Source organism: Wolbachia pipientis, from assembly GCF_030373985.1.
Taxonomy (GTDB): domain Bacteria; phylum Pseudomonadota; class Alphaproteobacteria; order Rickettsiales; family Anaplasmataceae; genus Wolbachia; species Wolbachia pipientis_D.
Genome location: NZ_JAUCRB010000004.1, coordinates 57,672 through 100,381, shown reverse-complemented (window position 1 = coordinate 100,381; position 42,710 = coordinate 57,672). Strand labels below are relative to the sequence as shown.

Below are 42,710 nucleotides of genomic sequence, written 5' to 3'. Positions count from 1 at the left end.
AGGAAAAAAGAAGGAATGTTAAACAAAGTGACTCGGGCTCTTCATCTCAAATTCATGCTAATAGTGTACAATCTCAAGTAGATTCGAAACACCTAACCAGGAAGCTTGAGGAAGAGAAGTTAAATCACCAAAAAGAAGATGAAACATTAGAAGAACATAGAAAAAATAGTAAGGATCGTAATAGTGAAACTCATACAGTGTCAAGTGAGCCAATTGGTAAGGAGTCAAAAAGTACTCAATCTACTCACTCAGATGATCAAGCGACAAGCGAGCTAAAAGAAGTATTGAAAAGGTTAGATAAAGGATTGAAAAAGCCAGCACAACAAGTCATTGAAAAACATATTCCTAAAGATTCATTCTTAGAGAACGTTTTAGAAAAAATAAAAGAAGAGAAACCAATATACAAATGGCTAAAGAATAAAATTGAAGGTAAAGAAAGTAATCAAAATCTTGATGCTCTAGAGGAAAATTTATCTAAGAAAAGTAGCCAAGGTAATATCGGAAAGAAAAGGGAGAATAATAGTAACAGACTTATATCTCCAGTTAGTATTGAGGGAAATATAGATGTTGAACAAAATAGTGGCACTCAATTACAAAAAAGTTCTCGTAGAAGTGGCGAGGAACCTGAGGAGGAGTTGAATTATCAAAAAATAAGTGAAGCATTAGAAAATTGGAAGGAAAAAAGAAGGAATGTTAAACAAAGTGACTCGGGCTCTTCATCTCAAATTCATGCTAATAGTGTACAATCTCAAGTAGATTCGAAACAGTTAAAGAAGGCTGATTTCTCCAATAAACCGCTACAAAGTGAGGGTACATCAGAACTTAAAGCAAGACTTAATCAGGATAATCGCGGATTAAAGAAAGTCGATTTTACTAACAAGCCACCACAAAATAAAGATGAATCAGAGTTACAAAAGAAATTCAGCCAAGAGCAACATGGATTAAAACCAGCAAATCAGAAAGGAATGAGCAAACAAACTAGAGAACTTTTATTAAAAGATGGACTGTTGAAAGACAATTCAACAGATGTAAAAAAAGTGGCAGAACGAGAAGACACTGATACTAAGTCGACTATAGATAAAAAGCTTAATCTACATAAATTGCTAAAAAAAGATGAAGTGCAACTAAAAATTGGAATAATAGAAAAAGAAAGAGAAGATACTTTAGTAGAACACACTAATAGTCATGATAGCAATAGAACCGCGCTAGGTAATAAAAACAGAAGATTACTTTGGACTAAATATATTGCTGAGCAACAAGAAAAAAACACTAAAGGTGCTTCAAGATAAATCAAGGTTAAAATAATTACTTAGCAAACAATAGGTTTCATGTAATGGTAACCCTATAACAGAAGAGTAAGAGCCACGTAAGAACAATACAAACACTCCAGCAAGGCCTTGTATGTTGCACCCCCCTGCCTTATTTTTCCACTCTTCTGATGCCAAATAATACTTAATTTCTTGTTCACTGAGACGTTTAAACTTTACTATTGTAACTACACTTCTAATATGTTGTTTGGATCGATCGGGAGTTAATAGACACACACTGGTGTATACTCTATGTCTTCTTCCTGATAACAAACGAATGCATTTTTCTGCTTGCTCAACGTTTTCAGTTTTAAGCAATATCCTTCTACCACAAGCTACAACTGTATCAACACCAAGCACAAAATAATTTGGATTTGAACTTCGTATTTTCTCAGCCTTGTCTTTTGCCATACGGATTGAGTAATCCTTTGGAAGTTCTTTTTTCAAAGGGGTTTCGTCAATATCTGCTGGCAAAATTAAGCCTGGCTTAATATTTATTTGTTTTAGCAAAGCTATACGCCTTTCTGATGATGAAGCAAGAATAAGATTATTTAGAGATTGTTCTTTCACCTGTATCTTTAAGCCTTCTAATTATCCTACCCTTTCTCGCATTCCTATCGTAAATACTCATCTCTACTAATACCTTATCTCCAATAACAATGCGTATTTTACTCCTTCTCACTTTCCCCGATACATGGCAAACAATCTCATGCTCATTATCTAACTTCACTCTAAACTCCGCTGCAGGTAACAAAGTGGTTACTGTTCCTTCCACTTCAAAAAGTGTTTTCGACTTCTCGTCTTTTATCATTTGTTACTTATAATTAAATAATCTTTGTCAGTCTACCACAGATCCTAAAGAATATAAAAGACCTTTTGTACTACCCTTTGTTATTCCATTGCCACTTTCTTGTTTTCCAAATACTTAGGCACTGGTTCTTTGCTCCTTGTTACACGCTGTAAAAAAACTGTCAAGAATTTTTGTTTAGCTTGACTGCACCTTTTGCCTTATCTAACAATCCATTAATGAAACCAACTTTACTTGGCTTATCAAGCAAATCAGATGCAATATTAGTATATTCATTAATAACAACTGGAGCAGGTGTATCACAATTAGCTAATTCACATATTGCAACACGCAAAATAGATAAGCTTATGAGATTTAAACGTGAAAGAGACCAGCTTGGGTGTAAATAACGCTCTATTACTTTATCATATTTTTCACCGTTCTTTATAATTTCATATGACAATTTTTCTAAGAGCTGATAATCAAATCCTTTACATTCAAATATATCTACTAACTTATTTACGTAGTCCCTAAACTCACAGTTTTCTAACTCCAAAGTGCTTTTGTTGTAACCTATAAAAATATTTGAATAAGCAACTTGTACAGCAAGAAATCTCGCTGCGCCTCTTTTCATACGCCATTCCTTGTCTACAGATTCTCCCTCCATCAGCTTAATTTTTTGTATAAATCTACCATATGCAAAACAGCTGAGGCTGCGTGACCACCGATGTTCTTTTTGTTCTTATCAGCTCTTACCAAAGCTTTATCTTTGCTGTCAGCAGTAATTACACCCATACCAAGTGGCACCGCGTAACGCATAACAACTCTGCTCAAGCCTTCTATTATTCCCTTACAAACATATTGATAATGATCAGTTTCACCACAAATTACGCACCCAAGAGCTAAATAACCTTCATAATTAACATGTCCACTCTTGATTGCAAAAAGAATTGCAGCCGGTATTTCAAATCCACCAGGAACCTCAACTACGTCGTAATTAGTATTACTGCCTTTTAATTTATCAGTTGCACCTTCAAGCAAAAGGTTTGCTACTTCAGCATAGTAAATTGAATTAACTATCAGTATTTTCGACATTTATTCCCACTTTCTTTGTTAAAAAGAACTTTATCAATGATTGCTGAATTAAAGTTATGATGTTACTAAATATCCAATATACTACCAGGCCTGCAGGAAAAGAGGAAAAAATAAAGGTAGAAATATAAGGTAAAAATTTCATAACGTTCATTTGCACATCATCTTTATTGACCTGATCTTTCTCATTGATCTTTTGCTGAATTATCATGGTAATACCTAAAATTATAGGTAAAATGCCTACTGAAATAGGGAAATTGTAATTAAATAATCCAAATAATGTGAAAATGTTTGCTGGGTCGGGGGCCGAAAGATCCTTAATCCATAAACAAAAAGGAGCATGCCTCATCTCTATAGTAACAAATAATACTTTATATAGAGCAAAAAAAACTGGTATTTGTATTACCATAGGAAGAATGCTCGAAATTGGGTTTATGTTGTTTTTCTTGAACAATGCAATTGTCTCTTTATGCTGTTTTAAGCTATTGTTTTTATACAACTCTTTTATACGAGCCACTTCAGGCTGTAGACTCTTCATCTTAAACATTGAAACACATGACCTATTAGATAAAGGAAGCATAAAAAGTTTGATTACTAAAGTCAGCAACAATATTGCTAAGCCAAAGTTTTTTAAAACGAAGTTAAAGTACTCAAGCAGTAAAAACACTGGCTTAGTTATAAAGTAGAGAACACCAAAATCTACGGCTTTATCAAATAAAGGTATATTGAGAGTACTCTTATAATAATCCAGCAAATTCAACTTTTTTGCTCCAGCGAAAAAGTAATTCACATTAGAAATACTTGTACCAGGAAGTATGCTCTTGTAATGCTTAATAAAATCTACTTGGAATTTATCAACATTGTTAACGTTCGTGTGTTTAATGCTTACATTTATTTTATCAGATTTTTCAGGTATGATGGCTGTAAACCAGTATTTGTCAGCAAAACCAAACCAATTTTTTTCATTCGTGTTTGTTTTTATTAAATGTCTCTTGGCAATATCCTTATATGTCCACTCCTCTAGTTTGTTATCAAACGTACCCAGCACTCCCTCATGTGATATCCAATAAGATTCACTAATATTAGTGCGTTTACGGTTAATTTTACCATAAGGAACCAAAACTATATTATCTTTCGTGTTATTTTCAACAATTTGCTCAATTTTAAACATGTAATTATCGTCAAGGCTAATTTTCATTCTAAAGACAGTGCCATTTTTATTATCCCAAAACAAATTGACCGCTTTTTGACTAGTTAGTTCAGTTTCATCTGCTTGCCAGACTGATTTAGAATCTGGGACTCTAATTTTGTTACTTGGATCCAGCCACCCAAATTCTGCGAAATATACATCTTCTGACTCCGCAGGTGATAGCAACACCACTTGTGGAGAAGAAGAACTTGGTTCTAAGTGGTAATTATTTAAAATTAAGTCATCAAACCTTGCACCTTTTAAAGAAATAGACCCCTTAATCATATTATTGGCTAAATTAACTCTTTGTTCTCGAGTAAAGTTAATAATTTCGGAACGGTTTTGGTGTATTATAGAAGCAAGACCGTTAGAAGATTCTATGTGTTCAATATTTTCAATTGACGGGTGGTCTTGGCCCGCATTAAGAAAATTATCATAAATAACGCGCCAAGATACCATAATTAACACGGAAAGGATAGCTACCAAAATTAGATTTCTTGCTTCTGACATAAAACTTAAGCTAAATTTACCACCTTAAAGTTTATATTAAATATTGTACTAAAACAATAAAATTTACTTATTTTTAATAATGACTTTTAACGCTAGTATTTAAAATTTATTGTAATGGCTTCAAATTTTAACAATAAGTTCCTATTTATCATCCAAATAGTTGACACTTGAATCTACCTTTCTTCTTTCTAGATTCCAGCGTCACACGCTAGAATGAAATCAGTAGCGCGTTGTTAATTTTTTGCTTAAATAATGATCATGTAAGAGATCTGATATGAAAGTGGTAAAAAATTTAGTTATTTGGCTACTAATAATAATTATTACTGCAATGATTATCGATTCACAAATGGACAAACTAACAAACAGATTTCTCAGCACTTTTTTACCATATAAAGGAAGGATTCAGAATAATGGCAGTATCGAATTCACAAAATCATATGATGGACACTTTTATATTCAAGCTCAAGTCAATGGTCATAATATAACGTTTTTGCTTGACACCGGTGCAACCGACATTGTTCTATCACAAAAAGATGCACTATATGCTGGTATTAACCTACAAAATATTCAAAATTTTAAAATATATGAAACTGCAAAAGGCCAAATAAGAGCTGGGGTGATTCAAATACCTCAAGTCAAAATAGGAAATTTTTTAATCAATGACTTACAGGCCAGCGTTAACACCCATCCCATGTCCCATTCATTACTTGGAATGAGTTTTTTGAGATATTTTCATTTCACTATAAGTGATAATAAGCTGATATTATACCGAGAATCTGCTCATTAAAGCCTTGCAGGTCAATATAGGAGCAGAGATAAATATTGCAGAACAAGTGCCAATTAAAATACCAAAAAAGACAATCAAGCAGAAGTCTCTGACTGCACCTGCACAAGTTAATGTCAAAGGAATAACAGCAAGAAGAGTCGTACCTGAGGTTAAGACAGTGCGAAATAATGTAGTGTTAATACTTGCATCTACTACCTCACTCAACTGCCTATTTTTATCACTCTTTTGATACTCTCGAATTCGATCATATATAACTACTGAATTATTGATTGAATAACCAATTACAGTAAGGAGAGCTGCAGCTGATGAAATATTAAACTCAATGCCAGTCAAGCTAATAAAACCAATGGTTAAAATCACGTCATGAATCAGTGCTATTATTCCACCAAATCCACATTGCCAATTAAATCTAAACCAAACGTAAAAGAATATTCCAACAATAGCAATCAACATGGATAATATTCCTTCAAATATCTGTGTTGGGCCTATTTGAGGTCCCACATAGTCTACTTTACGGTAGTTTATTGAGCTACCCAGCTTTTCTTCTAGTATGCTTTTTATCTTTTTAATTTTATCTTCATCTCCCTCTTCTTTAAAACTCATGACTAAATTATCACCCGCTTTTGAACTCTGTACCGTAAGGCCATTTTCTTTCAATACATCAAGAACAGTACGATCTTCGCTTGAAGATTTTATTTCCATCAAAATTCCACCTGTAAAGTCTATGCCTAAATCCACTCCACGCAGCGTAACAATAAGCATTGAAAAAATGACAAGAATAATACTAATGAGTGCAGTTAACTTCCTATACTTACTAAACTTGATATTGAGGTTATCTGGAATAAGTCTAACTGCCATGCTCTTTACTTAAATTTGAATTTTATATACTTTTCAAAAGATTCACTAGTTTATTTTGTGATTTGATCATCGAGTCATGCAATTTCACCAATTGATAAACCAGTTATTTAGGAGATAACATTGATAGAGACACTTAACCAAAACAGATTCTATACAACTTCAACCTTAACTGCTTTTATAACTTCTTTTTTGCAGGCCTGTATGCTTTCACATAAAAACAGGCCAACAAATCCAATATATTCAATAATTCTTGATTATTAACCTTATTACATTCTTCCATTAAACTTAATACCCCTGCTTCACTATCCTACTTTTCACCTTTTTCAGGTCCAGGCGTAGAGCTATAATATCAACTGATAATTCCTTCGCTAAAGCATGCAAATTTTCGTGTGAAACATCATTTTCCACTGTCTCATACCTTTGTATTTGCTGTTGTGATACTCCAACTTTATTTGCTAAATCCTTTTGAGCATATCTTTACTTTACCCTCCAGTATTTTATCCTTTGTCCTATTTCGTAATATATAGGGTCTATACACTTTTTGTCATTGCTATCATTGGAGTCACCCATATCGCTCTTTTATATAAATAAACATACGCCTTATCATAAGGTTTTATAATAGTCTATTATTTTTTATAACTTTTTTTATATATTCATAAGATAGCTATCTATAGTAATAACTATATGAATTTTTGTTGTGAGCTCTTATAAGATGCCTCTTTTTTTCAATGAGATTTAATATAATCCTTCCAAGATACCGCGGCTAGCTACAACTCACAGCTAGACAACCTTTGTTCGGTTACTAGAAAAAGCAGTAAGAAGCGAACCCAAAGCGATGAGAAAGGATCCAAGCCAAATTATAGGCATTCCAGGCTTATAGTGCACTTTAGTCGCAATTTTACTCTTACTCTTATCAATTTCTCCAATTACAACATAGATATCAGAAAATAAATTGTGATAAATACTGCTTTCAACACTTTTCTGAGCTTCCACAAGGTAAAATCTATATTCAGGAGTTACTTCACCTAATACCTTGTTATTTAACAGATTCTTAATATCCATTGTACCTCTCACTGCATGGAAATTTTTCTCTTTTATCAATTCAATATTCCGCAAAGTGACTTTAAATTTATTGACCGTTATGCTATCTCCTATTTTTAAGCAACTTTCTTTTTTTTCCAGCCAACCAACTGAATAAGTTATACCAAACACTAGAATTGTCACTCCAGCATGAGCTAACATCATAGCATAGTAAGACTTGGGAACTCTTCCTGCTAATAAAATTGATTCACTCAGTGCTACCTTAAATAAACGAATTCTTTTACTATAAGCTTCTAAAACAAAGACTAATAACGCTATGGAGATGGTAATTGATAGCACAATCATTAGCTCCATGTGAAAGATAAACGGCAAAATAGCCACAGCACTGCAAAATGAGAATCTATATTCACGGAATATTGTTAATAGACTATTTCCCTGCCAACGGCAGTGTTGCCCTACCATGATGAGGACTAAAATAGCCAGTGCAATAGGGTTAAATAAGGAATTGTAGTATGGTGCTCCAACTGAAATGAGTTCACCAGTTAAGTATTCAAGCATTATAGGATATAAAGTGCCAACAAATACGATAAAAAAAGCAGTAATAAATAATAGATTGTTCATCAACATCATTGTAAAACGTGAGAAAACAGGGAAGTTTTGCTTTGGTGTGCCCTCCAGTGTTATTCCAACGTGTGACGCTGGGATGACAGGTAGTGGTGTAAGAGATCTATTCTTTTTTGCAAATGCGATAAATACTACAAAGCTACTAACTGTAATTACACCAAGTAGAGCCAATATATACAGTCCATACCTTGGATCATCTGCAAACGTATGCACCGAAGCGAGTATTCCAGAGCGGACTAAAAATGTTCCAGTTACGCTCAATATAAAAGTTGTAAGCGTGAGCAAAATGGCAAAGTTCCTTAAAACATTGAAATTTCGTACCACGAGTAACAAATGTGTCAGTGCTACCGCAATTAACCACGGCATCAAAGAAACATTTTCTACCGGATCCCAAAACCAAAATCCACCCCAACCAAGCTCGCGATATGCCCACCAGCTACCTAGGCTTATGCCTAATGTAAGCAACGACCAAGAAACAAGCACCCAAGGCCTGACAATTCTAGCCCAAATATTTCCTTCAGTGCTTGCAATCAATCCAGCTATAGAAAGCGAGAAAGGAACACTAAATCCAAGGTAACCCAAATATAATATTGGTGGGTGAATAGCAAGACCTATATCTTGCAATATTGGATTAAAACCAAGGCCATCCGTTTCAATGCTTGACATTTTAGTAAAAGGATTGGATTCAAGTAAAGTGAACAACAAAAAACAAAAGCAAATTAAGCCTTGGGTGATCAAGGATACTTTCTTCAATTCACTGTCGTTATCAATAAAAATACCCATCAGAAATAGGTAAAAGGTAAGCACTAAGGTCCAAAGTAACATAGACCCTTCTTTATTCCCCCAAACACCACAAATTTTATAGATCAAAGACTTTGTCGTGTGAGAGTGGTAATATACATTTTCGAGCAAGAAATTGTTCGTAATGTGGCAGTAAATCAAAATAACCATTGACGCTGATACACAGGAAAATACAGAAGTGGTGATAAACTGATAAGAATTGAGCGGTAGAAATAAATACACTAAAGATAATAAACAGGCCCCTAATAGCAATATATTCCCGAGTTCAGACATAAATCATAGTAATTCATATAAATAATATTACTAATAACGAGCTAGGAGTTAAAGTTTTAACATAGGAGCAAAATATATAAGTTTTCTTGCTATTGACGCTAGTTTGGTATCTCCATATTTCACTGCGTCAATCACGTTAATAGTAAGTAAAAATTAAATACTAAGTTTAATACTTTTATTATGCAGCATTAGTGTTGAGGTAACATCATGGGCACCATCAAAATCGGTAAATTTCTATTTAATAAAAATAATAGAGTAACAAAACAGTATGACTAATCAATAGTTAAAAAACATCTCTATACCATTTTAGGATTTAAAAGTAGAGAAGACTTTGAAAATAAGACAAGTAAGTTCGTTAACAAGGAAATGTGGCAATCATTCGTTGATTGTTTTGCAAAAGAAATAGATTATGCAGCAACTTAACAAGTTGTAAACGCGTTGTTTGTGACATTGTAAAAGTGATCGCGGTAATGCTTTCACCAAAACTAAGCATCTAATACTGAATGAAAAAAAGTAATAATAAAGAGAGAAAGAGCAATAAAAGAAGCTATTAGTGTTTTGAGAAAGGTTATCCCAGAAAAAGCCTTTAATGAACTCTCAGCGATAAAAAAATAAGCTGAAGATTTTTTTAAAAATGCAAAAGAAACCCAGAGGAAGATCAAAAGAAAAGAGCAGAGCTAAAAAAGAAATTCACTAATAATACACGATCAAAAATGGAAACAATTAGGAATTTTCGCAGGAGTAAAGAAGAACTTCTTTGTACATTTGAGTTAGCTGGCCCTCAACTTTTTGTTGAAATTCTGAAATATACAGAAACACTAGAGAAATTGTCTGAAGTAAAAAAAAAGAGCTAATTAAAGATTTTTTGTTAAATCATATTAGTTTATTCTATAAAAAGTACCCTAAATCACATGGTAAAGGAAAAGATACCATAGCAATATTACCAAGTAATGAGTTAAAGAATTTTTACGATAAAGGCGTAGAAGAAGGAGTGCTACAACCAATGGCATCTTATAAAGAATGCAAAAATTTGTATGACAAAATGAACTAGGCAAAAAATGAACCCAAGGGTACAATTGAAAGAAAAGAAAAGCAAAAGGATTTGAGGGAAATAGGTAAGTTAATAATCAGCGGTGATTAGCGACATAAAAAAATACAGGGCAGTAATCCTTAATTGTAAAAATTTTCAAAGCTCTTACTATACAAGAGAAAAAAGAACATCCGCTTAGAGGCAATGCATGTCAAAAAATGATCGATATATATCAAGAAAGAACCGCTGGATATCAGGAGAAAATTCGTCAAAACTTAATCCAAATAAGAGCAATATTCAAAAGCATGCCACAAGAAATGAGCAGTTCATGTGGTGTGGAATAATTCGAAGCATTAACTGGTAATATGTATGAGGCAAAGCAGGTTGACGGAAATTTTGGCTCAGCTTTATCGAACATACAGAACAAGTTAAATACTCAGCTGGAAAAAATGGAAAATCCTTCAACAGAGCTAGAAGAAGCTTCACATGTCAGTAGTAAAACTGAAATAACTCAGTTGTAAATGATGAGGTTGACTGTCATACCAGCACGTGACGTTGGGATCTAACGTCACTTTGTAATGGTGTCATGCAAGTAGCTGACATTGGAATTTAGAAAAAAGGACGGTGTCATCCCAGCACTCAGACACTGAAATCCAGGAATTTTATTAAGTTGGTGAGTATAAAAGTAGTTGTTTTATGTTAAAATACAACGTTTTTGATGATTATGGAAAGACTGGATGCCAGTTTCAGCTACTTGCATGACACATCTCTCAGATCTTTAAACTGCAACTAACCTAAGCAATAAATATTTAAGAAATTTACCAAGCAAAAAAAAGGCAAAAGAAGCCATGTAGTGCGAGTTTTGACCCTCTAATACTTTAAATTAGCGCTGTAATAATGTGCTGACGCTTAATTTAAGCGCAACTTGGCTGAATGTAGAAAAAATTTAAAAGACATGAAATCGCAATAATTTGATGTAACCTGCCAAAAAATACTTCCAGTTTTTTACTGAATTTTGTCATTGAGCCTATAGGCTAAAAACACCCTTAATGCCATGATAATGAAGTTATTAAAATCTGTCAAGTAGTTCTTCAGCTCTGCCTTCTAAGGCTTTTATTAGTGACAACCACTGTGCCTGCGATCTTGTCGTGCCAAGTTTGACAGCGTTTGTTGAAATTTGACCATAAGAAGCCTAGAAATAACGGTGCAACTGACAATATGAAAGAAAAAAATCTCTTTGTTGCTTGTCTTAAGGTCATCTTTTCAAAAGTTTGTGCATCCACAATTCTGAGCCCAAGTAGCAGTTTTCCTGGTGTAGCGGAAAATTTCATCCACATATATACCACATAGCTAAAGAGCATAATGAATTGGGCAATTTGATTTAGGATCAGTAATCTAATGAGTCTACTTTGCGTCGTCTTTTCTTCTATGGAAAGCGGCACTTGCATTTGATATTTTGCAGTAATTCGACTTAATATTCTGCCGTCCTCTGAATGCATAAAGAGCTGATTTAAGATTTGGTTACAAAACTGCAAGAATAAAACGATAATAATTAAATCAAACAAAACTGATATATAGCGCCTAAGTCCCGTTACATAACATATTCCATTTTTATCCTTTTTCACCTTTTGAATGATATTGATAGAAGAAAAAATAGAAAATAAACGATCAAAAAATTTGTGTAACATATATGCACTTTCTAATATTTAACGTGCCCCTGGCCGGACTTGAACCAGCATGCTTTTGCAAGCAACAGATTTTGAGTCTGCCGTGTCTACCATTCCACCACAGGGGCCTTAAGTTTCAATGCTATAGACAACACAGGATTAGTCAAATTTTTTTGCCTTTACATCTTTCAAATGAGACTAAATATTCTACAATAATCTACAGTTACTCTAAAAACTTAAAATGAATGAATTAGCTAGTCTCATCGATTCAAGAAGTGTAGACAAGGAAATATGCAAACTACCACATAACTTAGAAGCTGAACAAATGCTCATTGGTGCAATAATTCGTGATAATAGAATTTGTGATGCAGTTGAGGACATAATCACAGCAGATAATTTCTATGATCCTCTGCATCAAAGCATTTTCACGCAGATATATAAAACCAGAAAACACGGCATAGTTGCCAATGAATTAAGTCTCAAAATGTTTTTTGAGAACGACCAAGCATTTACTGAATGCGGTGGAGTTGAATATCTTGCAAAGCTCGCAGCGAAGGCAAGTATCGCACTTGATATCTATAGTTTGACTAGAATAATCCGTGATACTTACTTAAGAAGGTGCTTAATCAAACTCGGGCAGGAGATAGTTGATGATAGTTATAACTATGATATCGAAAACCCTGCACAGTTACAAATCGAACAAGCAATGACTAAGTTGTTCAACTTAGCAGTAAAAAAGCAAGATGAAAAGACATACATAAAGCTCGCAAGTTCAGTTAAAGACGTAGTTGAAAAGATCAGCAAGCTGAAAAATAATCCAGAAGCGCTAGGTATTACAACCGGACTTCAAGATCTAAATCAGCTTCTTGGTGGTCTGCAAAAATCTGATCTATTAATTCTAGCTGCAAGGCCTTCTATGGGTAAAACAGCATTGGCACTAAATATCGCACTCAATGCTTGTAAGATCTTGCAGAAAAGAGCAGATAAACAATACTATGTAGCGTTTTTTTCACTTGAAATGTCAGCAGAACAATTAACTGCAAGATTGATGACTATAGATTCAGGAATTAGTTATTATAAGGCATTAACTGGAAGAATCAGTGATTTTGAATTGCATGAATTTATTAATGCTAGTGCAGAATTATCCGAATTACCTTTTATCATAGACGATACCCCTGCGCTGTCAATTAGCGCACTTCGCACCAGAATACGTTTGTTGTATCAGCTATATAATGTAGAAGTGGTATTTATTGATTATCTACAGTTGATCAGAGGGACAACAAAGAGAAGTAACGAAAATAGAGTGCAAGAAATTTCGGAAGTAACACAAGGCTTAAAAGCAATTGCAAAGGAACTGAACATTCCAGTTGTTGCACTATCTCAGCTTTCTCGTTCTGTTGAACAGAGAGACGACAAAAAACCGCAACTTGCCGATTTACGTGATTCAGGAAGCATAGAGCAGGATGCAGATATAGTAATGTTCCTCTATAGAGAGGAATATTATGAACTGAGAAAGCAGCCAAGTGAAGGAAGTAATAAACATCGAGAATGGCAAGAGAAAATGGAGAAAATTAGAAACATTGCAGAGCTAATTGTTGCAAAACAAAGAAACGGGCCAATTGGCAGTGTGAAGTTATATTTTGACTCCAACAGAGGTGCATTTAAAGATTATACAGATAGGCATAGTGTGTAGCAACTTTTGCTAATATCTATTTTCATTTTGACTTTCTAATTTTTTATAAAATTGACTTAACTTTTTATTTGTTCTACAATCCTAATAATAAATTAATCTTAGTGAGGTATATTAATTAAAAATATATCTAATAAAACTAATTCACCTTATCTTGTGAGTTGTGCTCTGGCTATTGGAACTTATTGGCATCAGAAGTATTTGCTGTAGCTCCTTATGTTAGTTTCTTAACTCTAGTTGCAGCCTTAAATGTTAGCCTTCCATTTATTATTGGTTGTGCTACATTTTCTGCTATAACTATTGCACTTTCATCTGTAGCAATTAACAAAAACAATACTATTTCTGAGAAAGATACTGAGATTTCTAACTCGGGAAAATCAGCTGACTCAGGCAAAAAGAGTAATAGAGGTTAAGAACAAAGCTATTGCTAACCTTAACAAAGATGACATACTGAAACGTCAAGAACGTAGAGAGAAAAAACAAGAAAAGGTTTTGGACTATGCAGATCTCAAGAATCTATTTAAAAAGGAAGAAAAAAAAGAAGAAGTTTTGGACTCTGTAGCTCTTGGGAATCTGTTTGAAGATACTGGAAGTCCAGAAAATCAGCCTGCTAAAGAAGAAAATAGTCAAAGCTGGGCTGCATGGATTGGGTCATTTCTTAATAAACCTAAAGTATCGCCTGCAAGTGTTGATAGTAAGAGCCTTTAATGGATGTAATCTTATCCTGGAAAAATAGCTTTAAAAACTATTTCTCCTCTCTAACATCAAACCTCAAAAAAATCGGCGTAGGTTTAGTTAATGTAACACCTAAGCTCACACACGTCTTGCACAGAGATTTTAAATCACGTTTTTCCCTTGGAATTTGCAATTGATCAAGTATCATTTCCGCTGATTTGGGAATGATTGGCTGCAATAAAGTGCCAATTATTCTTATGTATTCCAATAATTTGTAGATTACTAAATTCATGCGCTCTCTGTCAGTTCTGCTCAATGTCCAGGGTGCACTTTTATCTATATAAGCATTGGCTTCAGAAGAGATATTGGTGATTAAAAGTATAATGTGGTTAAATTCATACTTTAATAGATGATCCATCACTTGATCTAGTATAGCTTTGCAATTTGGCAAACTTTCATCACTTTTAAGCAAATTTCGATCAACTGCTGGTACAATTCCTGAGCATTGTTTGTGTAGAAATGAAATTGTTCTTTGCACTAAATTGCCTATATTGTTTGCAAGTTCTGAGTTTATTCGGCTGATCATGTTTTTCTTACTGAAATTGCCATCCTGACCGAAACTCCCTTCCCTAAGGAGAAAATAGCGTAATTGATCGACACCAAACTCTTGAGCCAAGCCAGTTGGATCTATGATACTGCCAAGGGATTTGGATATTTTTTCCCCCTCATTCAACCACCAACCATGAACTGCTATTTGTTTTGGCAGTGGCAAATCTGCTGCAAGAAGAATCGCCGGCCAATATATAGCATGAAAACGCAATATGTCTTTACCGATTACGTGAACGTTGAAGGAGTTGTCGGTCTCCAAAAATCTCTTATACTTTTCATCTTCAGTATTTGGGAAACCTACTGACGTGAGATAATTAGTTAATGCGTCTACCCAGACGTAGATTACGTGTTTGTGATTTCCTGGAACTTTTATTCCCCAGTTAAAACTAGTGCGAGAGATTGAAAGGTCAGTAAGTCCTGATTTTACAAACGATACCACTTCATTTTTTCTACTTTCAGGAAAGATAAAATTTAGTTGATTTTCATATAATTCCAGCAATTTATTTTGCCAGTTCGACAAACGAAAAAAATAGCTTTCTTCTTTTACCCATTCAACTTCAGCGCCTGTTGGTGCTTTGCCATCTATTAGTTCTGATTCCTGATAAAATGCTTCATCACGAACTGAATACCAACCAGAATAGGAATCCAAATATATTTGTTTCCTCTCTTCAAGCCTATTCCATAAAGCTATAACTGCTTTCTTGTGACGTTCTTCCGTGGTACGAATAAAATCGCCATATTGAAAGTTCATTAGCTCAGCCAATTTTCTAAATGAAACGCTTACTTCATCTGTAAACTCTTTTGGCTGCATTCCCTTTGCTTTAGCTGCTTTTTCAACCTTTTGCCCATGTTCGTCTGTACCAGTGGTAAATCTGACGCTTTTCCCAGCTAGTTTCATAAACCTAGCTGTAACATCACAGATGAGAGAAGTATATGCGTGACCAATGTGTGGCTTGTCGTTTACATAATATATTGGCGTGGTAATGTAAAAGTTCTCGAATTGTCCCATTATACGGTGCTAAAGGCTCTATCGTACCTGCACTAGTGGTAAAAATCAAGAGACTAACTGTTCATTGAGCCACAAAGTATATAATTAACATCTACACTTTGAGTTAAATTCCACTCACGCTTTATTACGTTATACTCCATACCAGCCATATTTTGTAGTGTGACATTATTTTCTCTTAGGTGATTCGCAATTTCTGACGGTTTGAGAAATCTATTCCAGTTATGCGTACCTTTCGGCAACCAGTTTAATACATACTCCGCACCAATTATTGCAAGACAGAAAGATTTAATAGTTCTATTGATTGTGGATATAAAGATTAGCCCTTCTGGTTTTAGTAGTTCTATCGCTTTTTTCATGAAAAGCTCTAAATTGTCCACATGCTCAACTACTTCTATCAGTAAAACTACATCGTATTTTTTGTCATTGCTCAGCTCTTCAACACCGATGTGTTTATATTCTATGTTTAGCCCTACCTTTTTCGCATGTGACTGTGCTACTTTTATGTTTTCCTTACATACATCTATTCCTGCAACGTTAATGCCAACGCGCGCCATTGACTCTGACAAAATGCCACCACCGCATCCAACATCAAGAAGTGATAATTCTTTTAAATCACTCTTCTTCAATTCTTTTATTTTCTCGATAATGTAGGATGTTCTAATAGGATTCATCATGTGCAATGGTTTGAATTTGCCATTCTCATCCCACCATTCGCCTACCATTCTAGCAAGTTTTGATACTTCATCTTCGTTATAAGTTTGTGTGCTTTTTTTCTTACTAGAAGAGGTTATATTGCAAAGTTTATCAAGGCGTTTTTTATGTCTACTTTCTTTTGAAAATTCTGTTTCTAGGAATTGTTTAACTATATCTTTCGCTAATTCATTAGCAGTAAACCTTGCACCAAGGCACAGTACATTCGCGTTACCATGCTCGCGAGCTAATTTTGTAATTTCAACATTATTGCATAAAACAGCATGGATTCCTTCAAAGCGATTTGCTACAGTACTCATACCCAGACCTGTACCACAAATTAATATCCCATAATTTGCTTTTTTGTTTGTTATATCTTCTACAACTTTGACAGCATAGTCTGGGTAATCTACACACTTTTGCTCAGCAGCGCAGCCTTGGTCTACCACTTTATAACCTAGGGTTTCCAGATAAGGTTTTATTTCTGATTTTAATTCATAACCGGCATGATCTGAGGCAATCGATACTACATCTGACATACAAAAACTTGACCTTACATAACTTAAGGATATTTATATGGGTAATTTATTTTGATCTATCTGTCAAGCCCTCCTAGTCTTTCGAGAGACTTGAAGCTTGAAATAAATTTCGAGTCAGATGCACATAAACTCTATATAATTTTTATTCTGCTACTAATTCGATAAAATGGATTACATAGATATTATAAAATCAAGACTGTCATTATCCGACATAGTAGGTAAGAAAGTCAGGCTAATAAAAAGAGGAGATAGTTTTGTTGGGCTCTGCCCGTTTCATAATGAAAAAACTCCATCTTTTTCGGTGAGCAATACCAAGGGGTTATATTACTGTTTTGGTTGCTCAGCTCATGGTGATGTGTTTGAGTTTATTTCACAGACTGAGGGCTTAAGCTTTAAAGAAGCACTGGAAAAGCTAGCATCAGCTACAGGTGTTGAGTTGCCCAAAAACCTCAGCGCTGCTAGAGAAAGCGATAAACTGTTTTCAACATTGAGTTTAGCTGCAAGTTGGTTCGCACAGAAAAATCAGGGTGTTATAGCTTATTTAAAGCAGCGCAAGATTTCGCCTGAAATTATAGATAAATTTAAGATAGGCTACGCACCAAACTCTGGTTTGAAAGAATACTTAAATTCCTCAGGTATTGAAGACAAAACTTTGATTGATATTGGATTAATCAACATAAATCTCCGCGGTTATTTTTATGATCGGCTGATATTTCCTATATATAACATTGCGGGAAAGGTTATTGGTTTTGGCGGACGTGCGCTGAGTCCTGAGCAACAGCCAAAATATTTAAACAGTCCAGAGAATCAGCTATTTAAGAAAAGAGAAAACTTATATGGATTAAACTTTGCTCTGAGGGAAATACGCAAAAAACAGCATGTATTTGTTGTTGAAGGATATATGGATGTGATAGCATTACATCAAGCAGGAGTTAGCAATACAGTTGCTCCGCTTGGTACCGCAATTTCTGCAGAACAGATAAAAAATCTATGGAGATTTGCTAAAGAAATCTCCATCTGTATGGATGGCGATAGTGCCGGACATCGGGCTGCTACCCGAGTTGCGGAATTCGCTCTAACAATATTAGAGCCTGGATACATGTTGAAGTTTGTCACTCTGCCGAGTGATAAAGACCCACACGATATATGTAATGAACTGGAATATAATAAAAAAGACGTATTAGTTATGCTTGACAACTTAACAGAACTCCATTCTTCATATTTATGGCATCACATAGTCAATAGTAGTCTACAAAACTACGAAAAACTCGCTCCAGAAAAATATTCAGTTCTTGAGCACAAGTTTATGAAATATGTCAACGCTATCAGTAACAGCAGTATTAGAAGGTATTACAGAGATTATTTTTACAATAAGGTAAGTGAATTAAGAAGAAGCCTCAAAAAGCAGGTTTTTAACAGTAAAATTAGAGCAACAAAAGGTGAATATCTTCACAACAAATCTCCAGAGCTAATTGAAGCAGAGCAGAATCAGGCCATAATTTTACGTATAGCAATAGAATTCCCTGAAATCTTACACCATCCTGTATTTTTTGAGCAATTTTCCCATTTTGAATTTTCTAACGCAGAGATGAAAAGCTTACAACAGCGTATAATTGATGTGACAAATAATGGAAGTAAACTCGATAAAAGGGTACTCTTACTAGAGTTAGAGCGATTTAAAGTTAGTCAATCCATAAAGTTTATATGTGAAAAAACTAGTGTACTAAATAGCCAATTAAACGAGAGAAAATCTGCAAAAATTGTATGGAATAACATAATGTTACTAAAAGAATTAAACTCACTACAAGAAGAAAAAACCAAAGCAAGACTGAGCGGTAATTTTGACTTAGAGGAAAGGCTGATAGAACAAATAAAGCAAATAGAAAGTAGTATACAGGAAATGCAAATGGAGTTTATTCAAAAGTAATTGCTACAGTTATATTATATGATGTTAAATAGTAAAAGGTGTCATCCAAGTAGAAACGAAAAACTTACTTGACAAATCTCACTAGCTCCCTTATCCTGAGATTTAGGGTATTTATTTATCTTAAGTCTGTGCAGGTTAAACGACAAAAAATTTACCGTATTTGGTGCATCATGTTTCTTTTACATCGTTGTCTACATTATCAGCTAGTGTTGTGAATCGCGCCTGTTAAGCTTGTAAAAACATCAAAAAATCAAACTATAAAATAGGTAGTAAATAACTAGCTAACGGAGCTTCTTTTGCCTTTTTCTACCTGGTAAATTTCTTAAATATTTAGACTAGTCGCAATTTAAGGGTACGCAGCATTACAAAAAACAATATTTTAATAGATAGCAAATTGCCTTTTTCTGCTTAGTTTAGGTTATGTAAGAAGCCTACTTATGTGTAATGCTCACTCACATAATCATCAATAATTGTTTTAAACTCTTCAAAAATATTATTACCTTGTAAAGTCCTGAAGTACTTGCCGTCTTTATAGATAGCTGAAACTGGCTTTTCTCCATATCCAGGTAAGCTGATTCCCAAATTTGCGTGTTTACTTTCTCCAGGACCGTTCACGATGCATCCCATAACAGCAATATTCATATGCTCTACACCTGGATTTTTTTTCTTCCATGTTGGCATGCGAGTTTTTATATAATCATTTACTTCTTCAGTCAATATACGAAAACGATCACTGTGCGTGCGCCCACATCCGGGACATGAATTAACTTGAGGATTAAAGTGGCGCAAGCCTATAGATTGTAATACCTCTTGACACACTGTTACCTCATTAATTCGTGATTCACCAGGGCGCTGAGTTAAAGAAGCACGTATCGTATCTCCAATGCCATTTTGTAATAAGTAAGTAAGCCCTGCTGTGGTATTTATTACGCCTTTATTGCCCATACCAGCTTCTGTTAAACCCAAGTGCAAAGCATAATTAGAAGATCTTGCAAGCGCCGTGTAAACTGAAATTAAATCTTGCACCCTGCTCACTTTACAAGAAATAACCATTTTGTTTGAACTGAGACCAATTTCCTCAGCTTTTTTTGCACTGCTAAGAGCAGACATTACAAGTGCCTCGTGCAATATAACATCAGAAGATTTTGGATTACTAGACAAAGAATTTTTATCCATCAGCTTTTGCAGCAGATATTTGTCAAGGCTGCCCCAATTTACTCCAATTCTGATAGGAAGGTTGTGCTTTATTGCATACTCTATAACTCTTTCAAATTTCTCATCACGTTTGCTGCCAAAACCTATATTACCTGGATTCACCCTAATTTTACCCAGCATTTTGATGTTGTCTGGATAATCCTGAACTAGCCTATCTAGCTCATATTGCCCACAGCCTATCAACATCTTGCCGTCACTGCCCTCTTTATTTATCTCCTCTATTATATAAGGTATCGCTTTTGTCACTTCTTCTGAATTCAAAGCAATTCGCACCAGCTCTGAACCTGCATGTGCCAGTTCTATTATTTCTTTTGCGTATTGCTTAGCACTGCTTTTTATGTTGTCAGAATCTATATGTACACCAAGTGCCATAGATTGCACAACTATAGGATTAGTTCCTCCTATCTTTATTTGTCCAACTTTTACAACATGAGTTTTATGTCGAGCAGCAGGCAATAATTCATACAATTTGTCATTTAATTCACAATCTGCCAGATCTTTATTCAGCATGTCATTAAATAGCTCTAACCTATTCTGCTGTATCAGCCACACTTCCAAATGAATCTGAACTATTTGAACTATACTGTGTTACGTTGCTTAGATCAGCAATGGAATCACGTGAGCACGTCCTTTTTGATGGAGTGTCTTTTATAGTAACATTTATAGGAGAAATTTTTTTCTCTCGTGTTGCAGTAACCCTTTTTCCTGCTTGTCGTTTACCTTTGCATTGCTCACCTTTATATTCAGAAATTGGTTCATGATCTATGAATACAGCTCCTTTCAAACGTGCAATATTGATGCCATGCCGATTCACCATAGCGTCCTTTTCATCGTCAATTATACAAGCTTCTACGCCGCTTGGTTCCTTATTAAGGACGGCAATTTTTTTTTCCTTTAATTTTTTAGCCAGACTTTCTCTGTTTATGTTAGCATTAGCCCGACCTTGCAGCTTTTTTTTCTTTAGAAGTTCCCTACGCTTCTCATATAGCTTATACGACTCAGCAAAATCCTCATCTTCATGAAAGCTAGCACCGCCAGGATTACCTGGAGGTTTATATTTCTTACTAAGCTTTACTTTAGACTTAGCTTCAGCATTATGCACAATAAAGAAGCTAAAAACCAAAAACATTAATATAAATAAGACTTTAGAAAAAACCCTAAGCATATGGTACTATAGTAAACACTGTGTTTTAAAAAATAGCAATTAACGAACTTTAAGTAAACCAGAATCTTTACTAACTTTGTAATGAACGGTGACTGCATACTTGATTAACACAAGCAAGACTCAAGTTTTTAAATATTTGTATATGTCTTTTTACTAGTCTATTAATTAAGCTTCAACCCAAATCAGGGTATGAACAAAAAAATAGCGGCAGCAAAAATGTCAATATAAGAAAGGCAAGAGTAAATTTACATATCAGCAGCTATCGAAATTGTCTAATAGCTACCTAAGACCCTTACTTCCCACTCAAGTTCAACGTTAAACTTATCTTTCACTACATCTTTTATTTTGTTGCCAAGATTTTCCAAGTCAAATGCAGTTGCATTATTGTGATTGAGTAAAAAATTACAATGTTTCTTAGAAATTTTAGCTCCACCGCTATTTAAGCCTCGACAACCAGATTCATCAATCAGTTTCCATGCTTGATAGTCTTTTGGATTTTTGAATATGCATCCGGCAGTTTTTCCTCTAAGTGGTTGGCTCTTATTTTTTTTATCAATAACCTCCTTCAATTTACTGAGTATAATTCCATGCTCTGAACCTACCCCTTTAAACTCAGCTTCAACAAAAATCCACCGTCTGCTTAAATTATGCCCACGGTAAACATAACCTATTTCTTTGCTAGAGAATTCATAAAGATTTCCATCTTCTAGATTCACTGCTTTTATGGATTGTACAATACTTGCAATATCACTACCATATGCACCTGCATTCATTTCAATTCCACCACCAACTGTCCCTGGAATTCCAACTAGAAACTCGAGTCCACTAATTTGTTGCTCTCCTGCAAAGTAAGCAAGATTGCTAAGTAGCGCTGCACCACCTGCAACAATAGAATTGTTATCTTTACACCTAATGTATGCAAACTCCTTACCTAATTTTATTGTTATTCCCCGAATGCCACCATCTCGTACTATTATGTTGGAAGTTGCACCGATAACACTAATTGGCAATTCAGTATTTTTAATTAAACATATTAAATCCTCAATGTCACGTGGCTTAAACAATACATCAGCTTGTCCACCAACATTTAACCATGTTATTTTAGACATTGAAACATTGTAACGATAGATTCCACGTACTTTAGGTAAGCTTATAAGCATTTTGCTTTTAATTCTAATCCTGCATCCATACCCATTTTTTCTGCATTCTCTACAAACGAAGTGCGTTCAGTAAAGTATATATTTTTTCCGTCTGCTAACATACAACAAAGATGTAGCATGTTTTCACTCACATATTCTGCCAAAGCCGCAAGCGGCGTAAAGCATGAACCATTTACTGTCTTCATAAAACTACGCTCTGATTTAACTCTTATAAAAGACTTAATATTATTAATTTTCTCTAAAAGATCGATAATTTTTACATCATTTTTTCGACATTGAATGCAAATCGCCCCTTGCCCCACTGCACTTAGCATGATTTTTGGTAACAATACTTCAGTAACTAAGTGATGCTTTTTTAACCTTATTAACCCTGCTTCAGCTAGAATTATTCCATCAAAACTATGATTTTGCAATCTAGTTGTCACATTTCCACGCAACGGCATTATATTTAAATCTGACCTGAAGTTTAGCAGCTGGACTTTTCTTCTTATTGAGGAAGTTGCAATCGTAGCCCGCTGTGGCAAAGACTCAAGGCTGTTATATTTATTAGAAATAAACGTATCATATGGACTTAACCTCTCTAAAACACAAGGAATTACCAAATCTTTTGAGAAAAACGCAGGCACATCCTTTAGCGAATGAACTGCCATGTCTATATTATTCTCAAGCAATTCAGTTTCAATTTCTTTGAGAAATAGTCCTTTGCCTCCTATTCCAGCAAGATTTGCATTGGCATATTTGTCACCAGAAGTTTTTATTTTAATGATCTCAACAGATAAACCAGGGAAGGAGTCCAGCAACTTTCGTTTTGTCTCTAAAGCTTGAGCAATCGCAAGGCTGCTTCCTCTGGTGCCTATTCTGACTAGCATGTATCTAAATTTTAACTTAAATAGCGCACAAAATTAGTTTACAATCAATTACTACAATTTTAAACCTACAACTTATGCGCAATAGGCTTATAATCAAATCTTTTTCGGTGCTGTGCATCCTTTTATTTGCTTTATACGTAATACTGCCAAATTTCTTAGATAATAAGCTTCTTGTTTCAAAAAAGAGAATAAACTTAGGGCTTGACCTGAAAGGTGGATCATCTTTGCTTCTTAATGTAGACTTAGATTCCTACTTCAAAGAAAAATTGGGTATGTTAGCTGATGAAATAAAAGAAAGTCTGCTAATAAAAAACATTGAACCGAGCGCACAAAGCGATAAACAAGTGGTTGTAACCTTAAATAATATCGATGATTATAAAAAAGTTTCAACATTAGTTCATAAAATAAACCCAAACTTAGAGCTGAATAGAAAAGATGCCTCAATTTTCATTTCATATAAATCTCATTATAAAAATTCTCTAATCAACGAAGTAGTTTCTGATTCAATAAATAACGTCCAGAGACGCTTGGATAAGCTTGGCACGAAAGAAGTAAGCGTGCAAAAACAGGGACAGAACAAAATATTAGTTCAAGTACCCGGAATAGAAGACACTGAACAAATAAAATCTCTACTTGGCAAAACTGCTAAGCTAGCTTTCCATTTAGCAAACATTAACGTAGCTAAGATGCAGGATATAGATCACGAAACTACCGTCATACTCAAGGACTCTTTAGGCAATTCCTATCCAATATTCCGCAAGACTGAAATAGGTGGTGATTCACTGGTTAATTCATCAGTTAGATTTGGTCACTTAGGTAAACCAACAGTACATTTTAAATTTGACAGCATAGCGAGTAAAAGATTAGCGAAAATCACTAAAGAAAATGTAGGAAAGCCCTTTGCAATTGTTCTCGATAACACAGTCTTAACTATGCCAACAATACGCGAACCAATTCTAAACGGAGAGGGGGAGATTAGTGGTAATTTCACTGAGAAACAAGCAAGTGAGCTGGCAATACTCCTCAAATCTGGAGCACTGCCAGCACCACTTAAAATAATAGAAGAGAAAAATATTGGTCCAAGCCTTGGGGAAGAGTCAATAAAAGCAGGAGAAATGGCAGCGATAGTCTCTATCGTAGCCGTAGCTTTATTTATAATAATTATTTACGGCAAATTAGGTTTATTAGCATCTGTTGCACTGCTTTTTAATGTAATTTCTATACTATTAATTCTTACCCTACTTGAAGCAACCCTTACTCTACCTGGAATGGCCGGCATCGCACTAACTGTTGGTATGTCAGTAGACGCAAATGTTTTGATATTTGAACGCATCCGTGAGGAAATAAAATCAGGAAAAAGAACAGTTCGCGCTATTGAAGAAGGGTTTCAAAACGCAATAAAGACAATCCTGGATTCAAATCTCACTACTCTAATTGCTGCAGGAATAATGTTTGCCATTGGCAGCGGAGCAATCAGAGGCTTTTCTGTTACTTTATCGATAGGAATTTTATGCTCGATGTTCTCTGCAATCACAGTTACAAAACTTCTGATAGAGTTGTGTGTGGATCCGAAGAAGTTGGTACTTTAATTTATGGTGTTACTGATTCCAAAAACAGCAAAATTGCTGTATAACGTCACTTTAAGGGTTGATTTTTGATGCATAAGTTTGCAATACTCTTCTCTATACTGCTCTCAATAGTTGCTTACTACCTAAACAATGAAGTTATATTTGAAGTAGCAAAGCTACTTAGTGATATATTAATCAGTTTGTTGAAATTAATAAGCTTACCTTTAGTTTTTCTATCTATAGTGTCCACAATTTCTGGGCTTAAAGACTCAATTAAGATCAAAACCTTAGTTAAGAAAACACTATTTTATACGCTGCTTACAACTATTATAGCTGCGTCTGTTGCATTATCTTTTTATCTGCTAATAAATCCAGCAAGAAAAAATTTCATAAGTAACAAGATAGAAAGTATGAATGATAGCAATCATAATTACTTTTTATACTTGAAGTCACTCATTCCTTCGAATTTTGTGCAAGTTTTTCTTGAAAATAACATCATTGGTAGCATACTGATCGCTTTTTTGATGGGTGGAGCTATTATTTCACTCCCCCCAAAAAAACAGGACATATTACACCAAATATTCTCTGCACTTTTCGATGCGTTACTTAAAATTTCTCAAGGGTTATTAAAGTTTATTCCACTTGCTGTGTGGTCTTTTATCACATGTTTTTTGCATGAATTAAAAGGTGGCAGCGAGTTCTATAGTCTTCTGTGGTACCTTGCTTGCATAATGTCTGCAAATTTCTTGCAGGCGTTTCTGATTTTGCCTCTACTTATGTGGTATAAAGGCATCTCACCAGTTCAGACGCTAAGGGGAGTTACACTAGCATTAACACTTGCGTTTTTCTCTAAGTCATCAAGTGCAACATTGCCAACAACTATAGACTGCGTGCAGAATAAGCTAAAGGTACCGAAGACATTATCGTCTTTCATCTTACCAATGTGTACAACAATCAATATGAATGCATGTGCCGCGTTCATTTTGATTACAGTAATGTTCGTTGCAGAGATGAATGGGCACACATTTTCCTTAAGCGAAATGTTTATATGGATTTTTTTAGCCACAGGAGCTGCAATTGGCAACGCTGGAGTGCCAATGGGGTGTTATTTTATGACAGCTAGCTATCTTGTATCAATGAATGTTCCTTTGTACATCATGGGACTAATTTTGCCCATTTACACGATCATCGATATGTTTGAAACAGCAATAAACGTGTGGTCTGATGTTTGTGTAACTCAAATAATTAATAAAGAATGTAAGGGTGAAACTTAAGAAATGATATTAGATAAAAATAATTTAATAATAAAAGAGTTTGAGGAAGCTGGAGCAATTCTGCATGGGCATTTTGTTTTATCCTCTGGATTGCACAGTGGCACATATATACAGTGTGCTAAAATTTTTGAAAATCCAGGCAGGGCTATGAAAGTTTGTGAGCTATTAACACATAAAATAAAAAAAGAGCTGAGTAACTCCATAGATTTAATACTATCTCCTGCAATAGGTGGAATAATTGTGGGTTATGAGATTGGTAGACAGCTTGGAATGAAGACGATGTTTTGCGAGCGTGTTAATGGCAAGTCTGAATTACGCCGCGGATTTGAAATTAAACAAGGTGAAAAAATATTATTGGTTGAAGATGTGATAACTACAGGCAAATCCTCACTTGAAGCTGTAAAATGTGCAGAAGATATGGGAGGTAAAGTCATTGCTGAAGCTGTTCTAATTAAGAGAAATAGTGAAACGAAATTGTCTTTTCCTATTATATCTTTACTTGAACTTAATATAAAAAACTACAGCGAGGCAGAGCTCCCTGAGGAACTGAAGCAATTGCCTGTAACCAAGCCAGGGAGCAGGGAATATCTAAGTAATTGTTCAGAGTAATCCTTACTTAAATGTCATCAAGTAGCTAATTGGCATCAGATTTTTTACCCATAGAAACAGAACTAAAAACTAAATGCAAAAATTACTTGACAAGTTTTGGCAGTCTCCTTATCAATAGCAGTCAGGGTTTTTATAACTCTAAAACTTGTTTTTGATCTGCAGATTCAGTGAAAAACTCAGGGTATTTTTCAGCGGATTACATCAAATTATTGGGCTGCACGTCTCTTAAATTTTCTCTACATTCAGCCAAATCGTGCTTAACTAAGCGTCAGCACATTATTACAGCGCTAATTTAAAGTATTAAAGGGTCAAAACTCGCCACTCAAGGTCTCTTTGTCTTTTTTTTCACCTAGTGAATTTATTAATATTTAGATTAGTTGCAATTTAAGAGAGGTGTCATGCAAGTACTGACACTGGAACCTAAAAAAAAGAAAATATACCCCAGGCTGGGCGCTGGAATAACAGAGAAGAAGCGCTGAGGTGACACCGTAATAAAGGAACCAGTGTCAGCTACTTGCATGACACCACTTGCTATTGTTTTTCGATTAACCAGCAGGCTTACCCAATTGTGCTGCAACTAACTTTGCAATTGGTACTCTATAAGGTGAACACGAAATGTAACCCACCCCCGATTTAATGAAAAATTCTATAGATTGTGGATCTGCACCGTGTTCTCCACATATACCAAGCTTAATTTCTTTTCGTGTTCTTTTACCTCTTTCAATAGCTATCTTGACCAACTCCCCTACTCCTTCAACGTCTAGCACTGCAAATGGATCGTTTTCAAATATGTTACTTTCTTTATAAGAATCAAGGAAATTGACAGAATCATCTCTTGAGAGCCCCATGGTTGTTTGTGTTAAATCGTTAGTACCGAAACTAAAAAATTCTACATGCCTTGCTAATTTATCAGCAATCAGTGCTGCTCGCGGCAGCTCTATCATCGTTCCGATTGAATAGCTCACATCGAAGCTTTTAGCCTCCCTCTTTATTAACTCGCATATCAAAATAAGCTCTTTTTCGTTCATAATAAGAGGGATTATAATTTCAGGCTTAATTTCTACCTTTTTTTCCTTCTTTAGCTCATCTGCAGCGCTGAATATTGCTCTAACTTGCATGCTATATATTGCAGGATGAGAAATAGCGAGCCTGCAACCTCGGTGGCCAAGCATTGGATTTTTTTCTGACAACTGTGCTATTTTATTTTTTACTGATTCAACTGACTTATCCAGTGATTTAGCGATTCTTTCTATAGTAGATTGATCGTGGGGTAAAAACTCGTGTAAAGGTGGATCAAGCAAACGTATAGCGACTTCCTTGCTCTCCATAATAGAAAATATTTCCTTGAAATCAGACTTTTGCATTCTCTCCAATTTGCTTAACGCATTTGCTCTCTCAATTTTGTCGTCAGCTATTATCAATTTCTGAATGAACTCAATCCTATCACTAGCAAAAAACATATGCTCTGTACGACATAAACCTATGCCCTCTGCACCGAATTCTTTAGCAATTTCTGTATCTTTTGGGGTATCAGCATTCGCTCTTACTTTGATTGTTTTAATTTCATCTATCCAGTTAATTATCGTTTTGAATTCTTGCGATAATTCAGGCGAAATTGTAGGAAGGGTGCCAAGCATTATTTCTCCTGTGCTTCCGTTAATGGTAATTGGTTCCCCTTTGTTCACTTTCTTATCTCCTAGAAAAAAGAAACTCCCATCTTTATCGATATAAAGTCCTCTTACACTGCAAATACACGGCTTACCCATTCCACGGGTTACAACAGCAGCATGTGAAGTCATCCCCCCTCGTGCCGTTATTATTCCACTTGCAGCATTCATTCCACTAATATCTTCAGGGCTCGTTTCTGACCTTACCAAAATTACCTTTTTACCCTGTTCCGCAGCTTTTTCTGCATCATCTGTTCTAAACACTACACATCCTGAAGCAACACCTGGAGAAGCAGGTAGCCCCTTCCCTATTACTTTTTGATCATTTTTAACATCAAGAACTGGATGCAATAAACTATCAAAAGTTTTCGGATTAATTCTTGATATTCCTTCTTCTTTTGTGATCATTCCTTCATTCACTATATCAACTATTATGCGAACAGCAGCCTCAGCCGTACGCTTACCGGATCTAGTCTGTAAAATCCATAACTTTCCGTCCTGCACGGTAAATTCGACATCTTGCATGTCTTTATAGTGCACTTCAAGCTTTTTACATACCTCGCATAATTCTTGATAAACACTCGGCATCAACTTCTCCATGGTGTTTTCTTGCTCTCCATCAATAGGTATAGGAGTGCAAACACCGGAAACCACATCTTCACCCTGAGCATTAATCAAAAACTCACCAAAACATTTTTTTGCTCCAGTTGAAGGATTACGTGTAAATACCACACCAGTTGCAGAATTATTATTCAGATTACCAAAAACCATCGCTTGCACGTTTACTGCAGTTCCAAGGTTTTCGGAAATATTATTTATTTTTCTATAGGAAACGGCCCTATCGTTTTGCCAAGAGGAAAATACCGCATTCACCGAGCTGAGCAACTGCTCTTCAACGTTCTGCGGAAAATGTTTTCCTGTTTTTTCACGTACTATCCCTTTAAAATCATCAACAACTCTTCTTAAAATACCAATATCAAAATCAGCTAAACTTTTTGCCTCATGTTTTTGTTGTTCATCATCAATAACGCTTTGAAATAGGTGATGGTCAAGCTGTAGTACAACATTGGAGTACATCATGATGAAACGGCAGTAGCTATCATAAGCAAAACGTTCTCCATTTTTTTCTGCAAGCCCAACAACGGTTGCATCATTCAAGCCAACATTTAGAATTGTATCAAGCATGCCCGGCATTGAATTGACGCTACCAGAGCGTATGGAAACCAGCAGTGGATTATTTGAATCTCCGAATTTACAACCGGTATCATTTTCAAGCATTGTCATGTATTTTTTGATCTCACTGCATATGTCATTCCAGCGCGTGACGCTGGAATCTATGTTTTTTTTCTGAATTCCAGTGTCGACTACTTGGATGGCAGGGGATTCCGCATTATTATCTTGATAATAGACTTTGCAAACAGAAGTGGAGATTGTAAAACCAGGCGGAACGGGAATACCAACATTGCACATTTCTGCTAAATTTGCCCCCTTCCCTCCTAGTAGATTTTTCATTTCTGCACTGCCTTCACACCTATTCTTGCTGAAGTAATATATCGACTTTTCTCCCATTTTTTTCTCCGGATTTTCACTAATGAACACCTTATACATACAATTCTAATAAACCTGTCAGGACTTGAAAGTCTAGGGTAATAAATTTTGCAAAATTTAGCAACAGCATCTCTTCTAACAACATTAGTAAAGTTAACAGAAGAAACGACAAATTATTAAATAATTATCAATAATGATATATAATATCAGGATATTTTAAAAATTTTTTTATGCCCATTTCAAAAATTCTGGATCCCAAAAACGATTTTGCATTTTGCCGCATCTTTGGCTCCTTAAATAACAAGGATATTTTTATTCACTTCTTTAATGATATACTAGACCTCACTGATGATAACAAGATTAGAGATGTTTCCTTTCTCAGTCCCATTCAAATTCCCATCATTCCCTCCCAGTTTGAATATCGAGGATATTTACTTTCTATGCTGCTTTTATCAACAAATACACTTGGCTCTTTAGTGCAGCTATTTATACTGGAAAATCCATACTCGGTAAACCATATTTTTTTCATTTTGGGGTGCCAATTTGTTTTACTAACGTCAGGGTTTATGTGAGTTTCACCCCACCATTTTTCAATATTTTTCCACGCATATCTGCTGTCGGTATGCTTTACTCTTTCGGGTTTACTCTTTGAGCAATCGTAGAAATAACCACACCCTACTCCGCTACTTCAACTATCGGTTACATCTTGTATAGAGTAGCCAAAAGGAGGTTCTGGGTCACCAGTCAGTGAGAAATAAGCATCTATGCCAACAACATCGATGTGACCCAAATCATAGCCCATCGATATTGTACCAACCATCATACGAATGATATTCGCTCCAATCTGCAGTGTAAGTTACGGTTACTTTTTTCCCAAGCTGAAGTCTTATTCGCCTTGCAAGCTCAGCTAGCTCTATGACTGTAAGATAATTACCTTGAGCATCTTTTACCCTGGTAAGCTGCGCAAATTCAGACCAGATGATAGACCTTTCCACTCTAGCCTGCTTGGCAATGCTCGTATAATGTTCTATAAATTTGTTATACTGATTCTTAAAGAAATCTCCTATATCCTCAGGAGACCAGCTCAATTTTCCTCACCACTCTTTTCTCTCTGTGCTAAGTAAGGTCATTGGATAGAGTATTAACCTCATAACCTCTGCTGTCCAGCTCTTCTATATATCTTATCAGCGCTGCATCACTAACCGTGCCACCATACCTTGGGGTTCCATTATCATCTTTTGAAATTAGCTAAGCACCATCTCTCGTGACATTACCTACTTGCCAATCACCAGGTAAGATTGCGAAATCATCTTTAAATTTAACTGCGGGGTACATTTTACAATCTTTAATGTTCAGATTATTCGTAAACCAATTAACCACCACTGACACCCTCTCAACATTTGGCAAACCTTCTTTTAACTGATCCAAAGAGAGCATTGCATAGCTCTTTTTAGTGTGATTATTATGATTTATCCTCTGTGCCAGTCCATATGGAATATACTGGCTACTACTTATTTTTTCTCGCGCAATTTTCTTCTGTATTTTCGTACCATACACAAACTCTCCTGAACCTGGTATGATATTGATATTCCTAATATTCTCCGCTATTGAAAACCCACCTGGCTTTAATGCAGTTTGTACTTTAAGCGTAAATACCGGGACGCGATCATTATAGTCTGCTAAAGAAAAATTCTTAATAACTATGTAAGATATTCCCCCTGTAGGCTGGCACATTTCCCTTACCCTCGATTGATGACATAAATGGATCAGGATTTTGATCTTCTGTACCACAGTATAAAGTATAATCTATTTCATCAAAACTAAGCGACGTTGTATCCGCTCAGATTCCCTTTAATTTCTCTACCTCTCCTTTGCAAATCACAATCGCAAGAGCTGCATAGTAGTTATGTGCAACATTTATACTTCTTCCGATTTCATTTCTGGTGGTTATCGCTTCTTCTTTGATTGGCTGTGCCAAAATAATGTTTCCTGCAACTCCGGCAGTGCCATAGATAACTGGGACTGTTCTGCCATAAGTTGAGGTTTGAACTTGCAGATTTTTTAGCTTTGACCCATACGCCACTTTTTGTTCGGCATCAAGATCAAACATTGTACTATCGAGCTATGCACCAAGAAGAGCACCTAGTTATGAGCCGATAACCTGACCAATTAGACCAAAAATGTTACCAGCTGACCCAAAATTGATTATAAAATTATTGTAGACATGGTAATCTTCCTTTTAAATTAGACTCTATGGTCGAATCATAGAATGACGAAAACGATGCAGCCTAAGATGTCATGCCAGTGCGCGATACATAGCTGTATAAACATTTGCTTTTGTTAAGGTGATTCGAACAACAAATGGTGTCATTCCAGCGCGCGACGCTGGATCTAGCTTTTCATACAACTTTATCAATGTTAGTATAAGATCAGCCACTTTCCATGTTTAACAAATCAGTTCGCTTGTTTACAAGCAAACTTTCCCGGATCCCAGTGTCAGCTACTTGAATGATACCCTCCAGTTGTGTGCGTGACATTGAAATGATAACTGCATCATTAAAAATGAGAAATTCAATAATTTACAATGAATAATTAATGTACTTAATCAAGAAAAATATATGGTAAACCACATGGTTACAAATCTATGATAAATAGAGATGAAAAAGCACGGAAGTAAAAATTTATGTTGCTTTTACTATATCTAGTATCAATATAATTGGCATGATTACAAGTATGGTAAAACCAATGAGAGTTAATCTATCTAAAAAAAATAGTGAGAGAGTCTTATACGGTACAAAATGGATTGCTAATGCTGGCAAAAACTATCTTGCATCACTAAACAATAGCACTCAACCAACTAGTTCCTGGAAAAAACTAATCAATGCCATTTTACTCTTCCCAATCACCGTACCTACTGCTGTAACAGTAGCGTCGATTGTTTATACCTACTTCTTTTTGAATGCTGTTAGTGCTCAAAAGAACGATTCCACACTATCTAAAATAATAAAGTTTATAGCCAAAATTCTAATCTATATTGTTGCTGCTGTAATTCTAATTCCGTGGATTATATCAAATCTAATGACTTCACTGATACTTGGTCTTATTTTTTACTCTATCAATAAAGATTTCTTTAATCAAAAGAATACAAGTATAGAAGATCAAGCAGTAAATGAAGTTCAAATCGAGAATGAACAAGAGTACAACAAATGTATTAAAGAAGAAGTTGGCAAATTAGGGCAACAGTATGATACAGATCAGGGTCAATCAGATATAGAAGTAATATCTCGAGTAATGAAAGATGAACAAGTTATAGATTGGACTGTTATAGCAAGGGTTGTAATGATGATATCAGAGACGGTAAAGGAATGATACGAACAGTTGCAGGTGATCACAACATAGCTATGAATGGAATCATTGCTGGAAATCTTTCTAATGAAACAGAAGGTTTTGCTGCTGGCTTCGGCTTTCAATTTAGCCTTATTAAAGAGAGTAGTATTGACTTTCAATGTGGTTTTAACGTATGCATTGGAGCTGACAAAAAGCAGGCAATCGAACGTCTAAGACAAAGCGAATCATTACGAGCCTTGCTCTCTGGCTGTGGTGGAATATTGTCTATTGAGCAACACAGTAGCACACGACGGAAACAGGCCATATACAAGCTTGTAATGATAGTGGGGTTTTATGAACTTACACTCAAGTTAAGAAGTTACTTTCGGCATATCTCCCTTTACTTGTATTCCCTTCGTTTCGTCTACTTTTGTGTTAGGTTTTGACAGCATATATGTGGTGCCACCAACTGCTAGCGCTGCTATTGTAACTGCAGCTACTGCTATCAGTATGGGCATCAACTCAACTGCAACCATCCTGGTTGCAAAAAGTGCCACTGCTACAGTAGTGAGCACTGCAGTTACACAGCCGGCAAAAACTTCCTTTCTAGCTACTGATGTAGGCTCTGTTTTTCCTAAAAAACGTATTGTATCTTTATCATCTTGTGGTAAGTCCATTTTTTTGCTTAGTTTTTCAAGTTGTTTTTCTTCTGCTGCCCTCAAAAGCTTCTTTATATCATAATCCTCAGCTAAGTCTCTTGGAGTTTTACCTTCATTATTTTTCGCATGAACATCAGCTCCTCCTTCTACTAGAACCTTTATAATTCTTTTACCTTGATAATGTGAAACAGCCAAATGTAAAGGGGTATTCCCGTCTTTACCCACTGCTTTAACACCCGCCCCTCCTTTTATCAGAATATTTAAGGCTTCTTTACCAGAGGACTCTGAGGCAACAAGATGCAAAAAAGTTTTATTATCTTTTTTTGCATCAATATTTATTTTTCTGCTGTCAATAGAGCACACATTACTTCTGCATGTGGAAACTGAATAGTGCAATGCAAAGGAGTTTCATTATTTTTATTTGTTAAATTAACATCAATGTCTTTCGCTTTTAATAGAGCATCTATTGCTTTTTCGCTGTTGTGGAAAGCGGCTCAGTGCAAAGTAGTATATGTAACACAGCCTTTAGCGTTGACTTTTATTGTTTCTACCTACAATAGAACATCTATTACCTTTTCACTATCAAATTCGGCAGTTCTATGCAAGTAGTACACAAAGATGGCACCTCTACCGCATTAACATCAACTTCTTTTATTTTTGATAAGGTACCTGCTACTTTTCCTAGATTACCATAAGCAACTAGGTGTAACAATGCGCTTTAATATTTCCGAATTGAAACATATAATCTATATTAAAAGTTTTCCTCCATTCCTTATATGCACTTGAATCTATTACTTTTAACTTCTTCTTTACTTTTTCAATTACATTACCTTCACTTAAATTTGCCTCATTATCGATTGTACTTAATATTTCTTTACACTGCTCATATTTCATTGTCATCACTCTACCTGTGACTTTAAATAATATTTTAATTACTACATACTACAGAAAAAAGTCAACCCTACTTAATTTTTATTAGTCAGCACGCTAACTATGAAACAGTCTATATTGCCATCAAAAACAGAATTTATATTGCCAACTTCATATCCAGTTCTTAAATCTTTCACCATTTGATATGGGTGCACAACGTAAGATCTAATTTGATTACCCCAACCTATATCGCATTTCTTGCCATATTCCTCAGCCATTTTCTGCTCTTTTTTCTCCAATTCAATTTGATATAAACGCCCTCTAAGTAACTTTAATGCCTCATTTTTATTCTGGTGCTGGGAACGGCTGTTTTGGCACTGAACTATAACACCTGTTGGAATATGCGTAATGCGCACCGCACTCTCAGTTTTGTTTACATGCTGACCGCCTGCTCCAGAAGCACGGTAGGTGTCGATCCTTAAATCCTTTTCATCCACAGCAACATCTATTGAATCTTCTATTACTGGTGTCACTCCTATGCTCGCAAAACTTGTATGACGTTTGCTGTTTGCATCAAATGGTGATATTCTAACCAATCTGTGAACGCCATTTTCGCTTTTTGCCCATCCATAAGCCTTTTCTCCAATGATCTTTATTGTTGCAGACTTTATACCAACTGATTCTCCTTCTAATTTTACCACAATTTCAACTTTAAAGTTGTGGTAAATTTCTGCCCACCTTATATACATGCGCATGAGCATTTCAGCCCAATCGTTGCTCTCTGTTCCACCAGCTCCTGAGTGGATCTCTAAAAAGCAGTCATTGTTGTCTGCTTCACCAGTAAATAAGGATTCTGTTTCTTTATGCTTGATTAATTTCTCTAGCTTTACTAGTTCACTTTCAACTTCAAAAAAAAATTCTTCATCATTTTCATTAATAGCAGATTTCATTAAGCTAATAGCATCGTTGTAATCGCTCTCTAACTTCAAAAATGACTCCACATCATTCTTAACCTTAGAAAGTTCTTTTAAAACTTCTTGTGCCTTTTGGTTGTCTTGCCATAAGTCATTATCTGCAGCCTGAGATTCTAGCTCTGCAAGGCGTGACTTTAATTTTTCTATGTCGAAGACACCCCCTGATAGCAGAAATACTTTTATCTAAGTTCTGAAAATGCTCAAGAGTTTCTAAATAAGTTTTCATTATGCTTTAGATTTTAATATATTTACTATCAATAGCAATAACAGTACACAAAACAGAAATTTAACCATATAGTAGTTAATTTAAAACAATCTTATTATACTCTAATGTTTAAAGGAATCAAGTACGTATATTTATTAAGAAGTAAGGTAAAAATATGAACGTTGAAATAAATTCTCATTATGGTTTAGATAAAAAGGCTATTGATGACTTAATCGATTCACTTGATAACCAGGAACTAGAAAACGTCCACAATATTGTAAAAACAATAGATAGCGTTCAGTTAGCTTATTTTTTATCCACTTCAATCAGTGATCACAGGGAAAGACTAGTTAGCATCCTAGACCAATATTCGTTAAGTGATGCTCTAGTGCATGTAGTACCAGATTTACAGGTAGAAATTATAGAAACATTGGGAATAGAAAATACGGCAAAATTACTAATGCTCCTCGATGTAGAAGATATCGTAACCATAGTCAAAGACTTGGATAGAAAGTCCATAGAAAACATACTTAACTACTTGCCCAACGCAACTCAAAAGACAGTAGAGGAGTTGTTATCATACCCAGAAGAAAGTGCAGGAAGGTTAATACATAAAAATATGGTTATAGCCCCATATTATTGGACGATAAACAAGCTAACAGAATTTTTACGCAACTATAAAAAAATACCAGAAATATTTCATCAGATTTTCATCATCAACTCAAAATTAGAACCTATAGGTACTGTTAATTTAAATAAGGTGATATCTCACCCAGGAGAAACAACAATAAAGGAGATAATGAGTCAGGACATAAAAATCATTAAAACTGGAGTAGACCAAGAGGAAGTAGCAAGAATATTTAAAGATTATTCTCTACTATCAGCTCCAGTAGTAAATAAGCGTGGTAAAATCATCGGTGTGATCTTAATTGAAGACGTAATAAAAGTTGTTCAACAAGAAACAGAAGAAGATGCGCTCAAAATAAGCGGTATGTCATCTAAAGCTGATATAAATGCTCCTATACATAAAACCATAATTCAAAGATTACCTTGGTTATTGTTTAACCTCTTAGCTGCAACGATATGTTCTATAGTAGTTGGCTTTTTCGATAATGTAATAAAGAGTTTTGTAGTACTCCCAATAGTTATGCCGATAATTGCGTCAATGAGCGGAAACGCAGGGTCTCAAACGGTAACGCTAACCATCAGAGCAATTGCAACAAAATATTTAACTGAACAAAATGCAAACAGAATACTTATAAAAGAGCTTCAAATAGGTCTTATAAATGGGATAATTCTGTCTACCATTTCATTAGTAGTATTAGCAATAAGATTTCACAGTTTTAAGGTGGAGATTATTTTTGTGGCTTCCATGATTATAATGTCGATCATTGCAACATTTATTGGAACTTTCATTCCTATAATGCTTCACCGTTTAAAATCTGACCCCGCCGTTTCTTCTTCAATCCTAACATCAGCAACAACCGACATTCTTTCAGCTTTTATATTTCTCGGATTAGCCACGATCTTTTTGTTAAATAGCTAAGTTTTTCTAAAGCAGACCCGACGCACAGCTTCAACTATATCTTCCATTTGTGGTAAAGCTTTTCTTTCTAGGTTTGCAGCATAAGGTAAGGGAACATCCTTGCCGGTTACACGCACAACTGGGGCGTCAAGGTAGTCAAATCCCTGCTCCATAACAACGGCTGAAAGCTCTGCTCCTATTCCTGCAAATGGCCAACCTTCCTCTACGCTAACTAACCTATTAGTCTTCTTGATAGAGTTAATAATAGTTTCAGTGTCAAGTGGCCTTAAAGTTCTAAGGTCAATAACTTCAGCCTCTATACCTTCATTAGCAAGTAAATCTGCTGCATTTAAAGCATCCATTAATTTCAATGAGAAAGCAGTGATAGTTACATTTTTTCCTTCCCGTATAACAGCAGCTTTGCCTATTTCAAGTAGATAGTCTTTATTCGATAGCTCATAGTCAGAAACTTCATGCTCGTGTCCGTAAGCGATCTCATTTTCTAGAAATATCACTGGGTCCGGATCGCGAATTGCAGCTTTAAGCAGGCCTCTACAATCGGAGGCAAAATAAGGTGCCATTACTTTTAGCCCTGGTACGTGTGAATACCAAGATACAAAACATTGAGAGTGTTGCGCGGCAACTCTTGCTGCAGCTCCATTTGGTCCACGAAATACTATGGGACATCCAAGTTGTCCACCTGACATATAATTTGTTTTTGCTGCAGAGTTCACAATCTGATCGATAGCCTGCATAGAGAAATTAAAAGTCATAAACTCGACGATTGGTCTGAGTCCAGCAAATGCTGCTCCAACAGCAAGGCCAGCAAATCCATGTTCAGTAATAGGAGTATCAACTACCCTATTCTTTCCAAATTCTTGCAGCAATCCTTTCGTTACTTTATAAGCACCTTCATACTCTGCAATTTCTTCACCCATGATAAATACACCAGTATCGTTTTGCATTTCTTCTCTAATTGCTATGCATAAAGCTTCTCTTACACTTAAAGTTGCCATTTATAAACTTTTATAGATTTTAACTGAAGTAACTATACCAAGATTACCAGGGACGAGTAAAGCAGATATTATTACAAATTAAGTTTTACAAACAACCATATTGTTGATCTTGAATAGCCACTTCTTCTAATTCAGCGGTGGGTTTTGATAATATTGTGTATGCAATGCCACCAGCTATCAACGCAGATGTCACAGAAGTTGCAATTATTGAAAGAACAAATAATCCTGAAGCAATACTAAGGATAGAACTTACTATTGACGTGGCTACAAGACTTACGTAGGTAATTCTTGAGAACAGTGGTTTTTTCTCTGTTTTTTCCAATGCACTCTCATTTAAATCTGTTTTACTCTTGACTTTTTCTTACAAGAATCCTACCACCTCATTGTTTTGTTTGTCAGTAGCAAGATCTAAAGGACTCTTTCCGCTTTTGTCTTTTATTTCAAAATTTGCTCCCTCTTCTACTAGATATTTTACTTTATCTAAATGACCATCGTATGCAGCATGATGTAAAATAGTCTTTCCACCTGGATCTATCGCATTAAGATCTGTTTTGCTTGTTTTTAATATATCTTTTGTTACATTTACATCGCTGATCTTAACGGTACTATGCAAAAAGAGTCCACCCCTCGTTCACTGCACCAACACCCGCTCCATTTCCTATTGTTGTTGGACGCTTTACACCTTCAGTTACATAACTTTTTAATTCTGCTCACGCTTTTTTTAATAACACTTCTGTTTTAGAATGTTGATTTTTGTTTTTTTCTAATTCACTCTTAAGTGTTGCGTTTTTATTTTCTAGATCTTGTTTTTTTGTTTTAGTGATTGATTCTCCTTTTGCTTATTCTATAGTTGAACATTTAATTCTTCTAATCTAACATTAAGTTCTTCCATCTCTTCTTGCTCTTGCCCTAACCCTAGACCACTTTCATCGCTAATACTTTCATTTAAAGAGCCCTGTTCATCACTACATGCAGCACTGTGTTGTTTCAAATAAGGATTTGTACCATTTTTAGCACATTATTCTCGTTCATAACTGAACTTGCAGGAGTCATATGATTACCCTGAAATAGATAATAGGTGCTTCCATCTTGAAGCCCTATGTTAAGATCTTTTGCTTTCTTTTGAGGCTTTGTACGATAACTTTCTTCTGCTGCCTCCAACATTTTTACTATAGCTTCTTTACTTTCTCCACCCATCTCTCTTGGAGTTTTATTTTAGCTTTTTAATAAAGGATTCACTCGATAAGCATTTACTAACCGCTTTACCATGTCTTGATGACCATGCAAAAGCAATATACAAAGCTGTCAATACACTATCCTTAGATACATTTTTCACTCGAGCGTTAACACTTACTTTCTTTTTCAGTAGAAGCTCCACTATCAACAGGTAGTTACATGCCGCAGTAAGATGTAACAATGTCTAATCTTCTATAGCTTTTTCTGAAACTTTTATACTAAATGGATAAATCTTATACAAACCAAGGCTAAACTTGCTATGTTCTCCTGCATCTTTTCCTTTTAATTCATTTATTACTCTTTCAAGTAGATTATCCTCATTCAGACCTTCACTCTTACACACTTTTTGTATGATTTCAAAAAGTCTGCCCTTTTCTATCGCCATAACCTTTCCCTCTAAGTTTTGTATAGTCTCACAAAAGAATTAAATTTGTTTGAAACGACATGCTTTACTCAAAAAATTAATCATAAATACTCTCTTGCACTTCTCCTATCATTCATAAATACAAGCCCTCTCCCGTCATACTAGCGCTTTTTTCTTCTCATTCCTCGCCTCCAAAAACGTTCCTACTTACACTAACATTTTTGTCAACGAATCACTTGACCTTTACAACCCCAGCGCGTGACACACAACTGTATGAGCATTTGTTTTCGAAGGCAATCCACACAGTAAACGGTGTCATCCCAATGCTCCGACACACAGCTGTATGAACATTTGCTTTTGTTAAGGTAATTGGTACAACAAATGGTATCATGCCAGTGCTTGACACTGGGATCTGATGCAGTTATTCTAAGCCAATGCTTATCTCACTACTCTTGGCTGAAAAGACCAAATTTTTGAAATAATGAAAACCATCAGCGCTTTAATTCAAGAGGGATCAAAACTACTATCATCACACAAAGTTGAATCACCGTATTTGGACTGTGAAATCATTATGCAGCATGTCCTTGATGTGGAGAAATCATCCATAATCATGAACCACGCTGATCGAGTGCTAACAGAGAAAGAACTTCTATTTTGGAAATTAACGAAAAAAAGAGCGAAAAGGTATCCAATATCACAAATAATAGGTAAACGTGAATTCTGGAGTAAAAATTTTATAGTCAATCAGCATGTTTTGGATCCAAGACCAGATAGTGAAACAATAATCTCAACAGCATTAAAATATTTCCCGAATAAAAAGCAGAAACTAAAAATTGCAGATTTTGGTACAGGCACAGGTTGCCTACTGATATCCGTACTTAGCGAGTATCAATATGCTGTTGGTGTTGGTTTTGAGAAGAGTTCAAAAGCATATAGAGTTGCCTGCCAGAACGTGAAAAAGCATAACCTATCTAGCAGAGCTAAAATATTTTCAAGCTCGTGGACAGAGTGCAGAGGACTATTTGATCTTATAATTAGCAATCCTCCATATATCAAAAGCAGTAAATTAAAAGACCTGCAAGCTGAAGTACAAAAAGAGCCAAAAATTGCCCTTGATGGTGGCATTGATGGTTTGAGCTGTTATTTGAGTATTTTTCCAATATTGAGAAAGTGCCTTAAAAAAAATGGGTTTGCGATATTGGAGATAGGTGAAGACCAAAATGATATCGACAAAATAATCCTCTCACACGAACTAGCTTTTCAGGAATACGCATATGACTTAGCAGGAACGAAGAGATGCATTGTTGTGAAGCAATATGCAACCCTCTCGTCATCCTAGTGCGTGGCACTGGGGTCTATACTCTTTTCTTCTTGAACGCCAGCCACGTTTTGAAATGACACCAAGAGGCCTATTGTTTTTCAAAGGGCTTGAAAGGTTAGGCTTTAATAGCAAAATGGAAAGTAAGGCCAGCCTCTATACCATGTATGATATAATGTATTGCCTATATTTATCTCTTCTTGTTTTTTCACTCCTGCTAGTGAGTTCGTTCTAACACTGCCGTCAAGTCTCGATTTTTTTCCTTCACCTAATTTCACTTCCCCCAACAGATCTACTTTCAGCTTATGATCCGTCCCGAAGGCACCAAAATGTCTATATACCCAATATGCATATTTACATTTTCATTGACGGAATAATCAAGACCAGCTTTTAATTGATATGCAAGTCTTACTGATGCTTCTCCGAACGTCTTCATTTTTGTTAAACCTATTCCAGCTCCAACATAAGGCGAAAAAGAGAAACCATAGTTTTCCAATAGTAATAAGCATTGGCTATTACAGATGCGTTTTCAATTTTGTTATTATCGACTTTAGCAGCATACATATAAGTTTTTTTGTCCGCGCTTAGACCAATGTCTCTCAGGTATGATATACCCATTTGGTCCCCTTCTAAACCAACATTATCAGCTTTTACGGAAGCATATATCCCTTCTAGTTCAACTCTATAGCTGTTGTTACCCAATTCTTCTGTACGACCAAACTATATTTGCAGCAAAAGGTGGGTGTATAGTCCCCCTTGTATTCACTTGGTTTTTGACCTCTTATTATGTCCGGAATATACATCTCATCTATAGTGAAATTTTTAGTCTTTCCAGCTTCCTCAGCTTTTTGTTCTACTTTCAATGAACCTATGCTATTAAAAAACCTGATATCCACTACCAAAGCAAAACCCCTCTGTTTCACTTGCAAAAGACTGTTGTGACAATAATAAAGCAAGTGCAGTAACCGCAATGTTTTTTACTTATTACTACTTCCCTAACTTAAAATAGATTATTTAATGCTAATTAATTAAAAAT

At 35.4% G+C, this 42,710-nt stretch carries 44 protein-coding genes, 1 tRNA gene and 5 pseudogenes; 16 read left to right on the top strand and 34 right to left on the bottom strand.

What is annotated here, in order from left to right; translation table 11 throughout:
- Positions 1-1,289 (top strand): annotated as a pseudogene (locus QUS22_RS04625) (hypothetical protein); the annotation flags it as partial.
- Here QUS22_RS04625 and QUS22_RS04620 read toward each other — a convergent pair.
- The 5 genes from QUS22_RS04620 to yidC form a co-directional block, all read right to left on the bottom strand.
- Positions 1,281-1,877 (bottom strand): Maf family nucleotide pyrophosphatase, encoded by a 597-nt coding sequence (locus QUS22_RS04620; protein WP_289513815.1) that lies wholly within the window; start codon positions 1,875-1,877, stop codon positions 1,281-1,283. The pseudogene QUS22_RS04625 and the gene QUS22_RS04620 overlap by 9 nt on opposite strands.
- A complete protein-coding gene (infA, locus tag QUS22_RS04615) occupies positions 1,855-2,118 on the bottom strand; it encodes a translation initiation factor IF-1 (RefSeq protein WP_289513814.1) in 264 nt (87 codons plus the stop codon). Before infA ends, QUS22_RS04620 begins: the two co-directional genes overlap by 23 nt.
- A gap of 160 nt (positions 2,119-2,278) precedes the next feature.
- Entirely contained in the window at positions 2,279-2,761 is a 483-nt protein-coding gene (gene nusB / locus QUS22_RS04610; RefSeq protein WP_289513813.1) for a transcription antitermination factor NusB, read from the bottom strand.
- Positions 2,761-3,189 (bottom strand): 6,7-dimethyl-8-ribityllumazine synthase, encoded by a 429-nt coding sequence (locus QUS22_RS04605; RefSeq protein ID WP_289513812.1) that lies wholly within the window; start codon positions 3,187-3,189, stop codon positions 2,761-2,763. Before QUS22_RS04605 ends, nusB begins: the two co-directional genes overlap by 1 nt.
- Complete coding sequence (yidC, locus tag QUS22_RS04600) at positions 3,167-4,885, bottom strand: membrane protein insertase YidC (protein ID WP_289513811.1); 1,719 nt, start codon at positions 4,883-4,885, stop codon at positions 3,167-3,169. The genes QUS22_RS04605 and yidC overlap by 23 nt, the downstream gene beginning before the upstream one ends.
- Before the next feature lie 274 nt (positions 4,886-5,159).
- Here yidC and QUS22_RS04595 point away from each other — a divergent pair, with 274 nt between their 5' ends.
- Entirely contained in the window at positions 5,160-5,672 is a 513-nt protein-coding gene (locus QUS22_RS04595; RefSeq protein ID WP_289513810.1) for a TIGR02281 family clan AA aspartic protease, read from the top strand.
- Here the strand turns inward: QUS22_RS04595 and secF are convergent.
- The 3 genes and pseudogenes from secF to QUS22_RS04580 all read right to left on the bottom strand — a co-directional run bounded on the left by secF (position 5,649) and on the right by QUS22_RS04580 (position 9,269).
- On the bottom strand, positions 5,649-6,530 hold the full coding sequence (gene secF, locus QUS22_RS04590; RefSeq protein ID WP_289513809.1) for a protein translocase subunit SecF: 882 nt from the start codon (positions 6,528-6,530) through the stop codon (positions 5,649-5,651). The genes QUS22_RS04595 and secF overlap by 24 nt on opposite strands.
- A 285-nt stretch (positions 6,531-6,815) precedes the next feature.
- Positions 6,816-6,986 (bottom strand): annotated as a pseudogene (locus tag QUS22_RS04585) (helix-turn-helix domain-containing protein); the annotation flags it as partial.
- 324 nt (positions 6,987-7,310) lie between these two features.
- A complete protein-coding gene (locus tag QUS22_RS04580) occupies positions 7,311-9,269 on the bottom strand; it encodes a heme lyase CcmF/NrfE family subunit (protein WP_289513808.1) in 1,959 nt (652 codons plus the stop codon).
- A gap of 865 nt (positions 9,270-10,134) precedes the next feature.
- Here QUS22_RS04580 and QUS22_RS04575 point away from each other — a divergent pair.
- The 3 genes from QUS22_RS04575 (at position 10,135) to QUS22_RS04565 (ending at position 10,820) form a co-directional block, all read left to right on the top strand.
- Positions 10,135-10,320, top strand: a complete 186-nt coding sequence (locus QUS22_RS04575) for a hypothetical protein (protein ID WP_289513807.1) — start codon at positions 10,135-10,137, stop codon at positions 10,318-10,320.
- A 197-nt stretch (positions 10,321-10,517) separates the two neighbouring features.
- Positions 10,518-10,643: a hypothetical protein gene (locus tag QUS22_RS04570; RefSeq protein ID WP_289513806.1), complete on the top strand. Its 126-nt coding sequence runs from the start codon at positions 10,518-10,520 to the stop codon at positions 10,641-10,643.
- Positions 10,644-10,664: 21 nt separating this feature from the next.
- Positions 10,665-10,820 carry a hypothetical protein gene (locus tag QUS22_RS04565; protein WP_289513805.1) on the top strand — a complete coding sequence of 52 codons (156 nt, stop codon included), beginning with the start codon at positions 10,665-10,667 and terminating at the stop codon, positions 10,818-10,820.
- A 570-nt stretch (positions 10,821-11,390) separates the two neighbouring features.
- Here the strand turns inward: QUS22_RS04565 and QUS22_RS04560 are convergent.
- Both QUS22_RS04560 and QUS22_RS04555 read right to left on the bottom strand, forming a co-directional pair.
- The gene (locus QUS22_RS04560; RefSeq protein ID WP_289513804.1) at positions 11,391-11,987 is read right to left on the bottom strand and encodes an RDD family protein; all 597 of its coding nucleotides are present in this window, start codon (positions 11,985-11,987) and stop codon (positions 11,391-11,393) included.
- A gap of 24 nt (positions 11,988-12,011) precedes the next feature.
- A tRNA-Leu gene (locus QUS22_RS04555) sits at positions 12,012-12,094 on the bottom strand.
- Positions 12,095-12,207: 113 nt separating this feature from the next.
- Here QUS22_RS04555 and QUS22_RS04550 point away from each other — a divergent pair.
- From QUS22_RS04550 to QUS22_RS04540, 3 genes are all read left to right on the top strand, one after another.
- The gene (locus QUS22_RS04550) at positions 12,208-13,659 is read left to right on the top strand and encodes a replicative DNA helicase (protein WP_289513803.1); all 1,452 of its coding nucleotides are present in this window, start codon (positions 12,208-12,210) and stop codon (positions 13,657-13,659) included.
- Between the two features lie 182 nt (positions 13,660-13,841).
- Complete coding sequence (locus tag QUS22_RS04545; protein ID WP_289513802.1) at positions 13,842-14,069, top strand: hypothetical protein; 228 nt, start codon at positions 13,842-13,844, stop codon at positions 14,067-14,069.
- 79 nt (positions 14,070-14,148) lie between these two features.
- Positions 14,149-14,364 carry a hypothetical protein gene (locus tag QUS22_RS04540; RefSeq protein WP_289513801.1) on the top strand — a complete coding sequence of 72 codons (216 nt, stop codon included), beginning with the start codon at positions 14,149-14,151 and terminating at the stop codon, positions 14,362-14,364.
- Positions 14,365-14,401: 37 nt separating this feature from the next.
- Here QUS22_RS04540 and metG read toward each other — a convergent pair whose 3' ends face one another.
- Together metG and ubiG are read right to left on the bottom strand one after the other, a co-directional pair.
- Positions 14,402-15,949, bottom strand: a complete 1,548-nt coding sequence (gene metG / locus QUS22_RS04535; protein WP_289513800.1) for a methionine--tRNA ligase — start codon at positions 15,947-15,949, stop codon at positions 14,402-14,404.
- Positions 15,950-16,002: 53 nt separating this feature from the next.
- Positions 16,003-17,178 carry a bifunctional 2-polyprenyl-6-hydroxyphenol methylase/3-demethylubiquinol 3-O-methyltransferase UbiG gene (gene ubiG / locus QUS22_RS04530; protein WP_289513799.1) on the bottom strand — a complete coding sequence of 392 codons (1,176 nt, stop codon included), beginning with the start codon at positions 17,176-17,178 and terminating at the stop codon, positions 16,003-16,005.
- Positions 17,179-17,344: 166 nt separating this feature from the next.
- Between ubiG and dnaG the strand changes: the two genes are divergently transcribed.
- The gene (gene dnaG, locus QUS22_RS04525) at positions 17,345-19,105 is read left to right on the top strand and encodes a DNA primase (RefSeq protein WP_289513798.1); all 1,761 of its coding nucleotides are present in this window, start codon (positions 17,345-17,347) and stop codon (positions 19,103-19,105) included.
- Between the two features lie 435 nt (positions 19,106-19,540).
- Here the strand turns inward: dnaG and ispG are convergent, their stop codons facing one another.
- The 4 genes from ispG to hemC form a co-directional block, all read right to left on the bottom strand.
- Positions 19,541-20,830, bottom strand: a complete 1,290-nt coding sequence (gene ispG / locus QUS22_RS04520) for a flavodoxin-dependent (E)-4-hydroxy-3-methylbut-2-enyl-diphosphate synthase (RefSeq protein WP_289513824.1) — start codon at positions 20,828-20,830, stop codon at positions 19,541-19,543.
- Positions 20,831-20,849: 19 nt separating this feature from the next.
- A complete protein-coding gene (locus QUS22_RS04515) occupies positions 20,850-21,485 on the bottom strand; it encodes a TRP75-related protein (protein WP_289513797.1) in 636 nt (211 codons plus the stop codon).
- 272 nt (positions 21,486-21,757) lie between these two features.
- On the bottom strand, positions 21,758-22,645 hold the full coding sequence (murB, locus tag QUS22_RS04510) for a UDP-N-acetylmuramate dehydrogenase (RefSeq protein ID WP_289513796.1): 888 nt from the start codon (positions 22,643-22,645) through the stop codon (positions 21,758-21,760).
- A complete protein-coding gene (gene hemC, locus QUS22_RS04505) occupies positions 22,636-23,514 on the bottom strand; it encodes a hydroxymethylbilane synthase (protein ID WP_289513795.1) in 879 nt (292 codons plus the stop codon). Before hemC ends, murB begins: the two co-directional genes overlap by 10 nt.
- Positions 23,515-23,588: 74 nt before the next feature.
- Between hemC and secD the strand changes: the two genes are divergently transcribed.
- The 3 genes from secD (at position 23,589) to pyrE (ending at position 26,965) form a co-directional block, all read left to right on the top strand.
- Complete coding sequence (gene secD, locus QUS22_RS04500; RefSeq protein ID WP_289513794.1) at positions 23,589-25,103, top strand: protein translocase subunit SecD; 1,515 nt, start codon at positions 23,589-23,591, stop codon at positions 25,101-25,103.
- 68 nt (positions 25,104-25,171) lie between these two features.
- Positions 25,172-26,356 carry a dicarboxylate/amino acid:cation symporter gene (locus tag QUS22_RS04495; protein ID WP_289513792.1) on the top strand — a complete coding sequence of 395 codons (1,185 nt, stop codon included), beginning with the start codon at positions 25,172-25,174 and terminating at the stop codon, positions 26,354-26,356.
- Between the two features lie 3 nt (positions 26,357-26,359).
- Positions 26,360-26,965 (top strand): orotate phosphoribosyltransferase, encoded by a 606-nt coding sequence (gene pyrE / locus QUS22_RS04490; protein WP_289513791.1) that lies wholly within the window; start codon positions 26,360-26,362, stop codon positions 26,963-26,965.
- 545 nt (positions 26,966-27,510) lie between these two features.
- Here pyrE and ppdK read toward each other — a convergent pair.
- On the bottom strand, positions 27,511-30,201 hold the full coding sequence (gene ppdK, locus QUS22_RS04485; protein ID WP_289513823.1) for a pyruvate, phosphate dikinase: 2,691 nt from the start codon (positions 30,199-30,201) through the stop codon (positions 27,511-27,513).
- A 209-nt stretch (positions 30,202-30,410) separates the two neighbouring features.
- Between ppdK and QUS22_RS04480 the strand changes: the two are divergent.
- A pseudogene (locus QUS22_RS04480) lies at positions 30,411-30,584 on the top strand (PD-(D/E)XK nuclease family transposase); the annotation flags it as partial.
- Here QUS22_RS04480 and QUS22_RS04475 read toward each other — a convergent pair.
- From QUS22_RS04475 to QUS22_RS04460, 4 genes and pseudogenes are all read right to left on the bottom strand, one after another.
- Positions 30,569-30,790 (bottom strand): annotated as a pseudogene (locus tag QUS22_RS04475) (baseplate megatron protein TIM-barrel domain-containing protein); the annotation flags it as partial. The pseudogenes QUS22_RS04480 and QUS22_RS04475 overlap by 16 nt on opposite strands.
- Positions 30,791-30,971: 181 nt before the next feature.
- Positions 30,972-31,268, bottom strand: a complete 297-nt coding sequence (locus QUS22_RS04470) for a baseplate megatron protein TIM-barrel domain-containing protein (protein WP_289513790.1) — start codon at positions 31,266-31,268, stop codon at positions 30,972-30,974.
- Positions 31,269-31,428: 160 nt separating this feature from the next.
- Entirely contained in the window at positions 31,429-31,914 is a 486-nt protein-coding gene (locus tag QUS22_RS04465; protein ID WP_289513789.1) for a hypothetical protein, read from the bottom strand.
- Between the two features lie 106 nt (positions 31,915-32,020).
- Positions 32,021-32,290, bottom strand: a complete 270-nt coding sequence (locus tag QUS22_RS04460; RefSeq protein ID WP_289513788.1) for a hypothetical protein — start codon at positions 32,288-32,290, stop codon at positions 32,021-32,023.
- A 623-nt stretch (positions 32,291-32,913) separates the two neighbouring features.
- Here QUS22_RS04460 and QUS22_RS04455 point away from each other — a divergent pair.
- Complete coding sequence (locus QUS22_RS04455; RefSeq protein ID WP_289513787.1) at positions 32,914-33,549, top strand: hypothetical protein; 636 nt, start codon at positions 32,914-32,916, stop codon at positions 33,547-33,549.
- Positions 33,550-33,878: 329 nt separating this feature from the next.
- On the opposite strand, the gene QUS22_RS04450 is transcribed toward QUS22_RS04455, so the two are convergent.
- The 5 genes from QUS22_RS04450 to prfB form a co-directional block, all read right to left on the bottom strand.
- Positions 33,879-34,529, bottom strand: a complete 651-nt coding sequence (locus QUS22_RS04450; protein WP_289513786.1) for an ankyrin repeat domain-containing protein — start codon at positions 34,527-34,529, stop codon at positions 33,879-33,881.
- Positions 34,502-34,606, bottom strand: a complete 105-nt coding sequence (locus QUS22_RS05585; RefSeq protein ID WP_353477743.1) for a hypothetical protein — start codon at positions 34,604-34,606, stop codon at positions 34,502-34,504. Before QUS22_RS05585 ends, QUS22_RS04450 begins: the two co-directional genes overlap by 28 nt.
- A gap of 128 nt (positions 34,607-34,734) precedes the next feature.
- Positions 34,735-34,878, bottom strand: coding sequence for a hypothetical protein (locus QUS22_RS04445; protein WP_289513785.1), 144 nt, complete (start codon positions 34,876-34,878; stop codon positions 34,735-34,737).
- Positions 34,866-35,066, bottom strand: a complete 201-nt coding sequence (locus tag QUS22_RS04440; RefSeq protein WP_289513784.1) for a hypothetical protein — start codon at positions 35,064-35,066, stop codon at positions 34,866-34,868. The genes QUS22_RS04445 and QUS22_RS04440 overlap by 13 nt, the downstream gene beginning before the upstream one ends.
- Before the next feature lie 65 nt (positions 35,067-35,131).
- Positions 35,132-36,236, bottom strand: a protein-coding gene (gene prfB, locus QUS22_RS04435; protein WP_289513783.1) for a peptide chain release factor 2 whose coding sequence is annotated in 2 segments (ribosomal slippage) — positions 35,132-36,160 and positions 36,162-36,236 — 1,104 coding nt in all. Because the reading frame shifts where the segments join, the coding sequence is not laid out codon by codon here.
- Between the two features lie 154 nt (positions 36,237-36,390).
- On the opposite strand from prfB, the gene mgtE reads away from it, so the two are divergent.
- A complete protein-coding gene (gene mgtE / locus QUS22_RS04430; RefSeq protein ID WP_289513782.1) occupies positions 36,391-37,761 on the top strand; it encodes a magnesium transporter in 1,371 nt (456 codons plus the stop codon).
- On the opposite strand, the gene QUS22_RS04425 is transcribed toward mgtE, so the two are convergent.
- The 7 genes from QUS22_RS04425 to QUS22_RS04400 form a co-directional block, all read right to left on the bottom strand.
- Positions 37,758-38,756, bottom strand: coding sequence for a pyruvate dehydrogenase complex E1 component subunit beta (locus tag QUS22_RS04425; protein WP_289513781.1), 999 nt, complete (start codon positions 38,754-38,756; stop codon positions 37,758-37,760). The two genes, mgtE and QUS22_RS04425, sit on opposite strands and share 4 nt — an antisense overlap.
- A gap of 85 nt (positions 38,757-38,841) precedes the next feature.
- On the bottom strand, positions 38,842-39,078 hold the full coding sequence (locus QUS22_RS04420) for a hypothetical protein (RefSeq protein WP_289513780.1): 237 nt from the start codon (positions 39,076-39,078) through the stop codon (positions 38,842-38,844).
- 39 nt (positions 39,079-39,117) lie between these two features.
- Positions 39,118-39,369, bottom strand: coding sequence for an ankyrin repeat domain-containing protein (locus tag QUS22_RS04415; RefSeq protein WP_289513779.1), 252 nt, complete (start codon positions 39,367-39,369; stop codon positions 39,118-39,120).
- Positions 39,370-39,600: 231 nt separating this feature from the next.
- Complete coding sequence (locus tag QUS22_RS04410) at positions 39,601-39,747, bottom strand: hypothetical protein (protein ID WP_289513778.1); 147 nt, start codon at positions 39,745-39,747, stop codon at positions 39,601-39,603.
- Complete coding sequence (locus QUS22_RS04405; RefSeq protein WP_289513777.1) at positions 39,744-39,953, bottom strand: hypothetical protein; 210 nt, start codon at positions 39,951-39,953, stop codon at positions 39,744-39,746. Before QUS22_RS04405 ends, QUS22_RS04410 begins: the two co-directional genes overlap by 4 nt.
- A gap of 13 nt (positions 39,954-39,966) precedes the next feature.
- Positions 39,967-40,140 carry a hypothetical protein gene (locus QUS22_RS05580; RefSeq protein WP_353477742.1) on the bottom strand — a complete coding sequence of 58 codons (174 nt, stop codon included), beginning with the start codon at positions 40,138-40,140 and terminating at the stop codon, positions 39,967-39,969.
- 36 nt (positions 40,141-40,176) lie between these two features.
- Positions 40,177-40,377: a hypothetical protein gene (locus QUS22_RS04400; RefSeq protein ID WP_289513776.1), complete on the bottom strand. Its 201-nt coding sequence runs from the start codon at positions 40,375-40,377 to the stop codon at positions 40,177-40,179.
- Positions 40,378-40,837: 460 nt separating this feature from the next.
- On the opposite strand from QUS22_RS04400, the gene prmC reads away from it, so the two are divergent.
- Positions 40,838-41,695, top strand: a complete 858-nt coding sequence (gene prmC / locus QUS22_RS04395) for a peptide chain release factor N(5)-glutamine methyltransferase (protein WP_289513775.1) — start codon at positions 40,838-40,840, stop codon at positions 41,693-41,695.
- A gap of 97 nt (positions 41,696-41,792) precedes the next feature.
- On the opposite strand, the pseudogene QUS22_RS05635 reads toward prmC, so the two are convergent.
- Positions 41,793-42,646 (bottom strand): annotated as a pseudogene (locus tag QUS22_RS05635) (P44/Msp2 family outer membrane protein).
- Between the last annotated feature and the right edge of the window lie 64 nt (positions 42,647-42,710).

Bases quoted from the DNA above. Each gene is read 5' to 3' on its own strand.
- QUS22_RS04455 (WP_289513787.1), top strand. From the start codon at position 32,914: ATGGTAAAACCAATGAGAGTTAATCTATCTAAAAAAAATAGTGAGAGA.
- ispG (WP_289513824.1), bottom strand. From the start codon at position 20,830: ATGCTGAATAAAGATCTGGCAGATTGTGAATTAAATGACAAATTGTAT.
- secD (WP_289513794.1), top strand. From the start codon at position 23,589: ATGCGCAATAGGCTTATAATCAAATCTTTTTCGGTGCTGTGCATCCTT.
- hemC (WP_289513795.1), bottom strand. From the start codon at position 23,514: ATGCTAGTCAGAATAGGCACCAGAGGAAGCAGCCTTGCGATTGCTCAA.
- QUS22_RS04495 (WP_289513792.1), top strand. From the start codon at position 25,172: ATGCATAAGTTTGCAATACTCTTCTCTATACTGCTCTCAATAGTTGCT.
- QUS22_RS04595 (WP_289513810.1), top strand. From the start codon at position 5,160: ATGAAAGTGGTAAAAAATTTAGTTATTTGGCTACTAATAATAATTATT.
- QUS22_RS04440 (WP_289513784.1), bottom strand. From the start codon at position 35,066: ATGACAATGAAATATGAGCAGTGTAAAGAAATATTAAGTACAATCGAT.
- secF (WP_289513809.1), bottom strand. From the start codon at position 6,530: ATGGCAGTTAGACTTATTCCAGATAACCTCAATATCAAGTTTAGTAAG.
- yidC (WP_289513811.1), bottom strand. From the start codon at position 4,885: ATGTCAGAAGCAAGAAATCTAATTTTGGTAGCTATCCTTTCCGTGTTA.
- QUS22_RS04565 (WP_289513805.1), top strand. From the start codon at position 10,665: ATGTATGAGGCAAAGCAGGTTGACGGAAATTTTGGCTCAGCTTTATCG.
- metG (WP_289513800.1), bottom strand. From the start codon at position 15,949: ATGGGACAATTCGAGAACTTTTACATTACCACGCCAATATATTATGTA.
- infA (WP_289513814.1), bottom strand. From the start codon at position 2,118: ATGATAAAAGACGAGAAGTCGAAAACACTTTTTGAAGTGGAAGGAACA.
- QUS22_RS04400 (WP_289513776.1), bottom strand. From the start codon at position 40,377: ATGGCGATAGAAAAGGGCAGACTTTTTGAAATCATACAAAAAGTGTGT.
- QUS22_RS04605 (WP_289513812.1), bottom strand. From the start codon at position 3,189: ATGTCGAAAATACTGATAGTTAATTCAATTTACTATGCTGAAGTAGCA.
- QUS22_RS04515 (WP_289513797.1), bottom strand. From the start codon at position 21,485: ATGCTTAGGGTTTTTTCTAAAGTCTTATTTATATTAATGTTTTTGGTT.
- dnaG (WP_289513798.1), top strand. From the start codon at position 17,345: ATGGATTACATAGATATTATAAAATCAAGACTGTCATTATCCGACATA.
- QUS22_RS04460 (WP_289513788.1), bottom strand. From the start codon at position 32,290: ATGTTTGATCTTGATGCCGAACAAAAAGTGGCGTATGGGTCAAAGCTA.
- mgtE (WP_289513782.1), top strand. From the start codon at position 36,391: ATGAACGTTGAAATAAATTCTCATTATGGTTTAGATAAAAAGGCTATT.
- ppdK (WP_289513823.1), bottom strand. From the start codon at position 30,201: ATGGGAGAAAAGTCGATATATTACTTCAGCAAGAATAGGTGTGAAGGC.
- QUS22_RS04560 (WP_289513804.1), bottom strand. From the start codon at position 11,987: ATGTTACACAAATTTTTTGATCGTTTATTTTCTATTTTTTCTTCTATC.
- prmC (WP_289513775.1), top strand. From the start codon at position 40,838: ATGAAAACCATCAGCGCTTTAATTCAAGAGGGATCAAAACTACTATCA.
- QUS22_RS04550 (WP_289513803.1), top strand. From the start codon at position 12,208: ATGAATGAATTAGCTAGTCTCATCGATTCAAGAAGTGTAGACAAGGAA.
- pyrE (WP_289513791.1), top strand. From the start codon at position 26,360: ATGATATTAGATAAAAATAATTTAATAATAAAAGAGTTTGAGGAAGCT.
- QUS22_RS04425 (WP_289513781.1), bottom strand. From the start codon at position 38,756: ATGGCAACTTTAAGTGTAAGAGAAGCTTTATGCATAGCAATTAGAGAA.
- murB (WP_289513796.1), bottom strand. From the start codon at position 22,645: ATGCTTATAAGCTTACCTAAAGTACGTGGAATCTATCGTTACAATGTT.
- QUS22_RS04580 (WP_289513808.1), bottom strand. From the start codon at position 9,269: ATGTCTGAACTCGGGAATATATTGCTATTAGGGGCCTGTTTATTATCT.
- QUS22_RS04570 (WP_289513806.1), top strand. From the start codon at position 10,518: ATGATCGATATATATCAAGAAAGAACCGCTGGATATCAGGAGAAAATT.
- ubiG (WP_289513799.1), bottom strand. From the start codon at position 17,178: ATGTCAGATGTAGTATCGATTGCCTCAGATCATGCCGGTTATGAATTA.
- nusB (WP_289513813.1), bottom strand. From the start codon at position 2,761: ATGGAGGGAGAATCTGTAGACAAGGAATGGCGTATGAAAAGAGGCGCA.
- QUS22_RS04465 (WP_289513789.1), bottom strand. From the start codon at position 31,914: ATGTGCCAGCCTACAGGGGGAATATCTTACATAGTTATTAAGAATTTT.
- QUS22_RS04405 (WP_289513777.1), bottom strand. From the start codon at position 39,953: ATGGGTGGAGAAAGTAAAGAAGCTATAGTAAAAATGTTGGAGGCAGCA.